Here is a 41,242-nt window from a genome sequence, read left to right on the forward strand (position 1 = left end):
GCTGCTGTGGCTGCGCCAGGATGGCAGCAACGGGATGCCATCCTATTGCTCGTAGGCCAGCCGGGCGAAGCGCAGGGCGAAACGCGAGAGGAAAAGGGCAGGGAGCTCTCTGTGAGTTTCATGCCAACTGCCCCTGACCGGCTCGACTGTCGGTTCTGCGGCCAGGGTGGCTGTCGGGACGGGCGTCTCTGTCGGCGGCGCAGGCGTCTCGGTGGGGGGCAGGGGCGTGTCCGTCGGCGCAACCGTGCTCGTCTCGGCCGGTGGTGTGGGCGTCGGCTCCGCCGCAGTCGGCGTCGCTGTGATCTCCGCCGCGGTGGGCGTTGCAGTCACGTCGCCCGGCGTCGGCGTCTCCTCAGCAGTCGGCGTGGCCGTAATTTCAACGGGACTCGGGGTCTCCGTTGGGGTGGCGTCAGGCGAGGTAGCTGTGATCGTCGGCGTCAACTCGCCGGGGATCCCTGATGGTGTTGGCGTCCATTCAGCCGTGGCTGTGATCGTGGCAGTGACGCTGGCGGCGGTCGTCATGGTTGGGGTGGGGCTGGCCGGCGCTGTCGGCGTCGCGGTCGCCGTGCGCTTTGGCGTGTTGGTTGGCCGCGGCGTCCAGGTCGGTGGCCGCCGTGTCGCCGTGGGCTTCAACGTTGGCCTGGGGCGCGGCGTCTTACCAACAACCTGCGTTGGCGTCGGCGGTAGGGCGGGCGGCGTCTGCGGCGGCAGGCTATACTTCGGCGCCCACACAGGAATCTCAAGATAGGTGGCATAGGCCCGACCGTGGTCGGGGTCGGTCACGCCTTCTACCACAACGAACACGTTGCGCGCCAGGGCTTCATTCCACAACTCCGGCGGCACATCCACGGCCAGCCCGGGATCCACGATGATCGCGTAATCATGCGGGTACACGGCTACGATCATGCCGCTGATGCGGATCGGCGCCCACCGCCCCAGGTGCAGGGCTTCCTGGACCTCCCGCACCCGTTCCTCATTGAAAGAGCGTCGAAACTCCTCGGCCTTTTCAGGGTGCAGAGCTATCTGGACAGCCAGGTCAACCTCTTTCCCCAGGATCTTCACGCCATACAATCCATCGCCTGGATACGCGGCTTCGGCTACCGAGAGCGTAGCCAGGCTGAACGTCACCAGCGCCAGGATGATCAGCGCGCTGGCCCAGGCTGGGCTGAGCGGCTGCGGCGCTAGAAACGAGCGCAGGATCCTCTCCCACCAGGCGGTTGGCGGTGTAGACGGCCGGCGTAGCGCCGGCGATGATCGCACTGGCGGCTGGGCGGCCGGCGCTCTTTTGGCTTCACGCGCCGGCGACGCCGGCATTCGTGCAACCTCAGCCAGGAATTGGTCACGAATGTCGCCTTGAAGACGCGGCGCGGGCGGCGGCGGTTTGCGCAAGGAGGCGAAGGATGCGACCGTCTCCAATGCTTCGCGCAGCTCGGCCGCCTGCTGCGGGTTTTGGCTCAGCCCTGGGTAAGCGGCCAGACATTCTTCCACGCTGGCGCCTTCGTCCAGGCGGATGCAACAGGCCTCGAACATGGCATCAAATGACAACTCGTTCATTGCTCGCCATCCATGATACGGCGCAGGGCAATAACGGCGCGATATTGTAAGGCTTTGACGGCGCCCTCGCTCTTTCCAATGATTTGTGCAACTTCAGCAATGCTTTTTTCTTCCAAGAAACGCAGCGACACCACCTGCGCCTGTTCTTCTGTCAGTCGCGTGATGGCCGCGCGCAGATGATCTTCGGCCAGACGCTGCTCCGCGCTGTCCACCGGGTCATGCCGTTCACTGGGCATATCCGGCGCTTCATCCAGGCCAACCTGGCTGCCGCGGCTGCGACGCCGGAAATGATCTACCACCAGGTTGTGGGCAATGCGGTAAATCCAGCCTGAAAACGACGAAGTCCAGGCATGATCGCTGCGAATGGCTTCCAACATGCGCAAAAAGACCTGCCCGGTGAGGTCTTCAGCCAGAATGGCATCGCCCACCCGGTGGTAGATGTAGCTGTGGATGCGTGCGGTATATAGGTCGTACACCTGGCTCAGGGCTTGCGGGTCACAAGTCCGCGCACGCTCCAGTAACAACGCTTCGTCAAGCGCTGTTACTATGGGCACCCGCTTTTCGTCTGCGTTCAATGATGAAAGACGTCCATGAAACTGAAAAGACTACGCACCCAACGGCCGAGTTTGGCAAATTCGCGGGCCAGGCGCTATTGACCACCGGCTGTCAGCCGCCTTGCTCTCCGCCCGTGATGCGCCAAACCGTATAGATGCGCTGCACGGCCGTGAAATTCGTCAGTAGGGCCAGAATCCAGAGCGCCGGCAGCATCCAGCCGGTAATCAACCCGGCCACAAGCACGATGATGCGCTCGACGCGTGTGAACAAACCAGACTTGATCTGAATCCCCAGACCCTCCGCGCGTGCCCGCGTGTAGCTGACGAGCAGAGAGCCAATTAAGGTCGCGAAGATGAGGATGGTTGGCAGCCGGTTGCCTTGACCCGTGTAGTAGATCAAGAGACCCAGGAATGTCACCGCCTCTGAATAGCGGTCGAGCGTGGAATCGAGGAACGCGCCAAAGCGGCTGGTGCGGTTGGTCACCCGCGCCAGTGTGCCATCAATGGCATCGAAAACCGCGGCGGCGATCAGCAAAATGCCGCCAATCTGTAGATAACCGGCGGCCAGCACGCCGCTCACACACACCGTGAGCAGGAAACCGATCACGGTCAGGACATTGGGAGAGATATTGGTCACGCGGATCGTGCGAGCGATCGGCTCCAGGATGCCGGTGGCTTGCCGGCGCAAAAATTGTGTCAACATGACTAGGGCTGCTTTCCTTCAGGCTGATGACTGATTTCATCATAGTAATCGAGCAAACGGGGGACGATGGCGTCCCATGTATAGCGCTGCGCGGTTTGGCGACCGTGCTCCCCCAGGCAGCGCCGGCGCTCGGGGTCGCGCAAGAGTGCGATCAGTGCGGCGGCCAGTTCGTCGTGATCGCCAGCCGGCACCAGTAATCCCTCGTGTTCAGGCGTGACCAGGGTGCGGTAACCAACGATGTCCGATGCGATGATGGGCACCCCGGCCGCCATCGCTTCCAAGAGGACCAAGCCGAAACTTTCGAAACCCCGCGCCGGCGCACACACAATATCGGCGCGCTGGTAACACCTGGCCAGCCCAGCCTCGCTCTGCGGCCCGATGAAGCGCACCCGATCCAATCTGAGCGCCGCCACATGCCGCTGGTGCACGGCTTCATCCGTCGCAGTATATGCGCCTGCCACGGTCAAGCGGGCCTGTGGGTGCTGGCGTTCTACCTGGCGCCAGGCGCGCAAGAGCACATCCAGCCCTTTGCGCGACTCCAGGCGGCCGACGAAAAGGACATCGGCGCCTGTCTTGCGCCATGCCAACGGCGCAGATCGCAGGCAGCGCGCATCAATCCCATTGGGAATCAGGCGGAAGCGCAGGTCTACAAACTGGTTCCAAAACGATGCCGTGGCTGCGGACACGGCCACATGACCATCGAGCAACGCCATCCGCGCGCGCCACAACCGTCGCGCCCAGCGATAGAGGCGGTTGGGGCCTTCCCGGTACGCATGAAAGGTGCCCATGATCCGCACGTCGGCGCGGTCGCGGGCTGCGGCCAGGGCAGCCCAGGGAACCCCCGGCGCCAACGGTTCATGCACGTGGATCATGTCGAAATGCTCCTCGTCCAACAGCGTACGGATCCGCCCCTTGATTCGCGGGTCAAGGCTGATGTGCGAGACAGCGCCTGAATAGGGAAAAATGAACACATGCGAAGACAAATTGCGCAGGTTGCCATTGAGACCCATCGGGATGCGGCTCGCGGGCGAGGCTGAACAAGGCGCCAGCACCCGAACATGATGCCCCCGCCGTTCCAATTCCAGAGCCAGACCAATCACATGCTTGGTGACTCCGCCTGGTACGGCGATATCGTAGGGTGAGACGAGCGCAATGCGTCGCGTTCGAGTGCCTCCCATAACGGCGTTGTTAGCACCCATTGATCGGGCTGCCATGTAATGATTCGCTCCAGCTGAGCGCCCATGGCGGTCAGGCCATTGGTCAGCGTCTCTTCTTCGGTCGCCGCGGGCGCCCACACCAGCGGTTCATGAATGATCAACTCAACGCGGCCGCTGTGCAGGCGCTGCGCAGAGATAGGGATCAACGGCGCACGCCAGCGCATGCTGAGCCGCAAGGCGCCAACCGGTAGGCGAGCGGCGGCCCCACAAATCGTGACGGCCTGGCCGCTGCCGGTCGTGTCGCGATCCATCATCAGCCCCACCAGCCCACCCTGGCGCAGCGCGCGCGCCATGGGCATCAACACGGTGTCGCTGGCGACAAAACGATGACCGTGCGCCCCACGCACGCGGCATAACCATGCAAACAGCGCCGGCGGTTGCACTCGTTCAGCCGCAATGAGCGCCGGCCATCCGCGTGCGGCCAGGGCCTGCATGGCCAACTCGCCCCCCGCAAAATGACCGCCAAGCAAAATCGCGCCTTGATCCTGCTGACGCAAGCGCTGCAGGACGGACTGGCCCTGAATCTGCACCATGTCGTGCAGCACCGCGGCGTCCAGTCGCGGCCCCAGAAACAGGTCACGATAGTTAAGCCACAAGTGACGATAGGCCCGTTGCGCGGTTTGTACCACGGCCGGGTCTGCGGGCAGCCGCTGCAGCACATGACCCAGGTTGTGCAGCAGGCCGTGACGCGCCGCAGTTTTCTGTGACCATTGCCACCGCGCCAGGCTTGTCAACATCGCAGATGAGGCGGTTGGCGTGAGATGAGCCAAAAGCCAAGCGCCCACGCGCAGCGCGGCCCATTGCCCCTGCGCACCCGCGTCAACAAGACGTTTCTGTTTATGATGGTTCATGACGCACAGCAATCTTACCCTGAAACAAAACCACTGTCAAACAATGAGACGCACAGTCTGATCTGGTGCATTTCAGTTTGGGGGCGGGTCCGACGTCGAGCGATTGAGGCTTCGTCGTGAGCGGCTCGACCGCACGGTTCGACAGGCTCACCGCACGGGGCCTGAGCTTGTCGAAGGCCGCTGCAACCACCTCCAAGCCCAACCGAAGCCGGCTACGCCGCGGAACTGAAATGCGCCCGCCACAAAATACAAACCTCTCGCGCGCCGTCAGGCCCGATAGGGCCTTCCACCTTGTAGCCCGATCCGTTCACGGTCGGGCGGCGTTGGTTGCGCGCACGCTATCGGGCCAGCAACCCCGCCGGAGGCCAAAGGCCATCCGGCTACGAGGTGCAAGCCCCTCTGGGGCTACGCCCCGAAATTGAAATGCACCCGCCTGATCTGGCTGCAGAGACAAGCACGCGGGCAGCAGGGTTCATGCAGGATTTGCGGCAGGCACTGACCTGTGTTACAGTAGTGTTATCAAGATGTGGTCCTGATATCGCGCGTAACGGGGGAATGTAACCCGATGTTTTCGGCATGGACGCGTACCCGCTCAGTGCTGATTCAACTTGCTACTCGACGCCTGACCCTGTGGTACTCTTTGCGCTCCCAACGATCGCGTGCGGCTGAACCTGAGGATCAAACGATGGACGCACTCCTGCAGCGCGCAGCCACGCTCCTGCGCAATTCATCCCGCACCGTCGTGTTGACGGGCGCGGGCATCAGCACTCCTTCCGGCATCCCTGATTTTCGCAGCCCCACCTCCGGTCTGTGGGCCACTTTCGATCCGCTTGACGTTGCTTCCGTCTGGAGTTTTCACGAAGCGCCGGAGCGTTTCTACGCATGGATGCGGCCGCTGGCGCGTCAGATTCTGGACGCGCGGCCGAACCCGGCCCACCTGGCATTGGCCCGCCTCGAAGCCGGCAACCTGATTCATGGCATCATCACCCAGAACATTGACGGCCTGCATCAACGCGCTGGCTCGCAGCATGTCCTGGAGGTGCACGGTCATCTGCGCACGGCCAGTTGTCTCGACTGCCACGCTCAGCGCAGCACCGACGGCCTGTGGGATGCTTACCTGGACCGCGGCGAGCTGCCGCGCTGCGCCAACTGCGGCGCCGTTCTCAAGCCAGACGCCATCCTGTTCGGTGAACCGTTGCCCTACAACACCCTCCGCCAGTCGCAAGAAGACGCCCTGCATTGCGATGTCTTTGTGGTCATTGGCTCGTCGCTGGAAGTCGAGCCGGCGGCCGATCTGCCTTTCCTGGCGCAGCGTCGCGGCGCGCAGGTCGTTGTCCTCAACTACGTTCCCACGCCCATAGACCCACGCGCGGCCCTGGTCGTTCATGCGGACGCGGCCATAGTTCTGCCGCGCCTCGCCGACATGCTCCTCGGCCCCGCCTGAACGATTTGCCCTGACCTCCTATCGCTGCAAAAACAGAAGGCCGCCCGGTATCTACCGAGCGGCCTTTTCATACAGGCGAACTCACACGATCACGCGAAATGCTGCAACCCGAATCCTGAATGTTAGACCTCGCGCGAGCGCCAATCCTTGTTCAGCATTCGTTGTTCAGCATTTCTTTACGGCATCACCATCGGCAGACGCACCTGGCTGAGGCGGCCCGGCTCGGCCATTAGCACGATCGTGTCAATCCCCACAAAGCGATTGGTGGTATTGGGGCCGCCATCAATTACGATGGTGACGTGGTTGAAGCCGACCGGCGTGCTGTTGCGATCGAAGGTGACCTGCATCGTCGAAGGCACCTGCCCACGATTCGGATTCAAAATCAGCCAGTCGTAGGAATCAACATCGCCATCACCTGCTGGACCGGCATAGTGCCAACCCTTGCCTGTCCAGGTGAAAGCCTCCGGCTCGGCCTGCATCTTGTCCTTCCACTGCGCCCACATGGACGCGGGAATGGCGCCGGCGATCCAGTGGATGCCGGTGCCGCCGCCGCGCTGGTTGATGTACAGGAGGGCGGATTCAACGTTCTGGCTGCGGTCTTGGATCCACATCAGAGAGTCTATCGGGTTCTGGCTGCTGTCCAGGACATCCATCACCGGGCCAACCATCCGCAGCGTGATCGGAATGTTCTGTGGGGTATTGGTGACGCCGCCGCCCGTGGCGGTCACGCGGATCGTGGCGGTGTATGTACCTGGCCTCAGCCCCGTCGAGTTGACGCTGACGGTTACGCTGCGCGGCGTCGTGCCGCTGGGGGGCGTCAGCGAGAGCCACGCCACACCTTCCACGATGCTGGCCGTCCAGTTGACAACGCCCGGCGTGCCGGTGTTGCCGATGTTCAACGTCTGACTCGCAGGCGATGGGCCGCCAGCTGTGCCGTTGAAGGTGAGACTGGTTGGCGAAACCGTCAAACCTGGCGGCCGCACGACGAAGCTGACGGCCACGTCTTTGGGGCTGGCCTGGATCGGTATGCCGTTCTTCGAGGCGGTGATACGGATGACGGCGCTGTAACTGCCAGACGCCAGGCCCGCCGGATTGACCGTCACGTTCAGCGCGGCGCCGCTCGGCCCGGCGCTGCCAGAGCTTGGACTCAGGCTCAACCAGGACGGGTTGCCCTGTGCCACGGCCGTCCAATTGAAACTGCCGGTGTTGGCGCTGTTCCTGATCGTCACAGCCTGGCTGGCGGGCGCGCCTCCGCCGTAGTCAGCCGTGAAACTCAGGCTGGCGGGTGTGACATCCAGCACCTGCGGCCGCACGGTCATTGTGATCGAGACCTCTTTGGGGCTGCCGTCAATCGGGTTGCCGTTGCGCGTGGCCGTCACTCGGATCGTGCCGCTGTAGGTATTGGGCTGCAGGTTTCCTGGATTGACCGTCACACTGACCGCCTGGCCGTCAGCGCCGGTCGTGCCCGAACTGGGATTCACCGTGATCCAACTGGAGCCGCTGGTGATGCTGGCCGCCCAATTGATCGTGTCGCTGTTGCCGTCATTCTTGACGGTGAAGGTCTGCGCCGCCGGGGATCCGCTGCCGAAGTCGGCTGCGAACGCCAGGCTGCTCGGCGTCACATTCAGATTGGGGTTGACCTGCACGCCCTGGCCGTCTACGTTGCCGATGGCAAAGGAGCTTTTCCAACTGCCCGTGTATTCGAGATAATCGTTGTTGACCTCAGGCTGCGGGAAGTAACGCACAGAGGCGTCACGAATGATCACGGCTTCGTCGCGGCCGTCGCCGTCGAGGTCGCCGGCGTCCACGTCATTCCAGCCCGGCCCCAGATTGGCCGGCTCGAAGTCACGCATGGAGGTGCCGCTTGGATTGCGAATGGCCAACTGCACCACGTTGTTGTCATTGACGCTTCGCAGCATCAGCACTTCATCATCGCCGTCACCATTCAGGTCGCCGACCGCCAGGCTGGTGAAGTTGGGGTACAGTTTCTCGCCGTACAGTTCATCCCACTGGTTGGATGACCGCCAGCGCCAGACCCAGAATGAGTTGAGCTGGAAGAGTACGCCGGTGCGAGACAGCGCCATCTCGCGCTTCGGGGTCGAGTCAAGATAAATGTCGCCAACAGCCACGTCAGTCCAAACGAAGCCGGAGGTGCTGTCAATCAGCACGCTGAAGTTGCTGCCGCTCCAGGCTTTGACCAACTTATCCGCGTCGCGCAGCATGACGAAATCTGCGCGGCCATCGCCGTCAATGTCACCCGTAGCCAGTGTGCGGAACTGGCCGCCGAAGGTCTCCGTGTAGATCTGCGTCCAGGTCGTGCCGGTGGCATCGCCGCGCCAGACGTACAGCCTCTCGCCGCTGCCTTCGGAATGGGTGGCGATAATCTCGTCGCGCCCATCATTGTTCAGGTCGCCGGTCGCCACCAGGCGCCACACGCGGCCGCCTGTGACCGACTGCTCGAAGGCGACGGTGGTTGCGCCGCTCGGTTTGAACGGATCGAAGGCCTTGAGCGTGCCGCCCTGCATGGCGATGATCTCCGCGTCGCGATCGCCGTTGAGGTCGCCCACGGCTACTTTTTCCCAACCCAAATCAGGCGACTGCCAGGTGGCTGGCTGAAAACCAGCCTGGGTGTAGGGATCTTTGACGATGATGCGGCCGCGGTTGTTGGACGAGTTGTCAATGACGATGATCTCGGCATCCGTCACGACAGCGCCTGCCGGTTTTGCGGTCACCGGCGTCAGGCTGCTCAACGGCAGCATCGCCACCACGGCGAGCAAGCGCCACAGCTTGAATCGGATTTTGTGCATTGGTTTTCTTTCTCCCATGAATCGAAAAGTATTTGCCTTCGGGTTGCGCACACAGCGCGGCATTATAACATAAGCAAAGACGGCCTCAAAACCTTCTCTATGAAGGCCGTTTTTACGATTTGCCTGAGTTGTCTTATAATTCCTCCCATGCCTTTTGATTTTACCCTTCTTGCGGCCGATGCAACGACCGCCGCGCGCACGGGCGTTTTCCAAACGCCCCATGGCCCCATTGCCACACCCTGTTTTGCCCCAGTCGGCACGCAGGCCACGGTCAAGACCCTGACCCCGGCCGATCTGCAGGAACTGGGCGTGACGCTGATCCTGGCCAATACCTACCACCTTTACTTGCGCCCCGGCAGTGAGTTGGTGGCGCGGCTGGGCGGCCTGCACCGCTTTATGGCCTGGGACGGCCCCATCCTCACCGATTCGGGCGGCTACCAGGTCTTCAGCCTGGCCCACCGGCGCAAGTTGGACGCGGACGGCGTCACCTTTCGCTCGCATCTCGACGGCAGCCTGCACCGCTTCACCCCAGAAAAGGTGATGGAGATCGAAGCTGATCTCGGCGCGGATATCATCATGGCCCTGGATGAGTGCCCTGATCCCCTCGACCGCCACTATAATGAAATTGCCCTGCAGCGCACCCATGCCTGGGCCGCGCGCTGTCGTGAGTCGCAGCGCCGGCCGGATCAGGCCCTTTTCGGCATTGTGCAGGGCGGCATCTTTCCCGACCTGCGCGTGCAGAGCGCCCACTTCCTGCGCAGCCTCGATTTTCCGGGCTACGGCATCGGGGGGCTGGCCGTGGGTGAAACCAAAGAGCAGATGTACGCCACACTCGACATCACGCTGCCCGAATTGCCCGCTAATCGGCCGCGTTACCTGATGGGGGTCGGCGCGCCGGAAGACCTGGTAGAAGCCGTGGCGCGCGGCGTGGACCTGTTCGACTGCGTGCTGCCCACGCGCGTGGCGCGCAACGGCGGGCTGATGACCCATCGCGGCCGGTTGAATCTACGCAACGCGCAGTATGCGGCCGACACCGGGCCGGTGGAGGAAGGCTGCACCTGTTACTGCTGCCGCACCTTCAGCCGCGCGTATCTGCGTCACCTGTTCAAGGCCGGCGAGATTTTGGCCCTGCGCCTGGCGACGATGCACAACCTGCACTTTCTCCTGACGTTGATGGCCGACATGCGCGCCGCGATCAGCGTGGGCCGCTTCGACGAACTGCGCCGCGCCTTCCTGGCCGGCTATGAACGACCGGACCAGGAAACGCGTCACCGCCAACATGCCGCGCACCGCCAACGCCTGGCGGCCGGGCTGGGCGTATGAAAGGCCTGGCGATCTTACCGCTGCTGGCCTTGCTGCTGCTGGCCTGCAGCGGGACGCAGATCGAAACGCCGACGCCAGAGCGCATCAGCATTGCCGGTTCAACCAGCGCGCAGCCGCTGCTTCTCTCGCTGACCGCCGCCTATCACCGGCAGCATCCTGACATCTCCTTCGATCTACAGCCGGTGGGCAGCGCGCTGGGCCAGACAATGCTCATGAACCGACAGGCCGACCTGGCCGTCTCGTCGTGGCTGACCAGCACCCAACTGCCAGGCCTGCAGGTCTTGCCCATTGCCAGCGACGCGGTGATCGCCATCGTCCAGGCACGCAACCCCATCACCGACGTCACTCTGCTGCAGCTGCGGGGCATCTACCAGGGGCGCATCCTGGACTGGAAGGACGTTGGCGGCCGCAGTGGAGAGATTCTAGTCGTCAGCCGTGAAGAAGGCTCTGGCACACGGGCCTTGTTTGAAAAGAACGTCATGGGGGATCAGCGCGTCACATTGACTGCGGTCGTCATGCCCAGCGAAGAAGCCGTGCGCGCCTACGTCGCCTCGCACGCCAACGCCATTGGCTACGCGTCGCTCGTCGGCGCCAGCGGCCGCGGCGCAGACGCGGAAGTAAAGACGTTGGCGGTAGAGGGCGTGGTTCCCGAAATCGCCACCTTAACGACGTCGGGTTATCACCTCACACGCACCATCTACCTGCTCGCGCGCCGGCCCGTCAAGGCGTCGCTGCAGCCCTTCTTGACGTTTGTGAGCCGCGAGACGGGAAAGTGAAGACCGGAGACCAGAGACCGGAGACCAGAGACCGGAGACCGGAGACCAGAGACCGGAGACCGGAGACCGGAGACCGGAGACCGGAGACCGGAGACCGGAGACCGGAGACCGGAGACCGGAGACCGGAGACCGGAGACCGGAGACCGGAGACCGGAGACCGGAGATCATCCGCCTTCCACACACCCAATCTCTGATCTCTGATCTCAGATCTCTAATACTTGGGCTACCAGAAAGGACGGGACCCGATGACTGTAACCGAAGCAACGGATGAAGTTCGCACCCAATTTCAACAGATGGCGCACAGCGCGGCCCTGCTGCGCACATGGCAGGCGCACTACGTAGATGCATTGGCGGCGCAGCAAAAGGCCGCGCTGCTTGAACTGGCGGCGGTCTACACTGGTCAACGTGAGTCCGCGCAGGCCGAGTTTCGCCAACGGACGGCGGCGGCAGACGCCAGCCTGGCTGATGAGACTGCGCAGATTCATGCGCGTTGGCAGACAGACAGTGCAGGCTTCGCCTGGCTTGCCGGTTCTTGGGCCGCCGCGGCCGCCGCAGCCTATACGTCGCCCCCGCTGACAGCGCCTACGCCCAGCAGTGTGCGCATCGGCCGCCTGCGCCTGGCGGGCGACCCTGGCGCGTGGGACATGCCGGCCCTGGCGCCCTTGCTCGGCCAGTCGCATGTGCTGATTGACGCCCGCGGCGACGCCGCCTTTGCCGCGGCGAGCCGAACGCTGCTGCAATCCATCCTGCTGCGCCTGGTTTTGACCTGCCCCCCGCGCCGCGTGCAGTTGACGCTGTGCGAGCCGGGCGGCGCGGGGAGCCTGCTGGCCGGTTTCCTGCATCTGCCGCAAGAGCAGCGTGGGCCTCGCGTTTTCGTGCGACCAGACGAACTCATCGCGCAGTTGGCGCAGATCAGCGAGCACATCACGCATGTGGCCCAGGAACGGCTGCGCAATGTCTACGCCACGGTGGAGGACTACAATGCGGCCAACCCGGCCACGGCCGTGCCCTACCGCGTGCTGGTGATTGCCGGCCTGCCCGCTGGCTGCGACGAGCGCACCTGGGCGGCCCTCCTGCAAGTGGCGCGCACCGGGCCGGCCGCCGGCGTCTATCTGCTGGCAACCCTGGACAGCCTGACCCCGCCCGCGCGCAACATCAACCTCGCAGACCTGACCGCGCTGTGCACCCCGCTGCGCTTCACCGCCACTGACTGCCTGCTCTGGCAAGACGCGGAGCTGGGCGAATTTGCGGTGACGCCCGACGCGCCGCCGCCTGCCGCACAGATGAACGCCTGGCTGACCGCAGCCGGGGAAGGGTTGACGCAGACGACAATGGCGCTGGACTTTGCGCAGATCATGCCGCCGCCAGAACAGCGCTGGACCGGCAGCAGCCGCGATGGGCTGGATATCCCGATCGGCCTGGACAGCACGGGCGCCGTGCACCGTCTGCAGTTGGGTCGCGGCGTCATCCATCATGGCCTGCTGGGCGGCGCGCCTGGCTCAGGCAAATCGAACCTGCTGCACGTGCTGATCATGCAGTTGGCCCTGACCTATTCGCCGGACGAGGTCGAGCTGTACCTGTTAGACTTCCGCGAAGGCGTCGAATTCCAGGACTATGTGTCGCTGCCGCACGCGCGCGTGGTGGCCTTGGAAAGCGAGCGCGAGTTTGCGCTGAGCATCCTGGAACGCTTGAAGGCAGAAATGACAGCGCGCGGCGACCGCTTCCGGCCGGCTGGTGTGCAGCTCCTGGCCGACTACGTGGGCGTGACAGGGCGCCCCTTCCCGCGCATTCTCCTCATCATTGACGAGTTTCAGGTGCTCTTCAGCGAAGAGGACGCGCTGGCGCGTCAGGCCAGCGGGCTCCTGGACAGTCTCACACGCGTCGGTCGCGGCTTTGGCATCCATGTCTTGCTCAGTTCACAAACGCCAACGATCTCCGGCCTCTACGGCCGAACGCTGTACGAGCAGATGGGGCTGCGCATGGCGCTGCGGTGTACACCGATGGTCTCGCAGGCGGTGTTAGGCGATGGGAACGTGGCGGCCAGTCAGTTGAGCCAGGTTGGCCGGGCCATTGTCAACGATGGACTGGGCGCTGCGCACCAAAACCGCGAGGTGCAGGTCGCGCTGCTGCCCGCGGCCGAACGCCGCGCCGCGCTGGCCGCGGTGCGCACGCTGGCGCACGGGCGCGGCGACCCGCCGGCTGTCACTTTTGCCGCGCGCGCGCCGGCGAGACTAGAGGCCAACCCCGAGCTGCAAGCGGCTCTGACGCAGGGGCGCGCCGCCGTGCTGGACGACGGCGTGCAGATCTGGCTGGGCGAACCGATCGCGATCAAAGCGCCGACCGCGGCGCGCCTGGACCGCTACGAAGCGTCCAACCTGCTGATCATCGGCGGCGATGAAGATCAGGCGTTTGGCTTGCTCACCGCGGCCGTGCTCAGCGTGGCTGCGCAGCGCGACCCCGCACAGGCTCAGTTCCTGGTCGGCGACTTCAGCCGGCCCACGTCACGCTACTTTGGGCTGTTCGGCCGCCTGAACCTGCCGCACCGCATCCTCCTGCTGAATGCGCGCCAGTTACGCGGCCCTGATCCGGCTGCTCCAGCGGCCGGCGCCAGCAGCAGCCCTGCTCCGGGTCGGACCTCTCGCTTCGATTTCCCGACGCCCGCGGTGAACGCGCCGCCGTCATCCGCCACCCCCCTGGACCGTCTGGAGGCGCTGATTACCGAGCGCTGGGCGCAGATGGATGCCGGGGTCGTACCAGACGGCCCGGCCATTTACCTGGTCTTGGCCGGTCTGCATGCCTGGCGCGACCTGCGACCAGTGGATTTCAAACCTTCGCCGGCGGCCGAGCAGGCGCTGCGCATCGCGGCGCGCGGGCCGGAAGTGGGCGTGCATGTCATCGCCTGGGCCGACAGCTACACCACGCTGGAGCAGAGCTTCAAGCGCGGCAGTCTGGCCCATTTCGATCACCGCGCCATCCTGCGCGTGAGCGAGCCCGAAAGCAACAATCTGTTGGGCAGTCCGCTGGCCGCCCGTTTGCCCGACGGCCGCGCGCTCTACCGCTTCGAAGGCGCCGCCCAGGGTGTGATAGAAAAATTCAAGCCCTACGTCGTGCCCGAGGCGACCGCCCTGACTGCCCTGGTTGCGCAGATTCGGGACGCAATGCGGGTGTGAAGCCTCGAGCGGGGGCCGCCACCGATTGAAATCGGCGGCTGAAAAAACCAAAAAACCTGCTCAAGCAGGTTTCAGGCGTGGCGCGCCGCCGATTGAAATCGGCCCCTGAAAAGGCTAAATGCCTGCTCACGCAGGTTCCAGTAGGTCACGCCTCCGGCGTGACGACGCCGTCGGCGGCAGATCGTGCTTTCTTGCGCCAACGCACGGTCTGAAGACCCTATGACAATGACGGCGCCCTCTGCCACAAAAGCCGCCGATTGAAATCGGCGGCTGAAAAAACCGAAAACCTGCTCAGGCAGGTTTTCGGTGTACCAGTACCAGGCGTCGGATTCATCCGCTGCTTGATTGAAAGGAAACATCTCTATGGCCAACAACCAAGACCTGACCGCCATCCTGCGCGCGGCCCTGCGCGCCTACGAGCACGCGCGCGCCGTGCGTCTGCAAGCCGAACGCCAGGCGAGCGCGCAGAGGGAACGCGCCACGGCCGAGCTGAACGCGGCCGAACAGAGCGAGCGCGGCCGCCTGGAGGCCAGCCAGCGCAGTCAGCGCGCCCTGGCTGAGGCTGAACAAGCGCGCCTGGGCGACCTGGCCGCCGCGGTGACCGCGCTCGAAACCGCGGCGCGCACAGCCCTGACCCAGGCTGGCCTGGCGCACATCGCGGGCGCGCCCGCGGCCGTGGACGCCGCGCCCGCCAAAGCCCGGCGCGGCGACGCGGAGGTGAGCGATCTCTTCGTGCAGGCCCAAACCGGCTACGTGGCCCTGCGTGAGGCGCTCTACCGCCTGGCCGCAGCCCAGGTGGAGGTTGGGCAGGGAGAGGCCGCGCGGCAGACCTTGCAGCCCCTCCTGGCCGATGGCGCATCTCCCTTCTTCCCGGCCGCGGCTGCGCTTCAGCGCGAGAGCTACCTGCGCCCCGCGCGCGAGGCCCTGGCTGCTCAGGCGTGGGAGGTCGTGCGCACGACGCTGGCGCCGTGGTTCAACGTAAGCAAGGCGGATGAAGAAGCCAGGAAATTGGAGCGGCAGAGCTACCTGCGCCCGGCGCAGCAGGCGCTGGAGGCCGGGCAGTGGGAGGCCGTGCGCACTGTGCTGGCGCCCTGGTTCAACGTGAACAAGGCGGACGAAGAAGCCAGGGAATTGGAGCGGCAGAGCTACCTGCGCCCGGCGCAGCAGGCGCTGGAGGCCGGGCAGTGGGAGGCCGTGCGCACGACGTTGGAACCGTGGTTGAAGCACAATAAGCGCGACTCTGAAGCGCAAGTTCTCGTCTGCGAGAGCTATTATCGGCCTGGCGCCGCCGCCCTCGACCAGGGGAACTGGGCCGCCGCCCGAAGCGCATTGGCTGCGCTGAATGCGTATGAGACAGGCTACAAGGATGCGTTCGAGTTGGAGCGGCAGAGCTACCTGCGGCCCGCGCAACAGGCATTGGAGGCCGGGCAGTGGGAGGCCGTGCGCACGACGTTGGAACCGTGGCTGAAAAAGGTCAAGGCGGACGTTGACGCGCGAGGACTGGTACACGAAAGTTACTATCGAGCTGCAAAACTGGCTTATGAAAATCATCAGTTTGACCAGGCATTTGTTGAGTTTCAGTCACTGGCGATTCTTGTGAATGAATACAAGGATGTGAGTTCCCTGTTACAAGGGTCACTGGATAACTTGCCAGGACGCACCACTCCCAAGATACCCGGCTTGAAGTTCGTCAAAGTACCGGCCGGGAGGTTTCTGTATGGAGATGGGAAGACGGTAACGAATATCGAAGAGTTTTGGATTGCGGTGACTCCAATTACGAACGCAATGTACAAACTGTGTAAGCCGGGCTGGACTTTTCCTACCGGGGAGGAAAATCACCCGGTGGTCAATGTCAGTTGGGATGATGCGCAGGCTTTTTGTCAGTGGGCGGGGGTGCGGCTGCCCACGGAACAGCAGTGGGAGAAGGCGGCGCGCGGCGTGGATGGCCGCGCCTACCCCTGGGGCAACCAGACGCCGAGCGGCGACCTGTGCAACTTCAACAACATCGTGGGCGGCACGACGCCGGTGGGGCAGTATCCCCAAGGGGCCAGCCCCTACGGCCTGCTCGACATGGCCGGCAACGTCTGGGAGTGGTGCGAAACGGCCTATTCGCAAGGTGTGTACGTGATTCGGGGCGGTGCGTACGACTCCAATGCCTCGAGGGTGGGGTGCGCCGACCGCTACGGGAACTACCGGAACGGCCGGGATGTGAACGGCGGTTTTCGAGTTGTGCTCCCTTAGCTGTTGGGCCTCTGGCCGCTGGCGCCTCTGGTCTCTGGAAAGCGCTGGAACTCTGGCGCGCTGGCTTGGCCCCGAGAGACGCCCCCGAACCAGACAGGCTCGTCGGTAGGCGTTCTCTGCCAGCGGGCCGCCGCAGGCGGCCAAATTTTTTTCGCAAAAACCTGATTTGCTTTGGCGCTCACGGCTGCCATTGCCACAGGAGCTGACCATGGTCAAACAAGTGACCGGCTGTTACGCCGATGTCTATCGCTGGGACAATCTCTACGCGGCCTACCGCCAGGCCGCACGGGGCAAACGCGGCCGCGGCCCCGCGGCGCGCTTCGAATATCGCCTGGAGGACAACCTGGTGCGCCTGCAAGAGGAGTTGGCCGCGCACACCTACCGCCCTGGCGCGTATGTCCATTTCTTCATTCACGAACCCAAACGCCGGCTGATCAGCGCCGCGCCCTTCCGCGACCGCGTCGTGCATCATGCCCTGTGCAACATCATTGAACCCGCGTTCGAGGCCAGCTTCATTGATCACTCCTACGCCAACCGCGTCGGCAAGGGCACGCATCGCTGCCTGGATGCGTGCCAGCGCTGGCTGCAGCGCTATCGCTACGTCCTGCAGTGCGATCTGCGCCAATACTTTCCTAGCATTGACCACCGCATCTTGCAGCGCACCCTCGACCGACGCATCCAGGATGGGGATTTGCGCCGCTTGATCGCGTTGATTCTGCGCAGCGGCGCGGGCGCCCTGGCCGGGGAGTATGACATGGTCTATTTTGCGGGCGACGATCTGTTTGCCGTCAACCGTCCGCGCGGCCTGCCCATCGGCAACCTGACCAGCCAGTTCTGGGCTAACTGCTACCTCAACGAGTTCGATCATTTCGTGACGCGTGAGTTGGGCTGCCCGGCCTACCTGCGCTTCGTGGACGACTTTTTGCTTTTTGCCGATGACAAGCGTACACTGTGGGCCTGGAAGCAGGCTGTCAGGGAACGGTTGGCTGCCTTACGTCTGACTTTGCACGACGCGTCGGCGCAGGTGCGACCGGCGACAGAGGGAATTCGTTTTCTCGGTTTCGTCGTTTTTCCCACCCATCGCCGGCTCTTGCGGCGCAAGGGCATCCATTACTGGCGCCGTTTTCGTCATCTGCTGGCTGACTATCGCCGCCAACACGCGAAGCGCCCGCGGCTCGACGCCTCGCTGCGCGGCTGGGTCAACCATGTGCGTTACGCCAACACCTGGGGCCTGCGCCGGGCGCTGGTGCAAGGCGTGCGACTATGAGCCAGGGCGAGGCGGAGCAGCCGCTCTTCACCAAAACTCCGGACTTTCTGGCCTGGTTGACGCTGGCTGCCAACAACTTTCCACGGCTGCACCGGCATACCCTGACGCGGCGTCTGTTGGATGCAGCGCTGGATTTCCAAGAGGCGATCCTGGAGGCCAACAGCCGGCGCGGCCAACCGCGGCTGGAATGGCTCCTGGCCGCTGATGCGCACCTGGACAAGGTGCGGCTCTACTTGCGCCTGGCTCATCGTCTAGCCTGGCTCAGCCCGGGTCAGTACGAACATGCCAGTCACCTGGTGGCCGAATTGGGCCGTTTACTCGGCGCGTGGTTGAAATCAACCCGTGACGTCATCGAAAAAAGGCAGCAAGCAGCCTGAAACCAGGCTGTTGTTGTAGGGGTCAGCGGAAATCGAGGGTGGGGTGCGCCTACCGCAACAGGAACAACCAGAACAACCGGAATGTGAACAACGGTTTTCGAGTTGTGCTCCCACAGCTTTCCGTTCTGCCGTGCGCGGCAGGACGCCAGTATTCTGCGCCGGTCACGGCTTGCGCAGCAAGGTGCGAGAGCTGGCGCCGCTGATTCCTGGCCGCGCCTGGAGCCATCCAGGCCGGGCATCTACTGTCCCAGGGTCTGCGCCTGGCCCGTGTCCGCCGTGGCGGCCGGATTGGCGCAGACCCGCAGGCTCGCGACTCAGGAGCATACCGTGAACGATCCAGTCTCCCTTGACGACCTGCGCCAGACCAGCCGGCAGGTGCTGGTCATCTACCAGGCCATGCTGCGCGCCCAGGCCTTGGACGCGGAAGGCCAGGACATTCTGCGCCGCGCCGATGAGCTGCTGCGGCAGGCAGGCCTGGCCTACTTGATGGGCGCGCCGCCAGCCCCGGCGCTGCCAGCGAACGACCACGCGGCGCCACCGTTCGCCATGGCCAGCGCCTACACCGACATTCAACGTGGGTACGCCGGACTGCTGGAGGCGCTCTATGCGCTCGGCGTCAAGGCGGGTCAGGTCGAGGATTGGGCCCTGGCCGAGCCGATCTTTGCCGCGCTCATGAGCCTGGAGCCAACCCTGCGCGACGCCGCCGCCTGGCACGAACGCGCCGTGGTCTTTGGCGCTGTCCAGCACGCGCTGGCCGCGGGCGACCTGCGCGCCGCCGGCGCGGCCTGGCAGACCTGGCTCAAGAAACATCCAGGAGATCGCGAAACGGTCGCCGCCCGGCAGCGTTCTTTTCTGCATTCCTTGATCGCGTGGGTGGATGTTCCAGCCGGGGAGTTCTTGTACGGCGATCAGAAGCAGCGTCTGTCCCTGGGCGCCTTTCGCATGAGCCGCACCCCCATCACCAACGCCCAGTACAACGTCTACGTCCAATGGACTGGCGCGTCGGCGCCCGGCCATTGGGTGAACGGCAGCATCCCGGCCGGCAAGGACAATCATCCGGTGGTCAACGTCAGTTGGGACGATGCGCAGGCTTTCTGCGGGTGGGCGGGACTGCGATTGCCCACGGAGCAGCAGTGGGAGAAGGCGGCGCGCGGCGTGGATGGCCGCGCCTACCCCTGGGGCAATCAACCGCCCAGCGGCGACCTATGCAACTTCAACAACATCGTGGGCGGCACGACGCCTGTGGGCCAGTATCCCAAAGGAGCCAGTCCCTACGGCCTGCTCGACATGGCCGGCAATTCTGGGAGTGGTGCGAAACAGCCTATTCACAAGGCGCGTACGTGGTCCGGGGCGGCGCGTACAACTACGATGCCTCGAGGGTGGGGTGCGCCTCCCGCTACGGGGGCGACCAGAACGTCCGGTATGTGGACCTCGGTTTTCGAGTTGTGCTCCCCTAGCTGTTGGGCCGCTGGCCGCTGGCGCCTCTGGTCTCTGGAAAGCGCTGGGTCTCTGGCGCGCTGGCTTGGCCCCGAGAGACGCCCCCGAACCAGGCATGCCCCTGGCGAAGCGTCTGCTGGCGCCAGGCCGCCGCAGGCGGCCAAATTTTTTCGTAAAAACCTTATCTGCTTTTACGCAGACGCATCCGACCCAAAAAGGAGAGAAGCCGATTATGAGTGGGGTTCATGCCGATATTGAGAAGATGGAGAGTTTCCTCGATCACCTGCGCCGCTTCGACCAACTGCTGGACGACGAGTTTCGCAGCATGATCGGTCATTGGCGCGACCTGGGCAGCGTGTGGACCGACAATAAATACCACGAGTTCGGTCGCGACCTGGAAGAAGTGGCCCGCGGCGTCGAGCATTACCTGGCCGCCACGGACGACCATGAGAATCACCTGGCGCGCCTGATCGAAAGGCTGAAAATCTTCCTCGACACCTAAACCGGGAAACGCTGAAGGCTGATGACCCAAATCCACGCCGATCTTGAGGCGCTGCAAAACCTGCGCGCCGCGCTCCTGGCTTTCGCCGGCCGCGCCACAGACGCCTGGCCGTCCGCACAGATGGCTGTTTTCCGCGCGACCCGAACCTTCGACCGCCTGGAAGAGGCTGCCCGCGACCGGGTCTACGAACTCACCAATCGCCTCTATGACTGTTATGGCGCCGCGGCCCAGGGACTGCCTGCGGATTGTGGTCAGATTCAGCAGGCGCTGCAGCGCGCCGAGCAGCGCGTGGCGTACATCCTGACCATGCGCCGCCGTTTCGATGACGCCGTCAGCGCGTGGGAGAGCCGGCGTTACGATCTCGAGCACGCGCTCGATGCCGACCTGTCTGGCGCTGTCACCTACCTGGATCGTCGCATCGCAGCCCTGGAAGCCTATCAGGCCACCCAATTGATTGGCGCGGCGTTGAGCCTGGGCGCGGCGGGCATACCCGATCTGATGGGCGCGGCCATCGGCGCCATGCGCCTGGCGCACGGACAGACGCGCCGTGTGCTTGGCCGCGCCGGCGAGGAAATTGCCTCGATTGTCCTCAGCCGGCGCTTTGGTCTGCAGGAAGTTGTCTTCACGCAGCCGGCGCACGGCTTTGATCGCGTCTTCAGCGCGCCAGGCCTGCCGCTGATCGTGGTGGAGTCCAAAATGAGCCAGGACGGCGCGCTGCGCCTGGGGCGGACGACCGCCGGCGAACAAGGCTCAGCCGCCTGGGTTGCTCAGACTGCAGCCAGGATGACCGACCCTGCGTCCGCGCAGTGGAGTCCAACCAATGCACGCCTGGGGCGCCTGGTGCAAGAGATGGGGCCGGCCAACGCGCCGGTGTTGGCCGTTGTCGCCGATCACACCCGCGCCACGGCCGCCGTCTACGGTCGCCAGCCAAGCGGCGAATGGACATTGATTGAAGCCGACATTGACCTCGACGCGCTCACTGCGGAGGATGTCGCTGGTCTGACGCCGGCGTCCGCTTCGCCCGCGTCGGTCGCGCCGCCGTCCGCCTGGTCGGAGCAGGGGGCCGCCCAAGCGGCCGAACGTCGCGAGGGCGCGCCGGGCGGCGCAGAACGGAGAGGGTGACGAACGATGGACGAACTGAGCGCGGCGATGCTGGACATCGCCAGGCAGATGGAGGCCGAGTGGCAAAAAGCCGCCGACAACTGGCATGACAGCACCGCCGATTATTTCGAGTACAACTACTGGCTGCCCCTGGCCGAGACCACCCTGGCCTATATCCACGCCCTGCGCGACCTGGAGCACGAGCTAACCGCCCTGCGCTGGCTAGCCGACTCCGGCTCTTGACTTTCATTTGCCAACCTGCAATCGGCCAGCTCGCGCTCCGAACCAGACACCATCCGCCTTCCACACACCCAATCTCTAATCTCCGATCTCCGATCTCCGATCTCTGGTCTCTGATCTCCGATCTCTAGCCTCCGATCTCCACACCCCGCTCTCCCCGAAAGTTTGCCAGCACGGTCATCTTGTGCTATAATGACCTTGTACTCGTCAGAGCATCGTTTGCAGAAAAAGTGGGCCAGTCCCACTTTTCTTTTTGGCGTAGAACGGGGCATCAAGGACAGGGCGCGGAGGAATCTCGAATCGGCATGCGGAATGAGTTGATTATTGCGATTAACCAGATCTGCTCAGAAAAGGCGCTGCAGCGCGAAGTCGTGGTTGAGGCTATCGAGCAGGCGCTGGTGTCAGCGTACAAGAAAAACTTCGGCGCAACGGGCAACATCATGGTGAAGATTGATCAAGACACGGGCCAGATTCGTGTCTTTTCAGCGCGCCAGGTGGTTGACAAGGTGACCGACAGCAAGAACGAAGTGCTGCTGGAGCAGGCCAAAGTCCTGGATAGGCAGGCTGAGTTGGGCGGCACGGTGTATGTGGAAACCACCCCAACCGATTTTGGCCGCATCGCAGCGCAAACGGCCAAGCAGGTGATCTTGCAGCGCATCCGTGAGGCAGAACGCGAGGCGACGTTCAAGGCCTTTGCTGACCGTGAAAATGAGATCATCAGCGGCACCATTCAACGCGTGGACTTTGCCACCGGCGATGTCACCGTGGGGTTGGATCGAGGCGAAGCCGTTTTGCCCAAGGCCGAGCAGATTCCCAACGAGCGTTATCGCGTCAACGGCCGCTTGCGCGCCTATTTGACCGAGGTGCAAAAAGGCACGCGCGGTCCGATGCTCAAGCTGTCACGCACGCACCGCAATATGCTGCGGCGCTTGCTCGAACTGGAAGTGCCCGAAATTGCCAACGGCGTCGTGGAGATCAAAAGCATCGCCCGCGAGCCGGGCCAGCGTTCCAAGGTGGCGGTCGCCGCCACTCAGTTTGGCGTAGACCCCGTCGGCTCCTGCGTGGGCATGCGCGGGGTGCGCATTCAGAATATCGTCACCGAGCTGAGCGGCGAGAAGATTGACGTCGTGGAGTGGAGCAGCGATCCGCGCACCTTCATCATCAGCGCGCTCAGCCCCGCCAAGGTGAATGAGGTCTATTTGGAAGACCGCGGCGGCGAGAATAAGACCGCCATTGTGGTCGTCCCTGATCGGCAACTGTCGCTGGCGATTGGCAAGGAAGGGCAGAATGCCCGCCTGGCCGCCAAGCTGACCGGTTGGCGCATTGACATCAAGAGCGAAACTGACGCCGCCAAGGAAAACCTGTCCCAGGTCTTGGTGTCGAAGGCGCGCCAGGCCGTGACGCCGGAGCGTGACCTGCTCGCCATCGCGGAGCAGATCTTGCGCGATCGCGCGGCCGCCCCGGGCGGCTTGCCCACGTTCGATACGCTGGCCGTGGAGAGCCGGCCATTCGAGCCGGCCTGGTCCGAGACGGCCGAGGCTGAGGCCCAACCCGAGGGCGTTGAGGCCAGCGAACCGGCGGCGACGACCGCCACGCCGGAGCCAGCCGAGGCGATTGTTGAGTCTGCGCCAGAAGCGGCGGTGGTCGAGGAAGCCGCGGTTGCGGCCGCGCCAGCGCAGCCAGCCGATGCTGAAGTACAGGCTGAGACAGAAGCAGAGGCCGCGCTGCAGCCTGGCCCGGCAGTTTGGGATGGAGCCACGGATAGCTTCCAGGTAGAGATTTCACCGGAAGATTACACGGAGTTCGTGGCGGCCGAAGGCGATGGCGAAGAGAGCCTGGAAGCGGAACGTGAGCGTAAGCGCAAGCGCAGCAAGAAACAGCACCTGGTGTTCGATGAGACGCGCGGCGCGGTGGTTTCTGTGCGCCGCCATAAGCGCGAACAGTCCGCCTGGGACCAATTCGACGAGGAATAGGACGCGTGAAGACCAAGCCGCGGCGCGTTCCGCAGCGTATGTGTGTGGTCTGTCGTGAGGTGCAAGGTAAACGCGCCCTCATTCGCATCGTGCGCACGCCGAATGAGGGCGTGCTGGTTGATCCGACCGGCAAGCGCGCTGGGCGCGGCGCGTATCTTTGTCACCGGGCAGCGTGCTGGGAAAAGGCGTTGAGCAGCCACGCCTTGTCACGTGCTTTGCACGTTACCTTGACCGCGGATGATCTGGCGGCATTGCGCGCCTTTGCCGCCAGTCAAGTGTCTTTCGATGAGACAGTCGAGTCTAAAGTGGTGTGATTTAACGTGCTGCGTTACATCAACAACAGGGGCGCAATCCATCGGCGGATGGTACGAGTTACGCAAAAGGATATGAGTCGGCAGAAGGATTTTCAGTCAGGTATGGGATACGTCGGGTGCGGCGGCGCGACCGGCTGGGGAATACAGGGGAGTGAGCGTATGTAATTCAACTGCGTTCAGTCCTCGCCTATCGGTTTGATCACTCTCCAGCCTCTTGCAGCTCATCCTCGTCTACTTCGACACCTGACAACTCAAAACAGGGTTAACGGTTAATTTCCGTAACACCATAAAATAGAAAAGCGTCCTGAACGCGCTGTGATATGCCGCCTGCCGATCAGGCTCTGGCTGCTCGCCTGGCCTTGATCGCCCCTCGATGGGTTGTCGTGGGCCAACGCGTGATTTTCAGGATCGTCGGGGAGATGTGGAATATGGCAACAGAAGTAAAATCAAAACCAATAGCACCCATTGCAACGCCAAGCGCCCCGCGGCCGGGTCAAGACAAGCCAAGCAACGGCCAAGACAAGGAAGAACGTCGGCCAGGGTCTCAGACGCCGGCCGCTCCGGTCAGCCCTGTCAAAGCGACCGCGGGCAATAGCGCGCCGACTGCGCGACCGGTGAACGCCGCCCCGCCCGCGCGGCCAACCTCGAATAATCGGCCGGCGCCGGCCGCGAACGGCTCACGTCCAACGCCCCCGGCGGCTGGCGCATCGTCAGGCTCATCTGCGCCGCGCCCCGCAGGCGGCAACAACCCGCCAGCTCGACCAACCAGCGGCAACAACTCACCGGCGCGACCGGCCGGCGGCAATCAACCGGCTCGATCGGCCGCGCCGGCTCAGCAGCCGGCGCGGCCAGACAACGGCAGACCGCAGGCTGCGGTTTCGCCCGCCCGCCCGCAAACGCCGAGCGGCGGCGCGCGGCCCGTTGGCGGCAATTCACGCCCGGCGTCGTCATTTGGCGGCGCGCCCCGCGTCAGCGGCGCGCCCAGCCGGGGCGGCCAGCGATCGTCCCAGGGTCAGAATAGACCGGGCGGGCGTCCTGGCAACGCCGGCGGTGGACGGCCTTCCCATGCTGGTCCACGGCCCGCAGCGCCGGTGGCTGTTCCTGCTGCCCCAACCAAGCCAACCAAGCCCACGTCGGTGGAGATTCCGCCGGCGATTACGGTGCGCGACCTGGCGCAGTTGATGCAGGAAAGCCCGATTGACCTGATCAAGGTGCTGATGAACTACGGCATCATGGCGCCCATCACGCAAACGATTGACTTCGACACCGCGGCCGTGATTGGCTCGGAGTTTGGCGTCGAGGTGAAGCCTGTGGTCACGGCCGTGGTTGAAGAACCAGGCCCGGCGAATGAGACCGACGGCGAGCCGAAGACGCTGCGGCAGCGGATCTTGGAATCACAGGATGATGAAAAGCTCATCGAACGACCACCCGTGGTGGCCGTGCTGGGGCATGTGGATCATGGTAAGACCACGCTCCTGGATGCGATTCGCAAGACCAACGTCGTGGAAGGCGAAGCCGGCGGCATCACCCAGCGCATTGGCGCGTACCAGATTGAGCTGAACGGTCGCCGAATCACCTTCCTGGACACGCCCGGCCACGAGGCATTTACCGCGATGCGCGCGCGCGGCGCGCAGGTGACGGACATCGTGGTCTTGGTCGTCGCGGCCGATGACGGCGTGATGCCCCAGACCAAGGAAGCGATCAGCCACGCCAAGGCGGCCAAGGTGCCGATCGTGGTCGCGATGAACAAGGTGGACAAGCCGAACGCCAACCCGGATCGCGTCAAACAGGAACTGGCTGACGCTGGCTTGCTCATCGAAGAATGGGGCGGCGATGTGATCTGTGTGCCGGTTTCGGCCAAGATGAAGCGCGGCATCAATGATCTGCTGGAGAACATCCTGTTGGTGGCCGACATCAACCCGCCCATGAGCACCCCCGACGGCCGCGCGATTGGGACCGTGATCGAGAGCGAAAACGATCCACGCCGCGGCCCGATCGCCACGCTGCTCGTGCAAACGGGCACGATGCACGTGGGCGACGCGATTGTCGCCGGCGGCGTCGCTGGCCGCGTACGCGCCATGTTCGACGATCGCGGCAATCCGGTGGACTCGGCGCCGCCCAGTATGCCGGCCCGCGTCATGGGCTTCAGCACGGCGCCTACGGCCGGCGACACCTTCAAGGTGATGGCAGACTACAATTCGGCGCGCGCCGATGTCGAAGCCTGGCAAACTGCGCACCGTGCGGCCGCGACGCCGACCAAGCTCGTCAGCCTTGAGGATGTCTTCTTGAAAATGCAGACGGGCCAGGTCAAGGAACTGAACTTGATCCTCAAGGCCGACTTCCAAGGGTCATTGGAGCCGATTGTCAATTCGTTGAATCGCCTGAGCAACGATGAAGTCAAGATCAAGATTCTGCACCAGGGCCTGGGCAAGATCACCGAGTCAGACATCAACCTGGCGGCTGCTTCCAGCGCCATCGTGATCGGATTCAATACCTCGCTCGACGGCGCCGCCCAGAATGTGGCCGAAACGCAGGGCGTTGATGTGCGCACGTATGACGTCATCTACAATCTTCTGGAGTCGGTGGAACTGGCGCTCAAGGGTATGTTGGAGCCGGTTTATCGTGAAGCCCACCAGGGCGAGGTTGAGGTGCGCCAGGTGTTCCATCTGAGTAAGAAGGGCACCGTGGCCGGCTGCATCGTACGCAGCGGCTTCGTGGCCCGCGGCTCGCTCATTCGCGTCAAGCGCGGCGACCAGGTGGTTGCCACCACGCGTATGCAGTCGCTCAAACGTTTCCAGGAAGATGTCAGTGATGTCAAGGCGGGTTTCGAGTGCGGCGTCACCCTGGAGAAATTCGACGCCTATGAGCCAGGCGATATCTTGGAAGCGTACAAGATGGAGCGTGTCCGCTAAAAAGGATCTGCACATGACGAATCATCGGCGTGCCCGCCTGAATGGGCTTCTACGCGAGGAACTCGTGTTGATTCTCAGCGGCGACCTCGGCGACCCCCGCCTGGCGCCCGTGATGATCAGCGATGTTGATATTTCGGCCGATTATCGGCAGCTGCGCGTCTATTTCTCGGTGTTGGACGATGATCCGCTCGTGGAACGTGACGCCATACGCGGGTTGGAACATGCCAACGGCTTTCTGCGCCGCCGCCTGGCCGAGCATGTCAACCTCCGTTACACCCCGGAACTCACGTTCAAACTCGATCGCACCGAGGCGCGCGCGGAACGCGTGGATCGCCTGCTGCAAGAGATCGCCAGTCAGACCCCAGCGCCGCCGGCGCTCGCAGAGAGTAACGACTAGCGGCCGCGTATGGCAGACATTCAGCAGCCGGTCACAACCCATGACTTTGACCCGACCGAGGTCGCGCTCGCGCAAGCGGCGCAGGCCATCGGTCGGGCCTCTTCGATCCTTGCCGTGTCTCATATCAGCCCAGACGGCGACGCCATCGGCTCCTTGCTTGCTTTTGGCGCCATTGCCAGCTACCTGGGCAAATCGTGCATCTTGGCCTGCGCAGATCCTGCGCCCGAAACGCTTCACTTCTTGCCAGGCATTCGCGCCATCGTGACCGCGGCCCCCGGCCCATTCGACCTGGTGGTGGGACTGGATGCCAGCGACCCCCGGCGGCTGGGTGATCCCTACCTGGGCGCGGCTGCGACGGGCATCCCTACGCTTGTCATTGACCACCATATCACAAATCTGCGCTTTGCCGCGGTCAATTGGATTGATCCGGCCGCCGCGGCGACGGCTGAAATGGTGTTCCTGCTGGCCGACTACCTCCACGTGCCGCTGACGCCTGCGCTTGCCACCAGCCTGTTGACCGGCCTTGTTACCGATACGCGCGGCTTCCGCACCAGCAACACCTCCCCGCGTGCCCTGCAGATTTCTGCGCGCCTGCTGGAGGCTGGCGCGCCGCTCTTCCAGATTATGGAGATGACCCTCGAACGCCGCTCCCTCGCCCAAATCCACCTGTGGGGCCGTGTGTTGAGCCGCGCGCGCCAGCACGGCCGCATCGTGTGGAGCGAGGTGACAGAGGGGGACCGCCGCGCGGCGGGCATCAAGGAAGAGGGCGCGGATGCGGGACTTTCGAGTTTCCTCGGCAGCGCCGTGGAGGCCGATGTGGCGGCGGTCTTGGTGGAGCGCAATGGCAAGGTTGAAGTCAGCCTGCGTGCCGTCCCTGGCTTTTCGGTCGCGGAAGCGGCGCTGGCGTTGGGCGGGGGCGGGCATTCGCTGGCGGCTGGCTGCACGCTGGAAGGCAGCCTGGCTGAGGTGCGACGCCTGGTCATGGCCGCGTTGGACAAGAGCCTGACCAGCCAGGGCTTTCCGCAGCCCCGCTTCGACGAGCCGACATGAGGGAGGAAGGATACGCCAGGGCGATGGTTTTCGGTCTGCTGAACATCAACAAGCCGGCAGGACGCTCCTCGCGCTGGGTGGTCAATGCCGTCAGCCGCATCACCGGCGTAGACAAAATCGGCCATGCCGGCACCCTGGATCCGCTGGCAACCGGCGTCTTGCTGATGGCCCTGGGGCCGGCCACGCGACTCGTGGAGTATCTACAGGCGGGGACCAAACTTTACCAGGCGTCCATTCACCTCGGCGTCAACACCAGCACCTATGATGCGGAAGGGGACGTGCTGGCAACCGCACCCGTGCCGGATCTGGCGCTCGGCGATCTCCAGCACGCGTTGGCGCGTTTCGTAGGCGAGATCGAACAGCAGCCGCCTGCCTTTTCGGCCCTGAAGATTGCCGGTGTGGCCGCGTATCGCAAGGCGCGGCGCGGGCAGACCGTTGAATTACCCATGCGCCGGGTGCATATCGAGCAGATCGAACTGCTGAGCTGGCAATCGCCCGTGCTGACGATCCGCGTCGCCTGTTCGCCCGGCACGTATATCCGCTCGCTGGCGTTCGATTTGGGTCAGGCCTTGGGCTGCGGCGCCCATCTCGCCAGCCTGGTGCGCCAGGCCAGCGGGCATTTCCGCCTGGAAGACAGCGTGGATTTGGAAACCCTGGCCGCGGCCGCCCAGGTCGGCGATTGGCAGCGCTACCTGCTGCCGCCCGATCAGGCTGTGCTTGAGCTGACGCCGGTCTATCTCGATGCGGGCCGCACGCAGGTCTTGTTGCATGGCAACCCGGTCACCGCGCCGGCACGACCGGCCACGTCCGCTGGCCGTGCGTATGACCCCGACGGCCGTCTGATTGCGCTAGTCACCTACGATGCCGCCCAAGAGGTGTGGCAGCCTGACAAGGTATTTGTGGCTGACTAGATCCGAGAACACTGGCTGCCCAGACATGACAGGCTCACACAAAGACACCAAGGCACGAAGAAGCGCCTGGTGGCTTTGTGTGAGAACTGACCTGAACATAAAGCCGCTGGTGAACACCGATCGCCGCGGATTGCCTATTTTCGTTCATGGTTGCGGGCCGGGCGCGCTGGCGCTTTGTGCGGGAGGACGTTCGTGTCTGTTTGTCGCCGTCTCTTGGTTGGTAAACTGCTTCTCACGTTGGCGCTGACTGCGGCGCTGGCCCATGCAGCGTTGGCAGCCCCGCCGACGCCGGCGCTGGCCGGGCAGCTCACCTGGAACGATCGCACTCGCCCGTACGACTTTGTCATTACGGTGACGCCGGCGCAGGTTGACATCTGCGCCGGCAGCGACGCCTTCTTTACCGTGGATGTGGGGCAGGTGGGCAACTCGACCGACCCGGTCACGCTCAGCGCGAGCGGCCAGCCGGCGGGCGCCAGTGCAAGCTTCGTCCCCAATCCTGTCACCCCGCCCGGCAGCAGCAGCTTGGCTATTGGCGGCACGGCCGCGGCGCTCCCCGGCAGTTACACTGTCACGGTGGTCGGCGCCGCGGGCGCGCTGGTGCATGATGATGCTGTGATCTTGAATGTGTCGAACGCACAACCGGCGCTGCCGACTCTGCTGGCGCCCGCCAATGGCGCGCTGAATGTGGTGGTGCGACCGACCTTCACCTGGAACCAGGCGGCCCACGCAACCGCTTATGACATCGAAGTGGGGACCGACCCCGACTTCAGCTATGTCGCGGCCGCTGCCGGCGGTGTGGTTGGCGTCTCGTGGACGCCGGACAGCGACTTGGACCTGGGGACTGTCTACTACTGGCGTGTACGCGCCGTCAACGGCTGTGGGATCACGCCGTACTCAAGCGCGTTCACCTTTACCACCGCGCCAGCCCCCACGCCCACAGAGCCGCCGACGGGCGTGCAGTTGAGTCGCCTGGAGTCTGACCGCCGCCCCCAGGCCGCGCGTGGATGGCTTCCGGCTGTCCTGCTGTTGACCGCAGCGGCCGCGGCCGTGTATCAGCGCCGCAGCCACACCTGGCCGCGCTGAGGCGTGTTTCAATGGCGCTTCCGTTTTGGGGTTTATCCTTCGATTTCGGCGATTAGTTCGGCCGGCGATCGGTTCAAGTACATCACACTCATCAGGCCAGGGAAGTATTTGTCCATCATGAGAACATTGGTAAAGACCAGATTGCGGAACTGGGCCTCGGTCAGATGCTCTGTGTTGGCGGTGACGTCAATACTCGACTTGTAACGCACTTCGCCATCGTTGAAATCCAACTCGAAATTGCCGATGACCATGCCGTAATTGGCCCGCGTGAGGAATTCGGCCATGGCGGGCAGCTTGTCCGGCGGCGTAAAACTCTCGAGCACGGAGTAGAAGATAAACTGACGATGGGTGTCATTTTCACGCGCCTGCGCCACGCAGCGCCACGAGCCGTTCTTGCCCTGGTGGCGCATGGAGAGGATCGGCTTGGACTCATGGCGTGTATACGTCCAGTTGATGCTGTCGAAAAAGGCAATGGCCCGTTCCAGAATTGAAACCTGGCCGTCCAGGGATGGACTCATCATGGTACGTCCTCCATCGTGTTGGTGTCCATTGTGATATTGGCTGTGGTACGCAGTTTCGCTCATGGTTGTCCTTAGGCCGTGATTCAGCGTGGTCTCCTGTCCCCTGTCGAGACGAACCTGGTCAGGAGACCACGCACACACATCGAGTGATCGCGCCGCGCGGTCGAGCGAGCGTCACGAGGTTGGAGCGTCGCCAGCTCTGCTCAGTTGGTGCAGACCGTGCCCCAGGCGTTCGCCACCATCGTCACATCGTTCGTGGTAATCGCCGGATCGCTGAAGTCCAGGTTGCGCCGTGCGTTGTAGAGCGTGTCGCCGGGCTGTGTATTCCAGATTTCGGCCACCAACTGCACGTCACGAATGTCGGTCGTGCGATTGTAGTCAATGTCGGTGGGGCAGCGCACCGCGTTGACGGCGTTGAGCGCATCAATGCGTCCCCAACCGTAGACGTTGTTCGGGGTTGGCCGGCTGTCTAGCGGGTCCGGGTAAGGCGTCAGCACCCCACAGGTGGTGTTGTCAACCCGCGTCGCCGTCTCGCGAATGTACTGCGACGTTTCTAGGATGTGCCCGCGCAGCGCAGGATTGGCCTGCCACATGAGCGCTACCAGGCCCACGACGTGCGGCCCCGCCATGCTGGTGCCGCTGGCCGAGGTGTACGCCGTGTCGCTGCTGTTGGTCGCCGAGCGAATGCTCGTGCCCGGCGCGGAGACGTCCGGGCCGAACAGATTGGTGTAATCGCGCAGTCCGCGGCTGCTGGAGCCGGCAATGACGCCGGTCGCGTCATTGAAGTTGCCCACGGACAGGGACTCCGGGTAGACGGCTGGTGGGTCGTTGATGCTGCCGCAGCCCTGGCCGCCGTCGTTGCCCGCGGAGGCCACGAACATGACGCCCGCGGCGTTGAGCGCCTGGATCGAAGGCTGAATCTGCATCCAGGTGGTCGTGTCGCAGCCCTCGGACGCCGGGCAGCCCCAGGAGTTGTTGACCACGTCTGGCTGCATAGCCGCATCGCCGCCTGGCGCGAGGAAGAAATCGTTACATTCGACATAGCGGCTGATGGTGCCAACGCCGGCGTTCATGTTGCGGCACGCAATCCACTTGGCGCCAGGGGCGACGCCGATTTGGTCGCGCGTGGCCGGTGCGCTGTGATCGTCGCCAGCCACCGTACCGATGGTGTGCGTGCCGTGGAAGGTGTCATCGCACGGCGCGGCCACATTCAAGCCGCAGCTGTTGGCGCCGCCGTCATGAATGGCGTCATGCCAACTGTAGGTGTGGTCGGCCGTTACGCCGTTCCAGCCGCGATACTGCGGCTTGAGCGCCTCATGCGTCCAGCGCACGCCCGTGTCGCCGCCGGCGACCACAATGCCGGTGCCGTCAATGCCCAAGGCCCACACCTGCGGCGCGCGGATATAATTGACGCCGCTAGAGATAACCTCTGGCGCGTCGGCCGGCTGCGTCGCCTGTTCGATCGGATCAACCCCAAAGGGCGCGTCGAGCGCCAGCCAGCGCACATCGTCACGCGCCGCCAGCTCGTTGACCATGACCTGATCGGCCGCGGGCAGGTAGATCATGTTGACGCTGAGGAAGGCCTGGAAGGGGATGCCGCGGCGGGTCAGCTCTGCGCGCAGCGCGCCCTGGCTGCGCTCGGCAAAGTCCTTGAGCTGCGCGTAGACAAACGCGCCTTTGTCTTCTTTGCGCACCAGGGTGGCCGCGCGGCTCAGGTCGGCCTGGCCCACGAGGAAGATGAGCGCCGGCGCCTGACCTGCGTCGGCCAGGCGGCTGGCCAGGCCAGCATCAATTTTGGCGACCGGCGAGCCGGGCGCGGCGCCGGCGGGCAGCGCGGCGGCCAGGAGCAGGATGAGCAAACCGACCGCCAGCCAGCGCTGGCGCAAAGGATGGAACAACCTCGGATGCACAGACATGGAACCTCCATTGGTAGCGCGGGGGTGACGAGAGGTGATTGCAGGTTGACAAGGGATGACGCAAATCACCCGGCCGGACAATGCGCCTAAGTATACGCAGGGATGGCCGCGCGTCAAACGGCGTCGAGCGCGCCTATCGGAGAGCGAAGGCGCAGCATCATGGCGGGTTTGAGGGTTGTCGCCAAGTTGCTCAAAGGAGGCTTGATCTTTCTCTCGCTGTGGTGTAAAATCGCGTCAGGCATGTTTGTGGATGAGGTTGACGTTTGCGCTGACCAGCGCCCAAAAGGCAAAAGAGCAGGAAGGTCATATGACGAAGTACAGCAAGCTGCTCGCCAAAGTGCTGAGCGGGCAAGCGGACTCCAACATTGACTTCGATGACCTCCGTCGTCTGCTCGAGCATCTCGGGTTTTTCGAGCGGGTGCGGGGCAGCCATCACATCTTCGTAAGGTCTGGAATTCACGATATGATCAACCTGCAGCGCGAGGGCCGGATGGCGAAGCCGTATCAAGTCCGGCAGGTCAGGGCAGTCATCACCACGTACGGTTTGACGGTGGACGAGGGCGACTAATGCACAAGGTGGGCGACTAATGCACAAGTATGAAATCATCATCTACTGGAGCAACGACGACCAGGCCTTCCTTGCCGAAGTTCCCGAACTGCCGGGCTGTATGGCGCACGGCAGAACTCCGGACGACGCTTTGTCCAACTGCAAGGATGCCATGGATCTCTGGCTAGACACCGCCAGGGAGTTCGGCCGGGCTATTCCTGAGCCTAAGGGCAGACGGCTGCAGTACGCCTGAGTAGACCAGGCCCCTCACGGCGGCCATGGCCTGAATGGCCCCCACGCTTCGGCTTCCGGTCACCGCACCTGGCCAATTGCGATTGACTCCCCTCCCAGGGGGGTACAGTGTGCCCAAAGTGAAGCGTTGCGGCTTGTGATGCGATTGGCTCGTATCCCCGCCATAGCCGCGAGCGATCTCTGCCGATGTGACAGGTACGCCTAACCTCGGGTTGCAGCGGGGGTGCATCGGGGGATCGCCACAACCCTGTCGCTGAACCCGACCGTTGGGCGTTTGGCAATTGTAATCAAAGTTGTTGGAATTTTGGAACATGTGTGCTATCATTCCTACTCAGGCGCCTTACGGCGCACGAATTCGAACCACTGGAAGGAAATTCTCATGAACGAAGGTAAGGGCGCAACCAAGCAGGCCAGGCCGAAATCTGCCGAGGGCGCAACGGCGAGCGAGGGATTCACGGCCGAGGAACGCGCCGCGATGAAAGCGCGCGCCAAAGAGCTCAAGGCAGAAGCGCGCGCGAATCAGGACAAGGCGGCCGGGGAAAGCGACGTGCTTGCGGCAATTGCCGCGATGCTGGAACCGGATCGCACCATGGCCCAGCGCCTCCATGCGCTCATCAAAGCCAGCGCGCCAAACCTCTGGCCGAAAACCTGGTATGGGATGCCCGCGTATGCCAGGGACGGCAAGGTCGTTTGCTTCTTCCAAAGCGCGCAGAAGTTCAATGCAAGGTACGCGACCTTAGGCTTCAATGACGCAGCGAACCTCGACGAAGGCGCCATGTGGCCAACCTCTTACGCGCTAAAGGAGTTGACCGCCGCCGAAGAGGAGAAAATCAGTGCGCTCGTGAAGAAAGCAGTGAGCTGAGGACTGACTCGCCGCTCGCCTGGCCCTGGGCCGCATCGCCGGCCAGGACGCGGCCTTCATATGTGACGAAAATGCACATCGTCATGCGCCGAACGAAAAACGGCGCAAAAACAGACCCCAAGCTTGAGTTTGAATGCGATCACAAAAGGAGACGAACATGACGAAGCAAGAACGTGCTGAGATGTACCGAAGCTTTCTAGCCTCGGAGGGGTATACCCCCAAGATTGACAATGATGGAGACGTTGCGTTCAAGTTCGAGGGTGGTAACTACTACATCCTCGTTGACGACAAAGATGAAGCATTCTTCCGCCTGGCCTATCCGGGATTCTGGGAGATCGAGAGTGAGGAGGAGCGCGCGAAAGTGATCGAAGCGGCGCTCCATGCGACTGCGCAGACGAAAGTCACCAAGGTGTTTCCGGTTCGGGATAACACGTGGGCCACGATCGAGATGTTCTGCTCGCCCCCGGAGGTGTTCCAGGCTGTGTTTCATCGCTGTCTGACCGCCCTGCGGGCTGGGGTGGTGAGCTTCCAAGAGAAGATGCGTGAGTAGCGGCTAAGATTCAGTGGGGTCAGGCAAATAGTGCGGCCAGTTTTCTTCTATCTGGCGGCATGACCCGCATCACGTTGAAATGCAGTCGGCGACGCTAATCGGCGTCGTATTGCTGCCTGGTTGTTTGGCGGCCTTTGTCGCCAGGCTATGGGCCGGGTGCCCAACATGTGCCGGTAAAACGCCGCCGACGCGCTGTCCGCGCCGCTGCACCTCACGCGGCGCCGATAGCCCGCAAACGCGCCAAATTAGCGGGAAAAACACTGCGCAGCATTCGAGCAATGCGGCAAGGAGCCGTCAATGCCGGAATCTCAACTTGAGATAATCTGGACAGACTACATGCGCTATCGGGCAAGGTTGCGTGGGTTTAACCTTGCCAAGATCGAGCCTATTGTGAGATATTCAAGCGAGCGATATCTAGATACTGAGACCGGGCGTTTGGTCGTGATCGGGCGTATTGATGATTTACTGGTGATGCTCCCGTGTGAGACTGAACAGGGAACAATCACACCAGTAACTATTCATGCTACAACACGTCAGCAAATCAGTTTTCGGCTTAAGACGGGGAGATTTACCAATGAGCGAGACGCGGATGATGTATTTTGAAGAAGATGATGTTTTACACTTGGCTATTTCGGATGAACCAGAGGCGGGGAGCGTCGAACTAGGTCCCAACATCACCGTTGAATTGAACGATAAAGGGGAGATGATTGGTATTGAGATTCTGGAGGCCAGTCATTTTATCCGAGATTCGATTATGGAGTCAGTGCAGGCAAGAGTGTTACGTATGCCTGAACTTCAGCCTGCTTGATGATTACCAGCGAGGTATCCATGCAAATCAAGTTTGTCAGCGTGATGGTGGAAGACCAGGAGAGCGCTCTGCACTTCTACACCACCATCCTCGGCTTCGAGAAGATGGCGGACATACCGATGGGCCAATATCGCTGGCTCACGGTGTCCTCGCCCGATGGCATCGCCGGCGTTGAGCTCGTGTTAGAACCAATGGCTTTTCCGCCGGCTCGCGCCTACCAGCAGGCTCTGTTCGAGGCGGGAATCCCGGCCGCGGCCTTCATCACGAAAGATATCGCCGCCGAGGTCCAGCGCCTCAAGGCCCACGGGGTCAAATTCCGCGGCGAGCCTGCGAACATGGGACTCATCACAGCCGTCGTCTTCGAGGACACCTGTGGAAATCTCATCAATCTTGTTCAACCGGCGGCCTGACCCTTTCATAGATTCGACTCGGTTGCAGGAGAATTCTCGGCGTCCTCAGCCGGACGAGATGTGCGCGATTTTCGCCTGCCTTGGTTTGGAGGGTGATGTCTGGGACGCAAGATCGGATAGCTTTGGTTAGCCTCGTGCTCTAATGAACTGCATTACCATTTGAAGCCCGCCTGGATGGAAGAGTCGGGATTTGTCCGAGAAATGGCCTAGCACGGGTCGCAGCCGACGCGCTTTCGTGCATCGTGTTCAGCGCTGGCGAGTTGCCAACGAACAAACACAAACTCGTCGTCGCATGGGTTGAGATTCATCGAGAAGATCTCCTTGCAGATTGGGAGCTCGCGAAAAACGGCAAGAAACCATTTCCAATCAGAGGACTTGACCAATGAGAATTGCGGAAGTTCATCCACAACCTGACTGGGTGCTATGCATTGTTGCGGACGACGGACGGATAGGCCATTTCGACGTCAGCCCTTATCTAAAGTATGAGGCATTCGAAGAGTTGGTGAGCTACAGCGAATTCATGAAGGTTGCGAACGGCAGATACTTTGTCGAGTGGGATTGCGGAGCTGACTTGTCGGCAGACACCATCGAGGCAAAATGGCAGGTTGTCAACGAAGTATCAGCACGTGTAACTGCTTAAGGCAAGACACCTCAGCGGCAGCGGCCCGGCTGACTCATTGTGCCAATGAAGCCTGAGTCACTTCAACGGCTGAAATTAGCGCGCCATATCAGCTCGATGTCTTGATCCGCATCAGGTGGACGATCAATCGGCGGCGCTAACCGGCGTCGTGCTCTTGCTGGCCCGTTTGGCGGCCTCTGCCGCCAGGCTGTGGGCCAGGGCGTCCAGCATGCGCTGGTGAAATGCGCCGCCGGCGCGCTGCCCGCGCGGCCGCATGCGGCGCTGCAGCCACCCGCCAACGAAGACCAGGTGCAAGGGGTAGGCCAGCGGAAAGAGCGGTGAACTGACCAGACGCGGAAAGCGATTGCCCAGCAGGCCGTAACGGTCGGGCAGCAGCAGACGGCGCAGCGCGCCCAGCCGTTCCGCTGGCGTTTGCGCCCAGCGCAGATTGTCCGCCAGACGCCGGGGCGCTGGATTGCTCAACGAGACGTCGGCCAGGCTGATCTGCTGCAGCCAGGCGCGCAGACCAGGCTGTAGGCGTGCGCCCAGGGCGACCGTCAGGCCGCGGAGCCGGGCGTCAGGAAACACAGATTCCACCAACATCAGCGCTGGCAGGAGCAGCCGCGGCTCCAAACGCGCCCCGCCAAGGATGTTTTCAGCCGATGGGCTTTCTCCACTCACGTTCAGCGCGGCAAACCACGCCGCCGGCGCGCCGCAGGCCGCGCCGATGAGAGCCACTTCCTCTCGGCTCAGTTGCTTCCACACGCGCTGTAGATCGGTCACTTGCAGCAGCCGCGCCTTGCGCTCCCACACGTCTTGCGACGCATGGGCCGCCAGGTGCAAGAAGAACAGCCACGACGGCAGCATACGCACCGGAACCGAACCCATCGCGCCAGGCGCGCCGTGTTTCCACGCCAGCGCGGTCAAGTCCAGGCGCAGGCCGAGGAAGTCTTCGGCCAGGGCCAGGTGCACTTCGACCCGCCGCGGGTTGTCAGGGTCGCCGGCGCTGAAGGAGGAAATCCGCGTATTGTCTGGCTTGATGAAATTCAAATGCTTCCAGGTCGTACGCGGCTCTTCGATGTAGCCCTGGCGCTGCATGACCAACCGCAGGGTGCGCACCTGGCCCGGCGGTGCGAGCAGGTCGAGATCGGCCAGCGGCCTGAGCTGCGGCTGTGGATAGCCGCGCGGCTCAAGCAGCAGATGGGCGCCCTTGAGGGGAATCAACTCGATTCCGGCCGATGCACTGCCGCGCAGGATGGCGACTAGTTCGGTCGCCAGCCGATCGTTGCGTCGCTCATTGGCGCTGGCTTCAGCCGCCAGCCAGCGCATGACATAATCGGGCGCGGCGATCTCCTGCCCATGCTCCGCCAGCAGAAGATGCACGCCGTGTCTGACCGCTTCTTGTAGAATGACGGTCCAGTCCGCCAGGGTGAACGGCCGATCTGCGCTGGCCGCGGCCATGGGCGGGGCTGGCCAGGATGGCGGGCAGGGCGCGGCGCGCAGCCAATGCGTCAACAGGCCGACGGCCGCGGCGCGAGAGACGACGGCCTGGTTCATTCGTACTTCAACGCCTTCAGCGGATCAAGGGTGGCGGCGCGCAAGGCGGGGAAAACGCCTGAGAGCAGGCCAACGAGCGTGGCAAAGAGGACGGCAAAGGGAATGAGCCAGACGGGAGTGTAGACGATACTGCTGCTGGCGCCTGGGCCGCCAAAGATGGGATTCCCCTGCTGGCCAAAGACCGACTGTGCAATCAGGTTGATGACCCCGCTGACCGCCCATCCCAGCCCCGTGCCCACCACGCCGCCGAGAAAGCCAATCGCGGCCGCTTCGCCCAGGAAAATGCTCATCACATCGCGGTTGCGCGCGCCAATGGCTTTCATGAGACCGATTTCACGCGTGCGCTCGTAGATCGCCATGCTCAGGGTGTTGGCGATGCCAAACGCGGCCACGAGCAGAGCGATGGCGCCGATGCCGCCTAGAATGGCTTGCAGCACGATGAAGAAAGAATTGATGCTGTTGACGGCGTCTTGCGCGGAATAGGCGTTGAAGCCCATTTGGCGGATTTCTTTTTGCACATCCGCGACATCGCGTGAACTGGCTACTTTGACAACCGCCTGCTGATAGCCTTCACGGTTGCGATCAATGCGGCGGCCAGAGAACCATTGATTCAGTTCCTCGATGTCCTTGAGCGGCGCATACAGGTTGTAGTCAGTCTCGCCAAGCGCTGCCAGGACGCCAGTGACCTGAACGCGCAGGTTGCGCGTGGCCATCTTGCCCTCGTTGTCATAGCGAATGGCGCGCAGCGTCAGGCTGGCGTCCTGTAAGTCAACCGTCTGCTGACCGCCCGGGCCGCCTGGTCCGCCGAAGGGACTCACGCCGCCCTTTTGATTGGCCTGGCGCGGGTCGTAGAGTGTGCTGCCGATCTGCGCGCCCACCACCACCTGACCGGTGCCAATCCGGCTTTCCCCGGAGGCCAGCTTGTAGCCAAACAGCTTCCAGGCTTCCGGGTCAACGCCCATGATCCCAGCGCCCCCAACCAGACGGTTGTAGCGCAGCTCGGTCTGGCCTTGGATGAATTCCTGCGGGGTGACGGCCACCACGTGCGGCAGGGCGCGCAGCTTCTCCAGGACTTTGAGTGTCAGACCCTGCGGCTCGTTGCGGCCAGCGCCGGAGACTCCGGGCACGGCCCCGTCCTTACTTACAGCGGACTCCATCATTACTGGCTGCTGCCCCACGACGTTGATAATCGTCAGGTCTGAGATGCCGCCGATCCCCTCGGTGGCGCTGCGCTGCAAACCCGCGCCCAAACTGATCAGCACGAGCACGGCTGCCGTACCGATCACGACGCCGATGGCGGTCAAGATGACGCGGATGCGCATCCGATTGAGGTTTGCGAGAATGGTGCGAAAAAGATCAAGAAATGACATAGACTCGACCTGTGTTAGCCGCTGCCGAGACCGAACAAGCCCAGGAAGAGACGCTGCCAGAAAGGGCGTTGTTCACGCGCTGGAGGCGGTTCAGCGCCGCCGTTATCACCGTTGCCGCCGGGGCTGCCGTCGCCGCCTGGTTCGCCCATGTTAAGCACGCTGATGGGCAGCGTGGCCGTATAGAACTGGTTTTGATTGAAGTCATCAATGTATTTGATGATGACGGGAATGTCATACTCGCCGCCTTGCGCGGCGGTGGCCTGGGCGTCGAGCGTGCCGGACTGACCGGAGTCCAGGGAGCCGATGTAGGCCGATGCATTCTGGTATTCCAAGCTATCCACGGGACCAAGCTCCACGGTCGTGATGCTGACCGAGTTACGACCCTGGTTGATGATCTCGATCGGCAGGTCAATCGGCATGTTGGGCATCGGTTGCCCCACGGGCCGATAGAAGCTGACGCGCAGTTGGGGCGCCACGCTGACGAGCAAGGTGATCTGCTCTGTGCGCTCCAGCGGTTTGTCTGCTGGCCCGTCGTACGAGAATTCAATCGGCACGACGTAGGTGCCGGCCGCGGCCAAACCGCTGACAATAAACTGCATCTCGACGGTCGCCAATTCGTTGACGGCGAGCACCGGCACCACGCGCACGTTTCCGGTGCCGAGCGGCGCAAAAACCGTGACTGCAGACGTGCCGCCGGTGGAGGCCGTGCCAAAGGTGATGTTCAGGCGTCGGGCGTCGCTGGTGCCCACGTTGCGGATGTTGAGGCGCAGAGTCAGCGGCTGGCCGGGGCTGGGGCGCAGCGGGTCACTCACGTAATTCTCGATGATGGGCAGCGCCTGCGGCGTGGACGGCTTGCCCGCGCTGACGCCGCCGAGGGTCACGGCAATCACCTGCTGCGAGCTAAACTTCTCATCGCCCCAGTTGATGAAGTCAAGGTTCAATTGCAGCGTGTGCAGCCCGCTCGTCGTATCAGTGTCTGCCACCAGGCGCAGCGACACGGGTCGCGTCTTGTTGACGCCAATGTCGCCTACGCTGACGACGTTGCTGCCGACGGTGGGCGCGAAGTTCTTGTTCTCGCTGCTGACCGTCACCAGCGTGCGCCGCGCCGCGCCTGTGCCGGTGTTGCGCACCTCGAAGGTCAACGTAAACGGCTCGCCGGCCGTGATGGTTTCAGGATCGGTCGCGACCTGGTCAATCACCAACTGCGGAATGCCTGGTTTTGGCTGCGTCGTCGGCGTCGGCGTGGGCGGCGCCGCGGCTACGTTGATCCCAACGGTCTCGTTGGAGGTGTAGGAAATGCCAGCGTCGTCCTGGTAGCTAATGCTAATGGCCACCGGGTAAGCGCCGCCTTTGAGATCAGAATTGCCGCGCAGATCTTGCCACACCCAACCGTGCTCATCCACGGCCAGCCCGCTGAGCGTTTTGACGCTCGATGATCCCTGGGGCGCAAAGTTCTCACTGGCGATGGAAATGATGATGTTGGATGCGCTGGCTGATCCGACGTTGTGCAGTTCTAGCACCAGCCGGAAGGTCTGGTTTGCCTGTACGACGTCTGGTTCGGTGTGAAAGCTGCGGATGAACATCAACGGCCGCACATTGGATGGCGGCGGTGTGCTGGTTTGCGCG

At 63.2% G+C, this 41,242-nt stretch carries 37 protein-coding genes and 1 pseudogene; 27 read left to right on the top strand and 11 right to left on the bottom strand.

From position 1 onward, the window contains the following. Positions 1-42 precede the first annotated feature (42 nt). From ACPQ6D_RS19100 to ACPQ6D_RS19120, 5 genes are all read right to left on the bottom strand, one after another. Positions 43-1,554: a hypothetical protein gene (locus ACPQ6D_RS19100; protein WP_423225946.1), complete on the bottom strand. Its 1,512-nt coding sequence runs from the start codon at positions 1,552-1,554 to the stop codon at positions 43-45. Further along, positions 1,551-2,108 (bottom strand): sigma-70 family RNA polymerase sigma factor, encoded by a 558-nt coding sequence (locus tag ACPQ6D_RS19105; protein ID WP_423225947.1) that lies wholly within the window; start codon positions 2,106-2,108, stop codon positions 1,551-1,553. Before ACPQ6D_RS19105 ends, ACPQ6D_RS19100 begins: the two co-directional genes overlap by 4 nt. Positions 2,109-2,220: 112 nt before the next feature. Continuing rightward, on the bottom strand, positions 2,221-2,811 hold the full coding sequence (locus tag ACPQ6D_RS19110; RefSeq protein WP_423225948.1) for a CDP-alcohol phosphatidyltransferase family protein: 591 nt from the start codon (positions 2,809-2,811) through the stop codon (positions 2,221-2,223). Positions 2,812-2,813: 2 nt separating this feature from the next. Then, positions 2,814-4,025: a glycosyltransferase family 4 protein gene (locus ACPQ6D_RS19115; RefSeq protein WP_423225949.1), complete on the bottom strand. Its 1,212-nt coding sequence runs from the start codon at positions 4,023-4,025 to the stop codon at positions 2,814-2,816. Next, positions 3,908-4,879, bottom strand: coding sequence for a lysophospholipid acyltransferase family protein (locus ACPQ6D_RS19120; protein ID WP_423225950.1), 972 nt, complete (start codon positions 4,877-4,879; stop codon positions 3,908-3,910). The genes ACPQ6D_RS19115 and ACPQ6D_RS19120 overlap by 118 nt, the downstream gene beginning before the upstream one ends. A 685-nt stretch (positions 4,880-5,564) precedes the next feature. Between ACPQ6D_RS19120 and ACPQ6D_RS19125 the strand changes: the two genes are divergently transcribed. Continuing rightward, complete coding sequence (locus ACPQ6D_RS19125; protein WP_423225951.1) at positions 5,565-6,323, top strand: SIR2 family NAD-dependent protein deacylase; 759 nt, start codon at positions 5,565-5,567, stop codon at positions 6,321-6,323. Positions 6,324-6,499: 176 nt separating this feature from the next. Here the strand turns inward: ACPQ6D_RS19125 and ACPQ6D_RS19130 are convergent, their stop codons facing one another. Further along, positions 6,500-9,130 (bottom strand): BACON domain-containing protein, encoded by a 2,631-nt coding sequence (locus tag ACPQ6D_RS19130; RefSeq protein ID WP_423225952.1) that lies wholly within the window; start codon positions 9,128-9,130, stop codon positions 6,500-6,502. Positions 9,131-9,277: 147 nt separating this feature from the next. Between ACPQ6D_RS19130 and tgt the strand changes: the two genes are divergently transcribed. The 17 genes from tgt to ACPQ6D_RS19215 all read left to right on the top strand — a co-directional run bounded on the left by tgt (position 9,278) and on the right by ACPQ6D_RS19215 (position 30,204). Beyond that, positions 9,278-10,453, top strand: a complete 1,176-nt coding sequence (gene tgt, locus ACPQ6D_RS19135) for a tRNA guanosine(34) transglycosylase Tgt (RefSeq protein ID WP_423225953.1) — start codon at positions 9,278-9,280, stop codon at positions 10,451-10,453. Beyond that, positions 10,450-11,229, top strand: a complete 780-nt coding sequence (locus ACPQ6D_RS19140; protein WP_423225954.1) for a substrate-binding domain-containing protein — start codon at positions 10,450-10,452, stop codon at positions 11,227-11,229. Before tgt ends, ACPQ6D_RS19140 begins: the two co-directional genes overlap by 4 nt. Before the next feature lie 245 nt (positions 11,230-11,474). Next, complete coding sequence (locus tag ACPQ6D_RS19145; protein WP_423225955.1) at positions 11,475-14,399, top strand: FtsK/SpoIIIE domain-containing protein; 2,925 nt, start codon at positions 11,475-11,477, stop codon at positions 14,397-14,399. Positions 14,400-14,762: 363 nt separating this feature from the next. Then, positions 14,763-16,640, top strand: a complete 1,878-nt coding sequence (locus ACPQ6D_RS19150) for an SUMF1/EgtB/PvdO family nonheme iron enzyme (protein WP_423225956.1) — start codon at positions 14,763-14,765, stop codon at positions 16,638-16,640. Positions 16,641-16,848: 208 nt separating this feature from the next. Continuing rightward, positions 16,849-17,907 carry a reverse transcriptase domain-containing protein gene (locus ACPQ6D_RS19155; protein WP_423225957.1) on the top strand — a complete coding sequence of 353 codons (1,059 nt, stop codon included), beginning with the start codon at positions 16,849-16,851 and terminating at the stop codon, positions 17,905-17,907. Beyond that, positions 17,904-18,284, top strand: coding sequence for a diversity-generating retroelement protein Avd (gene avd / locus ACPQ6D_RS19160; protein WP_423225958.1), 381 nt, complete (start codon positions 17,904-17,906; stop codon positions 18,282-18,284). Before ACPQ6D_RS19155 ends, avd begins: the two co-directional genes overlap by 4 nt. Before the next feature lie 327 nt (positions 18,285-18,611). Then, positions 18,612-19,979 (top strand): SUMF1/EgtB/PvdO family nonheme iron enzyme, encoded by a 1,368-nt coding sequence (locus tag ACPQ6D_RS19165; RefSeq protein WP_423225959.1) that lies wholly within the window; start codon positions 18,612-18,614, stop codon positions 19,977-19,979. Next, entirely contained in the window at positions 19,954-20,223 is a 270-nt protein-coding gene (locus ACPQ6D_RS19170; protein WP_423225960.1) for a hypothetical protein, read from the top strand. The genes ACPQ6D_RS19165 and ACPQ6D_RS19170 overlap by 26 nt, the downstream gene beginning before the upstream one ends. A gap of 21 nt (positions 20,224-20,244) precedes the next feature. Further along, on the top strand, positions 20,245-21,345 hold the full coding sequence (locus ACPQ6D_RS19175) for a hypothetical protein (RefSeq protein WP_423225961.1): 1,101 nt from the start codon (positions 20,245-20,247) through the stop codon (positions 21,343-21,345). 6 nt (positions 21,346-21,351) lie between these two features. Next, a complete protein-coding gene (locus tag ACPQ6D_RS19180; RefSeq protein ID WP_423225962.1) occupies positions 21,352-21,567 on the top strand; it encodes a hypothetical protein in 216 nt (71 codons plus the stop codon). Between the two features lie 302 nt (positions 21,568-21,869). After that, entirely contained in the window at positions 21,870-23,537 is a 1,668-nt protein-coding gene (nusA, locus tag ACPQ6D_RS19185; RefSeq protein WP_423225963.1) for a transcription termination factor NusA, read from the top strand. 5 nt (positions 23,538-23,542) lie between these two features. Next, entirely contained in the window at positions 23,543-23,851 is a 309-nt protein-coding gene (gene rnpM, locus ACPQ6D_RS19190; protein WP_423225964.1) for an RNase P modulator RnpM, read from the top strand. Positions 23,852-24,279: 428 nt separating this feature from the next. Further along, positions 24,280-26,763 (top strand): translation initiation factor IF-2, encoded by a 2,484-nt coding sequence (gene infB / locus ACPQ6D_RS19195; protein ID WP_423225965.1) that lies wholly within the window; start codon positions 24,280-24,282, stop codon positions 26,761-26,763. A 13-nt stretch (positions 26,764-26,776) separates the two neighbouring features. Further along, entirely contained in the window at positions 26,777-27,160 is a 384-nt protein-coding gene (gene rbfA, locus ACPQ6D_RS19200; RefSeq protein ID WP_423225966.1) for a 30S ribosome-binding factor RbfA, read from the top strand. Positions 27,161-27,169: 9 nt separating this feature from the next. Further along, on the top strand, positions 27,170-28,210 hold the full coding sequence (locus ACPQ6D_RS19205; RefSeq protein ID WP_423225967.1) for a DHH family phosphoesterase: 1,041 nt from the start codon (positions 27,170-27,172) through the stop codon (positions 28,208-28,210). After that, entirely contained in the window at positions 28,207-29,121 is a 915-nt protein-coding gene (truB, locus tag ACPQ6D_RS19210) for a tRNA pseudouridine(55) synthase TruB (RefSeq protein ID WP_423225968.1), read from the top strand. The genes ACPQ6D_RS19205 and truB overlap by 4 nt, the downstream gene beginning before the upstream one ends. 192 nt (positions 29,122-29,313) lie before the next feature. After that, the gene (locus ACPQ6D_RS19215) at positions 29,314-30,204 is read left to right on the top strand and encodes a fibronectin type III domain-containing protein (protein ID WP_423225969.1); all 891 of its coding nucleotides are present in this window, start codon (positions 29,314-29,316) and stop codon (positions 30,202-30,204) included. A gap of 32 nt (positions 30,205-30,236) precedes the next feature. Here the strand turns inward: ACPQ6D_RS19215 and ACPQ6D_RS19220 are convergent, their stop codons facing one another. Then, a complete protein-coding gene (locus ACPQ6D_RS19220; protein ID WP_423225970.1) occupies positions 30,237-30,725 on the bottom strand; it encodes a YbjN domain-containing protein in 489 nt (162 codons plus the stop codon). 203 nt (positions 30,726-30,928) lie between these two features. Next, entirely contained in the window at positions 30,929-32,641 is a 1,713-nt protein-coding gene (locus ACPQ6D_RS19225; protein ID WP_423225971.1) for a S8 family serine peptidase, read from the bottom strand. A 307-nt stretch (positions 32,642-32,948) separates the two neighbouring features. On the opposite strand from ACPQ6D_RS19225, the gene ACPQ6D_RS19230 reads away from it, so the two are divergent. The 9 genes and pseudogenes from ACPQ6D_RS19230 (at position 32,949) to ACPQ6D_RS19270 (ending at position 36,710) form a co-directional block, all read left to right on the top strand. Next, positions 32,949-33,209, top strand: a complete 261-nt coding sequence (locus ACPQ6D_RS19230) for a type II toxin-antitoxin system HicA family toxin (protein WP_423225972.1) — start codon at positions 32,949-32,951, stop codon at positions 33,207-33,209. 19 nt (positions 33,210-33,228) lie between these two features. Then, a complete protein-coding gene (locus tag ACPQ6D_RS19235) occupies positions 33,229-33,441 on the top strand; it encodes a type II toxin-antitoxin system HicB family antitoxin (protein ID WP_423225973.1) in 213 nt (70 codons plus the stop codon). 474 nt (positions 33,442-33,915) lie between these two features. Then, positions 33,916-34,302, top strand: coding sequence for an iron chaperone (locus ACPQ6D_RS19240; RefSeq protein ID WP_423225982.1), 387 nt, complete (start codon positions 33,916-33,918; stop codon positions 34,300-34,302). 157 nt (positions 34,303-34,459) lie between these two features. Beyond that, positions 34,460-34,852 carry a hypothetical protein gene (locus ACPQ6D_RS19245; RefSeq protein ID WP_423225974.1) on the top strand — a complete coding sequence of 131 codons (393 nt, stop codon included), beginning with the start codon at positions 34,460-34,462 and terminating at the stop codon, positions 34,850-34,852. Between the two features lie 297 nt (positions 34,853-35,149). Next, on the top strand, positions 35,150-35,455 hold the full coding sequence (locus ACPQ6D_RS19250) for a hypothetical protein (protein ID WP_423225975.1): 306 nt from the start codon (positions 35,150-35,152) through the stop codon (positions 35,453-35,455). Further along, positions 35,442-35,660 (top strand): DUF2283 domain-containing protein, encoded by a 219-nt coding sequence (locus ACPQ6D_RS19255; RefSeq protein WP_423225976.1) that lies wholly within the window; start codon positions 35,442-35,444, stop codon positions 35,658-35,660. The genes ACPQ6D_RS19250 and ACPQ6D_RS19255 overlap by 14 nt, the downstream gene beginning before the upstream one ends. 20 nt (positions 35,661-35,680) lie before the next feature. Next, a complete protein-coding gene (locus tag ACPQ6D_RS19260; RefSeq protein ID WP_423225977.1) occupies positions 35,681-36,070 on the top strand; it encodes a VOC family protein in 390 nt (129 codons plus the stop codon). 248 nt (positions 36,071-36,318) lie between these two features. Next, positions 36,319-36,456, top strand: a pseudogene (locus tag ACPQ6D_RS19265) (DUF4160 domain-containing protein); the annotation flags it as partial. Beyond that, positions 36,453-36,710 carry a DUF2442 domain-containing protein gene (locus ACPQ6D_RS19270; RefSeq protein WP_423225978.1) on the top strand — a complete coding sequence of 86 codons (258 nt, stop codon included), beginning with the start codon at positions 36,453-36,455 and terminating at the stop codon, positions 36,708-36,710. The pseudogene ACPQ6D_RS19265 and the gene ACPQ6D_RS19270, both read left to right, overlap by 4 nt. A 123-nt stretch (positions 36,711-36,833) precedes the next feature. On the opposite strand, the gene ACPQ6D_RS19275 is transcribed toward ACPQ6D_RS19270, so the two are convergent. The 3 genes from ACPQ6D_RS19275 to ACPQ6D_RS19285 form a co-directional block, all read right to left on the bottom strand. Continuing rightward, entirely contained in the window at positions 36,834-38,246 is a 1,413-nt protein-coding gene (locus ACPQ6D_RS19275; RefSeq protein WP_423225979.1) for a nucleotidyltransferase family protein, read from the bottom strand. Next, a complete protein-coding gene (locus ACPQ6D_RS19280) occupies positions 38,243-39,616 on the bottom strand; it encodes an ABC transporter permease (RefSeq protein WP_423225980.1) in 1,374 nt (457 codons plus the stop codon). The genes ACPQ6D_RS19275 and ACPQ6D_RS19280 overlap by 4 nt, the downstream gene beginning before the upstream one ends. A 14-nt stretch (positions 39,617-39,630) precedes the next feature. Further along, positions 39,631-41,242 (bottom strand): COG1361 S-layer family protein (locus ACPQ6D_RS19285; protein ID WP_423225981.1); only part of this gene is annotated, 1,612 nt, incomplete at its 5' end.

It is taken from the genome of Candidatus Amarolinea aalborgensis (assembly GCF_900491745.1).
Lineage (GTDB): Bacteria > Chloroflexota > Anaerolineae > SSC4 > Amarolineaceae > Amarolinea > Amarolinea aalborgensis.

Coding starts and splice junctions, on each gene's coding strand:
- ACPQ6D_RS19100 (WP_423225946.1), bottom strand. CDS start 1,554: ATGAACGAGTTGTCATTTGATGCCATGTTCGAGGCCTGTTGCATCCGC.
- ACPQ6D_RS19110 (WP_423225948.1), bottom strand. CDS start 2,811: ATGTTGACACAATTTTTGCGCCGGCAAGCCACCGGCATCCTGGAGCCG.
- ACPQ6D_RS19115 (WP_423225949.1), bottom strand. CDS start 4,025: ATGGCAGCCCGATCAATGGGTGCTAACAACGCCGTTATGGGAGGCACT.
- ACPQ6D_RS19120 (WP_423225950.1), bottom strand. CDS start 4,879: ATGAACCATCATAAACAGAAACGTCTTGTTGACGCGGGTGCGCAGGGG.
- ACPQ6D_RS19125 (WP_423225951.1), top strand. CDS start 5,565: ATGGACGCACTCCTGCAGCGCGCAGCCACGCTCCTGCGCAATTCATCC.
- ACPQ6D_RS19130 (WP_423225952.1), bottom strand. CDS start 9,130: ATGCACAAAATCCGATTCAAGCTGTGGCGCTTGCTCGCCGTGGTGGCG.
- tgt (WP_423225953.1), top strand. CDS start 9,278: ATGCCTTTTGATTTTACCCTTCTTGCGGCCGATGCAACGACCGCCGCG.
- ACPQ6D_RS19140 (WP_423225954.1), top strand. CDS start 10,450: ATGAAAGGCCTGGCGATCTTACCGCTGCTGGCCTTGCTGCTGCTGGCC.
- ACPQ6D_RS19145 (WP_423225955.1), top strand. CDS start 11,475: ATGACTGTAACCGAAGCAACGGATGAAGTTCGCACCCAATTTCAACAG.
- ACPQ6D_RS19150 (WP_423225956.1), top strand. CDS start 14,763: ATGGCCAACAACCAAGACCTGACCGCCATCCTGCGCGCGGCCCTGCGC.
- ACPQ6D_RS19155 (WP_423225957.1), top strand. CDS start 16,849: ATGGTCAAACAAGTGACCGGCTGTTACGCCGATGTCTATCGCTGGGAC.
- avd (WP_423225958.1), top strand. CDS start 17,904: ATGAGCCAGGGCGAGGCGGAGCAGCCGCTCTTCACCAAAACTCCGGAC.
- ACPQ6D_RS19170 (WP_423225960.1), top strand. CDS start 19,954: ATGAGTGGGGTTCATGCCGATATTGAGAAGATGGAGAGTTTCCTCGAT.
- ACPQ6D_RS19175 (WP_423225961.1), top strand. CDS start 20,245: ATGACCCAAATCCACGCCGATCTTGAGGCGCTGCAAAACCTGCGCGCC.
- ACPQ6D_RS19180 (WP_423225962.1), top strand. CDS start 21,352: ATGGACGAACTGAGCGCGGCGATGCTGGACATCGCCAGGCAGATGGAG.
- nusA (WP_423225963.1), top strand. CDS start 21,870: ATGCGGAATGAGTTGATTATTGCGATTAACCAGATCTGCTCAGAAAAG.
- infB (WP_423225965.1), top strand. CDS start 24,280: ATGGCAACAGAAGTAAAATCAAAACCAATAGCACCCATTGCAACGCCA.
- rbfA (WP_423225966.1), top strand. CDS start 26,777: ATGACGAATCATCGGCGTGCCCGCCTGAATGGGCTTCTACGCGAGGAA.
- ACPQ6D_RS19205 (WP_423225967.1), top strand. CDS start 27,170: ATGGCAGACATTCAGCAGCCGGTCACAACCCATGACTTTGACCCGACC.
- truB (WP_423225968.1), top strand. CDS start 28,207: ATGAGGGAGGAAGGATACGCCAGGGCGATGGTTTTCGGTCTGCTGAAC.
- ACPQ6D_RS19220 (WP_423225970.1), bottom strand. CDS start 30,725: ATGATGAGTCCATCCCTGGACGGCCAGGTTTCAATTCTGGAACGGGCC.
- ACPQ6D_RS19225 (WP_423225971.1), bottom strand. CDS start 32,641: ATGTCTGTGCATCCGAGGTTGTTCCATCCTTTGCGCCAGCGCTGGCTG.
- ACPQ6D_RS19230 (WP_423225972.1), top strand. CDS start 32,949: ATGACGAAGTACAGCAAGCTGCTCGCCAAAGTGCTGAGCGGGCAAGCG.
- ACPQ6D_RS19235 (WP_423225973.1), top strand. CDS start 33,229: ATGCACAAGTATGAAATCATCATCTACTGGAGCAACGACGACCAGGCC.
- ACPQ6D_RS19240 (WP_423225982.1), top strand. CDS start 33,916: ATGAAAGCGCGCGCCAAAGAGCTCAAGGCAGAAGCGCGCGCGAATCAG.
- ACPQ6D_RS19245 (WP_423225974.1), top strand. CDS start 34,460: ATGACGAAGCAAGAACGTGCTGAGATGTACCGAAGCTTTCTAGCCTCG.
- ACPQ6D_RS19250 (WP_423225975.1), top strand. CDS start 35,150: ATGCCGGAATCTCAACTTGAGATAATCTGGACAGACTACATGCGCTAT.
- ACPQ6D_RS19255 (WP_423225976.1), top strand. CDS start 35,442: ATGATGTATTTTGAAGAAGATGATGTTTTACACTTGGCTATTTCGGAT.
- ACPQ6D_RS19260 (WP_423225977.1), top strand. CDS start 35,681: ATGCAAATCAAGTTTGTCAGCGTGATGGTGGAAGACCAGGAGAGCGCT.
- ACPQ6D_RS19270 (WP_423225978.1), top strand. CDS start 36,453: ATGAGAATTGCGGAAGTTCATCCACAACCTGACTGGGTGCTATGCATT.
- ACPQ6D_RS19275 (WP_423225979.1), bottom strand. CDS start 38,246: ATGAACCAGGCCGTCGTCTCTCGCGCCGCGGCCGTCGGCCTGTTGACG.
- ACPQ6D_RS19280 (WP_423225980.1), bottom strand. CDS start 39,616: ATGTCATTTCTTGATCTTTTTCGCACCATTCTCGCAAACCTCAATCGG.